Genomic DNA, 55,380 nt, shown 5'->3' on the forward strand with positions numbered 1-55,380 from the left:
CGTACGTGATGCGGTCGCCGTGGACGGCGACGTGTTCGACGGTCAGCGCGAAGAGCGCGGGGCCGCCGACGCGCAGGCGGATGCGGGCGGTGGCGGTGCGGCCGTCGGCGTCCTTCGCCACGAGCGTGCCGGAACGGTCGCCGGGGGCCGCGCCCGCCGGGACGGTCATGGTGAAGGGGACGTCGGCGCGGGTCCGGGCGGGGACCCGGACGGTCGGCTCGGCGAAGGTGACGGGGACACCGCTGCCGGTCAGCCGGACCGTGACCGGGTGCCCGCCGGAGTTGGTCACCGACACGGTGTCCTGCAGGACCGTCCCGGGGGCGCCCTCGGCGTAGAAGGAGGGGCGGCCGCCGCCCGCGGGCGCGAGGGACCAGCCCTCGGCCGCCGACGCGCGCGGGGCGGTGGCGAGCAGGATCAGCGCGGCGAGGCCGAGGGCACGGACGGCGGACCGGGCGGCGGACTGGGCGGACGGCATGGGCGGCTCCAGCGGTCGGACCCGGAGGTCAGCGGCGTACGGTCTGGTTCCGCCGGGTCAGCCAGAGGGTGCCGGCCGCGCCCGCGAGCAGCACGGTGCCGCCCAGGGTGCCGAGGGCGACGAACGAGTCCTCGGGACCGGTCTTCGGCAGGGTGCCTCCGGAGTCGGTGCCGGTGCCGCCGGACGACGAGCCGGAACTGCCGGAACTGCTCGAACCGCCGCCCGCCGCGGTCACGTCCAACGTCAGGGACGGGCCGGGGTTGTTGGTGGGGTTGCAGGTGGTCGTCGTACCGAGCGCCTTGATGGTGAGCGTGCCCGCCGTGAACGTCACCTTGCCGGACTTCTCCGGGGTGTAGGTACCGCTCAGGTCGTTGATCTTGATGGGGGTGTTGGCGGGGATCGCGGCCTGGTTGGCGGCGCCGGTGACGTTCAGGGTGCCGCTGTCGGCGCCGCCGAGCTTGATGGTGGCGCTCGGATTCATCGCGCCCTTGCCGAGTTCGACGGGGCTGGAGGAGACGCCCTTCTGCCAGGACATCGTGATCTTGTATCCGCTGCCGCTCTTGACGCCCTTGATGTCGATCGGGGAGACGGCGCTCTTGTCGCCGATCGGCGTCTTGCACTGGTAGTTGACGTTGACGACGGTGGCGTGCGCCGCGGGGGCGGCGAGCAGTACCGCCGATCCGGCCAGGGCGGCGGCGGACGCGAGCACGGCGGTACGTTTCGGGTACGACGACACGGTCGGTCCACCCCATTCGCTACTGACGAGGTATCAGATTCGGCCGTCAAGGTACGCCGGGGCTCATGAGGAGGGAAGAGAAAGGGCGTGGCGGAAGTGTGGCGATGCCGAAGCGCCTACGGCGCCCCGTAGGGGCGCGAGGAACTGCGCGATCAGCCCCCACCGGCCGTCGGCCGAAAAACAACGCGGCGCCTTCTTACGCCGGTGCCCCCAACTCCGCCCACACGGTCTTCCCGGCCGCCCCCGGCGCCCGCACAACTCCCCAGTCCAGACAGAGTCGTTGGACGATGAACATGCCATGCCCCCCCGGCCGCCCCGCCCGGTGCGGCGTCCGCGGCGCCGGCTGCCCGGCCCCCCGGTCGGACACCTCGACCCGGATCACCTTCCTGTCGCAGGCCAGGAACAGCTCGTCCGGCCCCTCGGCATGCAGGCACGCGTTCGTGACCAGTTCGGAGACGACGAGCAGCACATCCTCCGCGGCGGCCCTGCGGTCGGCCGTCGCGGCCGGCAGCCACCCCCACGCGTGCAGCGCCTGGCGGGTGAAATCGCGGGCGAGCGGGACGACCCCGCTCTCGCCGTGGAGGCGCAGTCTGCGGACCTGACGACCCCCCGTCGAGGCCGGCAGCTCGTCGGACACCGCCTCCTCGGACATCCCCGAAGCGCCGTCGGACTCCGGGCCGCGGTCGCCCGGCGGGTAAGGCCGGGTGGTGCTCATCAGCGCTTCACCTCACCGATTCACCGGTTCACATGGAAAATTTCGCGTTGCTGCAGTTCGTACGGGCCTGGCGGCGCATTCGACTCGAAAACAGGGCCGGGCGGCGACAGATCCAGAATGTCTCCTGCCCGAGCGATCCACGGGAACACCCCCCGGTTCCGGACGCCGGGCCCGGCCGGGTCTCAGCCCTCGCCGCCGGTCGCGCCGGTCCCGCCGCCCTCGTCGGCCAGTGCCGCCTCGACGGAGTCGTGGACGGTGAAGACCGCCTCGGCGCCCGTGATCTCGAAGACCCGGGCGACGACGGGCAGCATCCCGGCGAGGTGCACCCCGCCTCCGGCGGCCTCGGCCCGCAGCCGCGCACCGAGCAGCACGTTCAGCCCGGTGGAGTCGCAGAACTCAAGGCGTGAGCAGTCGACGACAAGGCGTGAGAAACCCTTGTCGAGGAGATCGTCGAGCGGCTCGCGCAACAGGTCGGCGGTGTGGTGATCGAGCTCACCCGCCGGAATCACGACGGCGCTGGAGCCCTCTTCCCGCACCTCCACCAGCAGCCGGCCCGACTGTGCGCTGCCGACCGTCCCGTGGTCCATTGCCGTCTCTCTCCCGAGGTCGTGACCGCTTTTGCCACCGTCTGACCGTTGTCTGACGATGCCCACCGATGTCTGCCGAACGCCATGCCGACGCCCTCGAACATTACGCCTTCTGCACGCAACCCGACACCCGAACAACCTCTCAGAACAGGACAAACACTAATAGAACGGACTTGCGAGCGGCTCGACGGAGCGGGTAGGGCTAGTAGGGACACGTAACCGACACGGCCGGCTTTGGAGGCGCCGCACACCGCAGTGCACGCACGGCTCCGGCAGCCTCATTGCCGAGAACGATGGAGGACACCATGTCACCCCGGCTCGACGCCTCGCACACCCTGACGACGACGTCGACACCCCCACCGGAACCACTGGATGCCATCGAGGGATTCTTCGCCGGACTCGGACTCCCGGAGATCCCCCCGTACGACGAGGTCGACGCGGTCGACGCGCGAGCCCTGTCCAAGACCCTCTTCGAGCGGCTGGAGTCGCTGGAGGAAGGCACGCACGAATATTCGTACGTCCGCAACACCCTCGTGGAACTGAACCTCGCGCTGGTCAAGTTCGCCGCCTCCCGCTTCCGCTCCCGCAGCGAACCGATGGAGGACATCATCCAGGTCGGCACCATCGGCCTGATCAAGGCGATCGACCGCTTCGAGCTCTCCCGCGGCGTCGAGTTCCCCACCTTCGCGATGCCGACGATCATCGGCGAGATCAAGCGCTTCTTCCGCGACACGTCGTGGTCGGTACGCGTCCCGCGCCGCCTCCAGGAACTCCGTCTCGACCTCGCCAAGGCGGGCGACGAACTGGCCCAGAAGCTGGACCGCGCCCCCACGGTCGCGGAACTCGCGGAACGCCTCGGCCTCTCCAACGACGAGGTCGTCGAGGGCATGGCGGCGTCCAACGCCTACACGGCCTCCTCCCTGGACGCACAACCCGAGGAGGACGAGTCCGAGGGCGCCCTGGCGGACCGCATCGGCTACGAGGACCACGGCCTGGAGGGCATCGAGTACATCGAGTCCCTGAAGCCCCTCATCGCCGAACTCCCGGCCAGGGACCGCACCATCCTCTCCCTCCGCTTCGTCGCGGGCATGACCCAGTCGGAGATCGGCGACGAACTCGGGATCTCCCAGATGCACGTCTCCCGGCTGCTGTCCCGCACGCTCGTGCAGCTGCGCAGGGCACTGACCCTGGACGAATAGCCCCGGCCGGACCGCCCCGCCGCCGGGGCGACGGCGGTCCTGCCGCCCGGCCCCCGCCCCGGCCCGCTGCGTCTTTGGCCAAAGCTCCCCCGCTACCGCGAGTCACACCCCAAACTGGCCGGTACGTCAGGAAGGACGGCCCGCGAGAAGGGGTGCACGATGGTCCAGGATCTCCAGGGCGACCCACCCTCGGACACCCGCCTGACCGATCTCCTGCGCACCCCCACCCCCACCGCCTACCCCGCCCTCCAGGAACTCCGCGCCCGCCACCACCCCGCGGTCCTCGCCTACGCCCGCCTCTGCACGGCCGGCGACGCGGCGGCCCGCCGGCTCTCCGCGCAGACCTTCACCAGCGCCGCCCGCGACATCGCGCGCGGCGCCGAGCCGGTCGTCCCCCTGCGCCACCACCTGCTCCTGCTCACCGCCCGGCTGGCGGCGGGCTGGTCCGGCGACGAACACTCCGCCGCCCTGGACCCCACCCTCCTGCTGGTCCTGAACTCCTCCGGTACCCCCGGCGGCCCGACCCCGCCCCTGCTCCCGGCGTTCCAGTCCCTGCCGTCCCGCACCCAGGGCCTGATCTGGTACGGCGTGCTGGACCGGGAGCCCGCCGAGCGGACCGCAACATACCTCGGCCTGACCCCCGAGGACGTCCGGTACGGCATCCCGCCCGCCCTCCAGTCCCTGGCCCAGGCCTGTCTGCGCGCCCGCCTGGCCGCCTCCGACGACCCGCGCTGCGCGGACTTCCGCCGCCTGATCGAGGAGTCGGTCCGCCCGGAGAACCCCCGCCACAGCCCCGACCTGCACGCGCACATGGCGCACTGCCCGCACTGCACGGCCGCGTTCGAGGACCTCACCGCGCTCCGGGACACCCCGCGCGAGACCCTCGCGGAGGGCCTGCTGCCGTGGGCCGGCACGGCGTACGTACGCCACGAAACGCCGTCGGCACCCCCCGTCGACCCCGGCCCCGGCCCGCTCCGGCGGCGCCGGATCCCGTCCCGGCGCCTTCTCCTGACCTCCACGGCGCTGGGGGTGGCCCTCGTGCCGCTGCTGGTCCTCCTGGCCCACCGGGACACACAGGCCCCCGGCCCGGCCGCGGCCACGCCGGCTCCGCCGAGTCCGCAGGTGACCGTGACGGCGACGACGACGGTCTCCCCGGCGCCGTCCGGTGTTTCCCCGACGCCCGGTGCCAGTGCCGTGTCACATACCCCGTCCCGGCGCCCCTCCCCGACCCCGACCCCGTCCCCCAGCCCCACCCCCGAGCCACCGGGAACGGCCTACGCCCAGGTCGTGAACCTCGCCACCGCCCGCTGCCTGGACGTCCGCGACGGCGACCTCGACGACGGCACGGACGTGATCACGGCCCCCTGCTCCGGCTCCGCCACCCAGCGCTGGCGGGTCGACCCGGACCGGGGCGTCCTGCAGTCCGCCGCGGACCCCGACTTCTGCCTGGACAGCCGGGGTTCGGTCGACAAGGGCGTCGGCATCTGGAGCTGCGCCTCGGTGGACGGCGACCACGGCGTCAACCTCCGCTTCACCGTCACCCCCGACGGCGAGATCCGCCCGGAAATCGCCATCGAAACGGCCCTCACCCCGAACGGCGGCGACGAACTCTCCCTGGACCGGGTGAACGACGAGACGTCCCAGCGCTGGCGGGCGGGGGCGGGCTGACTCAGCCGACGACCCGTACGCCCTTCCGCCACACCCCGCTGACCAGCGGCACCCCCGGCCGGTACGCCAGATGGACGTGGCTCGGGGCGTCCAGCAGGAGCAGGTCGGCCCGGGCGCCCGGGGCGAGGCGGCCGATGTCGGTTCTGCGCAGGGCCGCCGCGCCGCCCGCCGTGGCCGACCAGACGGCCTCGTCGGGGGTCATGCGCATGTCCCGGACGGCCAGGGCGATGCAGAAGGGGACGGAGGAGGTGAAGGACGAGCCGGGATTGCAGTCGGTGGAGAGGGCGACCGTCACGCCGGCGTCGAGGAGGCGGCGGGCGTCGGGCCATTCGGCGCGGGTGGAGAACTCGGCGCCGGGCAGGAGGGTGGCGACGGTCCGGCTGTTGGCGAGGGCGTCGACGTCCTCTGCCGTGAGGTGGGTGCAGTGGTCGGCGCTGGCCGCGTCGAGTTCCACGGCGAGCTGGACGCCTGGGCCGTAGGAGAGCTGGTTGGCGTGGATGCGCGGGGTCAGGCCCCTGGCCTTGCCCGCGGTGAGGATCGTCCGGGCCTGGTCGCCGTCGAAGGCGCCCTTCTCGCAGAAGACGTCGATCCAGCGGGCGTACGGCGCGCAGGCGTCGAGCATCTCTCCGGTGACGAGGGCGACGTAGGCGGCCGGGTCGTCGGCGTGGTCGGGCGAGACGATGTGGGCGCCCAGGTACGTCACTTCGTCGGTGTGCCGCGCCGCGATGCGCAGGGCCCGCGCCTCGTCGGCGACCGTCAGGCCGTAGCCGGACTTCGTCTCGAAGGTGGTGGTGCCCTGGCGGAGGGCCTCGGCGAGGAAGTGCGTGAGGTTCCGCTCCAGCTCCTCGTCCGTGGCGGCACGGGTGGCGGCGACGGTCGTCCGGATGCCGCCCGCGGTGTACGAGCGGCCGGACATGCGGGCGTTGAACTCCTGGGTGCGGTCCCCCGCGAAGACCAGGTGGGAGTGGGAGTCCACGAAGCCCGGCAGCACCGCCCGGCCGCCCGCGTCGACCCGGTTGTCAGTGGCGGGTGCTTTGCTGGATTCACCGGTCCACACGACACGGTCGCCGTCGATGACGACGGCCGCGTCCTGGATCAGGCCGAGAGGGGAGTTGTCGCCGAGGGAGGGGTCGTTGGTGACCAGCGTGGCGATGTTGGTGATGGCGGTGCTGCTGCTCATGATGGCCTCGTCGGAGTCCTTGTGGGGGCTGGTCGTCAGGTGCGAAGGGCTTCGACGGCCCGCGCGAGGGCCTGGGGCACATCGGGTACGAGGGTGTGCGCGCCGTCCCGTACGACGTGCCGGCCCCCGACGACCGTGTGCCGCACGTCCGCCGCGGTCGCCGCGAATACGGCCGTCTCGGCGCCCAGGCGCGGTACCGGCCCCGCTGTTCTGACGGAGTCGAGCGCGATCGTCGTCAGGTCGGCGAGCATGCCGGTCTCGATGGCGCCCGCGTCGTCCCAGCCGAGGGCGGCGTGCCCGTCGGCGGAGGCGGCGCGCAGCAGGGCGGCGGCCGTCCAGTGGCCCCGGGTGCGGGTGCGCAGCCGCTCGTTCAGCTCCATCGCGCGGGCCTCTTCGAGCAGGTCGATGACGGCGTGGCTGTCGGAGCCGAGGGAGAGCGGCGAGCCCGCGCGCTGCAGGGCGACGGCCGGCCCGATGCCGTCGGCCAGATCGCGCTCGGTGGTCGGGCACATGCAGGTGCCGGTGCCGGAGCCGCCGAGCAGCGCGATGTCCTCGTCGGTGAGGTGGGTGTTGTGGACGCCGGTGGTGCGCGGCCCGAGGACGCCGTGGTCGGCGAGCAGCCGGGTGGGGGTGCGGCCGTGGGCGGCCAGGCAGGCCTCGTTCTCCGCCGTCTGCTCGGACAGGTGCACATGGAGCGGTGCCCGCCGCTCCTCGGCCCAGCCGGCCACGGTCGCCAACTGCCCGGCGGGCACGGCCCGCACCGAGTGGATCGCAGCCCCGATCCGTGCGTGATCCCGTTCCTTGAGAACTGAACAGCGTTCGGCCCAGGCCTCCGCGCTGCCGTCGGAGAAGCGCAGCTGGTGGGCGTTGGGCGGCTCCCCGAAGCCCGAGGAGAGGTAGGCGGTGTCGAGGAGGGTGATCCTGATCCCGGCGTCGGCGGCGGCCGCGATCAGTGCCTCGCCCATGGCGTTGGGCTCGGCGTACCGGGTGCCGCCGGGGGCGTGGTGGACGTAGTGGAACTCCCCGACGCAGGAGACGCCCGCCAGCGCCATCTCCGCGTACACCGCGCGGGCGAGCGCGTGGTACGTCTCCGGGGTCAGCCGGTCGGCGAAGGAGTACATCAGCTCGCGCCAGGTCCAGAAGGTCCCGGAGCCGACCTGGACGGTGGAGCGCAGGGCGCGGTGGAAGGCGTGCGAGTGGGCGTTCGCCAGACCGGGGAGGGTGAGACCGCGCAGCACCGCGGCGCCCGGCGGCGGCGCGGGCACCTCGGTCCGCACCGCCGTGATCCGGCCGTCGGCCACCTCCACGGCGACGTCCGGCTCGACGTGCGTGTCCAGCCAGGCGTGCTCCAACCAGTACGTCGTCCGTGTCGTCACCCGCAGGCCAGCCCTTCCAGTACGTCGGCGAGCGCGCTCACCCCGGCCACGCAGTCGTCCTCGGCCGCGAACTCGGCCGGGGAGTGCGAGACGCCGGTGGGGTTGCGCACGAACAGCATGGCGGTCGGGATGCTCCCGGAGAGGATCCCGGCGTCGTGTCCGGCACCGGTACCCAGGACGGGCACGGTGAGACCGGTGTCCCGGCCGAGAATGCGTCCCAGCTCGTCCCGCAGGGCGTGGTCGAACTCCACGACCGGCGTGAACGACTCACGGACCACGTCCAGGTCGATGCCGTGCGCCTCCGCGTACTCCCGGGCCGCCTTCTCGATGCCGCCGACGACGGTGTCGAGGGTGGCCTGGTCGGCGGCGCGGGAGTCGAGCCAGCCGCGCACCAGGGAGGGGATGGCGTTGACGCCGTTCGGCTCGACGGCGATCTTGCCGAAGGTGGCGACGGCACCGGCGAGTTCGGCCTCGCGGCGGGCGGCGAGCACGGTCTCGGCGTACGACAGCATGGGGTCGCGCCGGTCCACCAGCCGCGTCGTGCCGGCGTGGTTGGCCTCGCCGCGGAAGTCGAACCGCCAGCGTCCGTGCGGCCAGATGGCACTGGCGATGCCGACCCGGTCGCCGGACAGGTCCAGCGCCCGGCCCTGTTCGACGTGCAGCTCGACGAAGGCCCCGATCCGCGCGAGCCGCCCGGGGTCGGGCCCGATGGCGTCAGGGTCGTAGCCGGCGGCCTCCATGGCCTGCGGCAGCGTGACGCCGTCCCCGTCGGTGAGCCGGTGGGCCTGCTCGACGGCCAGGTGCCCCGCGGTCAGCCGGGACCCGACACAGGCGAGCCCGAACCGGGCCCCCTCCTCGTCACCGAAGTTGACGATGGCGAGGGGTCGGGTGAACTCCGCTCCCCTCCCCCGGAGTTCGTCGAGCGCGGCGAAGGAGGACACGACACCGAGCGGGCCGTCGAAGGCGCCGCCGTCCGGAACCGAGTCCAGGTGCGACCCGGTGACGACGGCGTCCCCGGCCGCCGGATCCCCGAGCCAGGCCCACTGGTTCCCGTTCCGGTCGACCTCGTACGTCAGCCCACGTCCTTCGGCCTGCTCCCGGAACCAGGCCCGGCACTCGCCGTCGGCCCCGGTCCAGGCGTAGCGCCGGTAGCCGCGGGAGTCGGGGTGCCGGCCGACGGGGAGCAGCTCCCGCCACATGGCGTGGAAGGAGGCCGCACCGCCGGCCGGCGTGGCACCGGGCTGCGCACCCTCGCCCCGCACAGTCTGCTCAGGCTGCGCGCCCTCGCCCCGCACAGGCCGTACAGGCTGTGGGCAGTCGTTCCGCATGGCGATGGGGGTCCCCCCGCTCGAACGAAGTTGAGAGTGGGGGAGGGTGGGCACAGCCGCACCCGCAGCCGGCGACGAGACCTCAGCCCCCATCGAAGAGTCCCCGCCCTTCGTCACGCGTCGTCACCCTCGCGCATCGGCACCCGAACCCCGCGCTCCTCGGCCACCGACTCCGCGATGTCGTACCCCGCGTCCACGTGCCGGATGACACCCATACCGGGGTCGTTGGTCAGCACCCGGCGGATCTTCTCCCCGCCCAGCTTCGTACCGTCGGCGACCGTCACCTGGCCCGCGTGGATGGACCGCCCCATGCCGACCCCGCCGCCGTGGTGGATGGAGACCCAGGACGCGCCGGAAGCCACGTTGACCATCGCGTTCAGCAGCGGCCAGTCGGCGATCGCGTCGGAGCCGTCCAGCATGGCCTCCGTCTCGCGGTACGGGGAGGCCACGGAGCCGCAGTCGAGGTGGTCGCGGCCGATCGCCAGCGGCGCGGCCAGCTCGCCGCTCGCCACCATGTCGTTGAACCGCTCGCCGGCCTTGTCCCGCTCGCCGTAGCCGAGCCAGCAGATGCGCGCGGGCAGGCCCTGGAAGTGGACCCGCTCGCCGGCCAGCTTGATCCAGCGGTGCAGGGACTCGTTCTCCGGGAAGAGGTCGAGGATCGCCTTGTCGGTCTTGGCGATGTCGGAGGCCTCACCGGACAGGGCCGCCCACCGGAAGGGGCCCTTGCCCTCGGAGAACAGCGGGCGGATGTAGGCGGGGACGAAGCCGGGGAAGGCGAACGCCCGCTCGTATCCGGCCAGTTGCGCCTCGCCGCGGATGGAGTTGCCGTAGTCGAAGACCTCGGCCCCGGCGTCCATGAAGCCGACCATGGCCTCGACGTGGCGGGCCATGGACTCGCGGGCCCGGGTGGTGAAGCCGGCCGGGTCCTTGGCGGCGGCGTCGGCCATGTCCTCGAAGGCGACGCCGACCGGCAGGTACGACAGCGGGTCGTGCGCGGAGGTCTGGTCGGTGACGATGTCGATCGGGGCGCCCTCGGCGAGCATCCGCGGCAGCAGCTCGGCCGCGTTGCCCAGCAGGCCGATGGAGAGCGGGCGGCGGGCGTCGCGGGCCTCGGTGGCCAGCTGGAGGGCGTGCTCCAGGCTGTCGGCCTTCACGTCGAGGTAGCGGTGCTCGATGCGGCGCTCGATGGCGCGCGGGTCGCAGTCGATGCAGATCGCGACGCCGTCGTTCATGGTGACCGCGAGGGGCTGGGCGCCGCCCATGCCGCCGAGGCCGGCGGTGAGGGTGATGGTCCCGGCGAGGGTGCCGTTGAACTTCTTCGCGGCGACGGCGGCGAAGGTCTCGTAGGTGCCCTGGAGGATGCCCTGGGTGCCGATGTAGATCCAGGAGCCGGCGGTCATCTGGCCGTACATGGTCAGGCCGAGGGCCTCCAGGCGGCGGAACTCCTCCCAGTTGGCCCAGTCGCCGACGAGGTTGGAGTTGGCGATGAGGACGCGCGGCGCCCACTCGTGGGTCTGCATCACGCCGACCGGGCGGCCGGACTGGACCAGCATGGTCTCGTCCTGCTTGAGGGTGCGCAGGGTGCGGACCATGGCGTCGAAGGAGCGCCAGTCGCGGGCGGCCTTGCCGGTGCCGCCGTAGACGACGAGCTTGTCGGGGTGCTCGGCGACCTCGGGGTCCAGGTTGTTCTGCAGCATCCGCAGGGCGGCTTCCTGCTGCCATCCCAGGGCGCTCAGTTCCGTACCGCGCGGTGCTCGTACGGGGCGGGGTCCTGACATGGTCTGCCTCCTAGCTGATCAGGGATCAACGGCCAGCGAAGTGTTCCTGCGGTTATTCACATCCTGGCTCGCTGAATAGAACTAGTCAATACATTGGTCCGGCAGCGCTGCCGGATTCCGGATGTTTCGCTGGACTTATGGGCCTTGAGGATGTGGACGACGACATGTCGGGGGACACGGTGGACGGACACGAGGACGACGGTGAGCGGGTCGGGCGGCGGGACGACGCCGTGCGGGCGGCGGTGGAGCAGGGACTGCTGGGGCCGGACGCGCCGATCGTAGGCCTGCTGGACGTGCGGGGCATCCGCGCGTCGGCCGCGGCACTGCGCCGGGCGTTCGAGGCGGTCGCGGCGCCCGGCACCGCGATCCTGCACGCCTTCGCGGTGAAGGCGAACCCGCTGGTCCCGGTGGTGCGGCTGCTGGCCGAGGCCGGCCTGGGCGCCGAGGTGGCCAGCGCGGGCGAGCTGGCGCTGGCGCGGGCGGCCGGGGTGCCCGCGGAGCGGATCGTGTTCGACGCGCCCGCCAAGACGGAGGCGGAGCTGCGCGAGGCGCTGGCGCTGGGCGTCGCCGTGAACGCGGACAACCCGCAGGAGCTCACCAGGATCGACGCGCTCCGGCACGCCGGCCCCACCCGTTCGCCGCTCGGGATCCGGGTGAACCCGCAGATCGGGGCCGGGACGATCGGGGCCACCTCCACCGCGACGGCGACCTCGAAGTTCGGGGTGGGGCTGCGGGACGCGGGGGCCCGGGAGTGGGTCGTCCAGGCGTTCGCGGAGCGGCCGTGGCTGACACGGCTGCACGCGCACACCGGGTCGCAGGGGATCCCGCTGCCGCTGCTGGCACGGGGCGTGGCGGAGGCGTACGCACTCGCCGAGGAGATCAACGCGCGGGTGGGGCGGCACCAGGTCGACACCCTCGACATCGGGGGCGGGCTCTCGGTCAACTTCGCCTCCGAGGCGACGGAGCCGACGCACGCGCAGTACGCGCGACTGCTGGCGGAGGCGGTGCCGGGGCTGTTCGACGGGCGGTACGGGCTGGTCACGGAGTTCGGGCGGTCGCTGCTGGCCCGGCACGGCACGGTGGTGGCCCGGGTGGAGTACGCGAAGAGCTCCGGCGGGCGGCGGATCGCGGTGACGCACGCGGGGGTGCAGGTGGCGCCGCGGACGGTGTACGTGCCGGGGGCGTGGCCGCTCAGGATCGCCGCGTACGACGCGAAGGGGCGGCCCAAGGAGGGCGCCCCGGTGGAACAGGACGTGGCGGGGCCCGCCTGCTTCTCGGGCGACCTGCTCGCCGAGGCGCGCATGCTGCCACCCCTGGAACAGGGGGACCTCGCGGCGGCGCTGGACACCGGGGCGTACTACTTCGGCAGCCACTACTCCTACAACTCCCTTGCCCGGCCAGGGGTTTACGGCTTCGCGCCGGACGGCGACGGCGGCGTGGCGTTCGCCGTCGTACGGGAGCCGCAGACGGTCGCCGAGGTCGTGGCCGAATCCGGAGGGGCGCACGCCGACGCACTCACCACCCTGCGCGCAACCGGGAGCCGTTGAGACACCTCGGACAGCGGCGATCAACTGGTGTGAAAAGCAGCCCAGTTGACCAACACTAGCCTGCCGGACGCATGTTCCACTGGAAAATGCCAAACGACTCACCCCTCCCGCACACGTTGCGTAGTGTCTGCGTCACTCAACCGGAGAGCCACGCGGCGGGAGGGGAGCCACGGTGCCCGGAATCGACGAGTGCTTACTGGAAGCCATGCGACTGCCCGGTGCCCGGGGCGCCGCTCTGGTCGACTGGACCAGCGGGCTGGCCCTGGGCACGGTCGGGGAGGCGCCCGGCGGTGACCACGAGACCACCGCCGCGGAGGCCGCCGAGCTGGCCCGGCTGGCCGCCGAGCACGGGGCGTTCAGCACGGAGGACGACACCGAGGTGAGCCCTCCGGTGGAGGACCTGATCGTCAGCAACCGGGACAGCTACCACCTGCTGCGCTTCGTGGTCACGTCCTTCGACGCCACCGTGTTCCTGCATCTGTGGCTGACCCGCGAGGACGGCAATCTCGCCCTCGCCCGGATCCGGCTCGGCGAGATGGCCGAGCGGCTGGTGCTGGGATGACCGTGGTCGAAACGCCCCCGCCGCTGCCGGTCCGGGACCGGACGGCCCAGCACGTGAGAGCACCGGGCGCGCTCTCACCGATGCTGATACGCCTCGCCGAGGAGCGGGCCACCGGTGTCCTGGTCCGCGAGCACGGCACCCTGCACCTGGCCGAGGGCCGCGTGGTGCACGCCGAGAGCCTCCTCGCCCCCGGCCTCGACGTGCTCCTCACGGCCCGCGGCACGCTCGACCCGGCGGTCTGGCCCTGGACCGACGACATACCCGCCGCCGCCCACCGGCTGCTCGCCGCCGGCCTGCTCCCGAGAGGCGCCCTGGAGCTGTGCCGCCTCGGCGCCCTGTACGACGCCGGGTACTTCGCGCTGGCGCCCAGCAGCACCCCGGGCCGGTTCCGCTACGGCACCACGGCCGCCGGCCCGCTGCCCACGGTCCCCGTCGCCGCCCTGGAGCGCGAGACCCTGCGCCGCCGCGAGCTGCTGCACCGCATCTGGCCCGACCCGTCGGCGGACGGCACCCCGCTGATCCGCGCCGACCCCGTCGCACCGCCACCGGTCACCCCCCGGCAGCGGGCGGTCCTGGACCGGGTGGACGGTGTCCGCACCGCCCCGCAGATCGCCAGGGAGCTGGGCAGACCGGCCTTCCACACGCTGGTGGACGTACGGCGGCTGGCGGCGGCCGGACTCCTCGCCCCGAGGAACACCGCGCCCGTCCCGCCCCCGCTTCCCCCGGTCACCGACCCCGACATCGCGCTGCTGAAGAGGCTCAGGGATGCGCTGGAGGCCCTTTGAACGGCACCGCCCCGCCGAGAGGAGACAGCTGATGGCGGCAGAACCCGGCAGCTCCGACAGAGAAGCCGTCCTCGACGAACTGCGCCGGTTACGCACCCGGATGCCCCAGCTCACCGGCGCCCTCGCGGCCGGTGTCGACGGCCTGGTCGTCGCCCACGACTGCCCGGGCGTCGATCCGGAGGGCCTCGCCGCGCTCACCGCGGCCGAGCTCGGCGTCGCCGTGCGGGTCTCCGACGCCACCGGCAAGGGTGAGCTCAAGGAGCTGCTGGTGCGCGGCGAGGACGGCTATGTCGCCACCTACGCCGCCGGCCGCAGCGCCGTGCTCACCCTGCTCGCCGAGGACCGGGTGAACGTCGGCCGGCTCCACCTGGAGGGCCGCCGGGCCGCCGCCCGGATCGGCGAGGTGGTCGACGCCGCCGAGGCCGCCGCCAAGGCCCTGCGCCCGGCCCGCGCCACAACCACACGGACCAGAACCACGCGCACGCCACGGACCAGCACCACCACCGACGCGCGCACCGCAACCGACAGTTGAAAGGAACCAGAAAGTCATGGCCAACACCGAAACCGCGCTGAAAGAGTGCCTCACCTCCATCGAAGGCGCCACCGGCGTGGCGCTCGTCGACTACACCAGCGGGATGGCGCTGGGCACGATGGGCGGCAGCAAGTCCTTCGACCTGAACGTGGCCGCGGCCGGCAACACCGACGTGATCCGCGCCAAGATGCGCACGATGGAGCACCTCGGTCTCAAGGGCGAGATCGAGGACATCCTGATCACGCTCTCCAACCAGTACCACCTGATCCGGCTGCTCAAGGGCCGGGGCGGCAACGGCCTCTTCCTCTACCTGGTGCTCGACCAGTCCCGCGCCAACCTGGCGATGGCCCGGCACCAGCTGAAGCGGATCGAAGAGGACCTGGAGGTCTGACCGGACCTCACACCAGCGCCGCGGTGCGGCGGCGCGCCCCGCCCGGGGCCGCGTCGCCCGCCGCGACGCCGGTACCGCGGTACGCCTTGACGGCCTTGCCCGCCGGGCGGCCGCCGCGCTTGTCGAGCCAGTCGACGCGCAGCCACACCAGCTGTTCGCCGGCCTTCTCCCGGCGGCCCAGCCAGGCCGCCTTCAGGCGCAGCCCGGTGCCGGTCCCGGCGAGCAGCATGCCGCCCGCCGCGGGCACCACGAAGGCCGAGCCGAGGGCGACGGCGAAGGCCAGCAGCAGCCACCAGCGGTGCCCCCGGCGCCAGTTCCGCACGGTCACCGCCCGGTCCTGGAGCACGTCGTGCTTGCCGGCCCGGGCGGCCCCGTGGACCAGGGCGGTGTACCGCTTGCGGCGGGTGAGCGCCACGACGACGGCGCCGACGACGAAGAGCGCGGCCCCGGCCATGACGCCGATGCGGCGTCCGGTGAACCCCGGCGGCAGCACCCCGACGCCCGCGGCGAACACCCCGGACCACCACAGCGGCGCGGCCCCGGCCCGTACGACCACGGCCACCCGGGCCAGGCCCTGTCCGCCTCGTACCCCTCGTCCCGCACGCGCCATGTCCGCAGCCTCCTCGCCGGTGTCGGTCCAGTCCGTATGGCGGACGCTAACCAGCGAACGTGAGACGAGTCTTAAAGAGCCCTTCGGTGAGGGTTCACTCCACGAACAGCCCGCGCGCCGCCGCCCGCGTGTCGAACTCCTCCAGGCGGGCCTGCGCGTCCGGCAGGTCGTCGCACATCGCCTCCAGGAGCACCCGGCCGAGCAGCATCGGCGCACACGCGGTGTCGAAGGCGAGGCCGGTGCCGACGGCGGCCGGCAGCAGCAGGTCGGAGACCTTGGCGACGGGCGCGAAGGCGGAGTCGGCGACGGTCACGACGGTCAGCCCGGCCTCCTTCGCGTACCCGAGGGTGTCGACGACCTCGCGCGGATGCCGGGGCAGCGCGAAGCACAGCAGCGCCGAGGCACCGGCGAGGACGGCCGCGTCGATGCGGTCGTGGATCATCGTGCCGCCCTCGTTGAGCAGGCGTACGTCCGGGTGCACCTTGGCGGCGAAGTAGGCGAAGCCGTACGCCTGCGAGGCGGCGGCGCGCAGTCCGAGCACCGGCAGCGGCCGGGAGGCGGCGAGCAGCCGGCCGGCCTGCTGCACCGGGCGCGGGTCGGCGAGCACCTCGGCGAGGTGCCTCAGGTTCTCGATCTCGGCCTCGACGGCCTGCTGGTACTCGTTGTACGACCCGTTCCCGGCCGCCTGTTCCGCGGGGACCACCTCGCGCAGGTGCTTGCGCAGGGCCGGGTAGCCGTCGAAGCCGAGGGCGACCGCGAAGCGGGTGACGGAGGGCTGGCTGACCCCGGCAAGTTCGGCCAGCTCCACGCTGGACAGGAAGGGCACGTCGGCGGCGCGCCGCACCATGCTGTGCGCGATGCGCCGCTGGGTCGGCGTGAGCCGGTGCCCTTCGAAGAGCGCCTGCAAGCGAGTCGCAGGGCTGTCGGTCACGTTCATGACGTGCTCCCCCTCCAGATGTCCGTGAACCGGTCGAGCAGCCCGGCCGCCGCCGTGACGTCGTCCGTGAGCGGCCGGTCGGCCGGGTCCGCCTCGAGCGCCGCCTCGGCGAGCTCCAGCGCCCGCCCCGCCCCGAGCCCGGGGTCGGGACGCAGCTCGCGCTGGCGCAGCGCCCGTACGGCGGCGACGAGTTCGCAGCCGACCACCAGACGGTACGCACGGCAGGCGCGCAGCGTTTGACGGGCGGCGAGCGAGGCGAAACTGGCCTGCTCCTCGACGCCTCGGGAGAGTACAGCGTGCCCGAGGGAGGCGGGTGCGGAGAAGGCGCGAAGGTCGCCGAGGGCGGCGCCGGCGGCGTACTCCAGGATCATCACGCCGGAGGAGGCGGGCTCGTGGTCGGCGAGGAAGGGGCGCAGGCGGGTGAAGGCGGGCTCGTTGAGGGAGGAGAGCCGGGACGTGGACAGGCGCGCGACCTGGGTGACGGCTAGCCGGAAGTGGTCCAGGGCGAGGGCGAGTTGGGCCTGGTAGAAGCCGCCGTGGTGGTAGGCGGCCAGGTCCTCGGGTGAGATGAGGGGGTTCTCGGCGGCCGCGTTGATCTCGATCGCCAGCACCCCCTCCAGGGCGTCGGCGGCGTCGTGGGCCGGGCCGTGGATCTGGGGCAGGCAGCGGAAGCCGTACGGGTCCTGGATACGGCCGAGCGGCGGGGTCGGCCGGTCGGCGGCGCCGATCAGCTCCCGCATCCGGCGGGCGACTTCGACGCTCCCCCGGTGCGGGCGGGCCGCGTGCACGGGCGCCGCGAACGCCTCGTGCGAGCCGTCGACGGCCAGCAGCGACAGGGCCGCCACCACCTGGGTGGCCTCGATCAGCCCGCGCAGCTCGTGCAGGGCGAGCGCCGACTGGCCGAGGGTGAGGGCGTTGCTGCTGATCAGAGCCAGGGCGTCGTTGTTGTCCAGCGGCTGGGCCGCCGGTGCCCCGGAGCCCCGCCAGGGGTGCTCCCCCGCCAGCGCGAGGCCCATCTGGGCCAGCGCCGCGATGTCCCCGGTGCCCACCGAGCCGAACTCGTTGACGACCGGATGGGCGCCGGACTCCAGCGCCTCGCACAGGGCGGTGACCACGCTCGGCCGCAGTCCGGCTCCGCCGGCCAGCAACTGGTTGGCGCGCACCGCGAGCATCGCGCGGACCTGGCGGGCGGGCAGTTCGTCGCCGATCGCCCCGGCGTGGCTGCGCAGCAGCCGCAGTCCGTGTCCGGCGGCGGCCTCGGTGGGCACGTCCTCGTTCCGGTTGGCGCCGACGCCGGTGGAACGGCCGTAGACGCGGCCGGTCGCGGCGATCTGCCGGGCCGCGTTCCAGGACTCCTCCGCACGGCGCATCGCGTCGGTGCCCGGAACCGGGCGGGCGGTGCCGTCGGCGAGGTGTACGACGTCCTCGACGCCCATGCCGACGCCGTCGAGGACCACCAGGCCGGAATGCGCTATTCCGGGAGTGTCCAAGATACGAGACGACATAACGCCCAAACCTCCCTCAATCCGGACACTCGATCTTGCCTGCCGGTCATCCGTTACCTCGGATTAACGCGAGACCGTTGACAACCTATTCACCTACCGAGAACTCTGCATGACGTTATACAGCCGGGCAAGGGACATCTCATGATCCAGTTCGATGCGGTCCACAAGCGCTTCCCCAACGGCACGACAGCAGTCCACGATCTCTCCCTGGAGATGCCGGAGGGCGGGGTCACCGTCCTGGTCGGCTCCTCCGGTTGCGGCAAGACCACCACCCTGCGGATGATCAACCGGATGGTCGAGCCGACCTCCGGCACGATCAAGGTGAACGGCAAGGACGTCACCGAGCAGGACGCCGCCGAGCTGCGCCGGTCCATCGGGTACGTCATCCAGCAGGCCGGCCTCTTCCCGCACCGCACGGTGCTGGACAACGTCGCCACCGTCCCGCTGCTGCTCGGCTGGAACCGGAAGAAGGCCCGCGCCCGCGCCGCCGAACTCCTGGAGACCGTCGGTCTCGCCGCCGACGCCGGCAAGCGCTACCCGCACCAGCTCTCCGGCGGCCAGCAGCAGCGCGTCGGCGTGGCCCGCGCTCTCGCCGCCGACCCGCCGGTGCTGCTGATGGACGAGCCGTTCGGCGCGGTCGACCCGGTGGTCCGCACCCAGCTCCAGGACGAACTGCTCCGGCTCCAGAAGGAGTTGAGCAAGACCATCGTGTTCGTCACCCACGACATCGACGAGGCGGTCCGGCTCGGCGACCGGATCGCGATCTTCCGCACCGGCGGCCACCTGGTCCAGTGCGCTCCGCCCGAGGAACTCCTGGCCCGTCCGGCCGACGACTTCGTGGCCGACTTCCTCGGCGCCGAGCGCGGCCTGAAGCTGCTCTCCCTGAAGACCCTCGCCGAGGTCCCGCAGGGCCCGGCGCCCCAAGGCACTGCCTGGACCCTCGCCCTGGACCCGGCGGGCAAGCCCCTGCACTGGGCCTCCAAGGACGCCGAACTTCCCGTACGGCCGCTGACGGACGACGACTCCCTGCTCTCGGCACTCAACGAGTCGATCGCCTCCCCGACCGGGCTCGTCGCCCGCGTCGACGCGGACGGCAGGCTCACCGGCGTCTCGTCCCGCGACGACATCCACGTGCACGCCGGCCAGGCGCACAGCGCGGCCCGGGTGGTGGCGGCATGACCGTCGACTGGTCGTGGATCGGCGACCACACCGACGACCTCACCAGCCTCACCCTCTCGCATCTCCAGGCCGCGATGACCGCCGTCTTCTTCGGCCTGGTGATCTCGCTGCCGCTCGCGGTGGTCGCCCACCGGGTCCGCCCGCTGCGCGGCTTCCTGCTCGGCCTGTCCAACGTGCTCTTCACGATCCCCTCGATCGCGATCTTCGTGCTGCTGCTCCCGGTCAGCGGCCTGACCCGGACCACGACCGTCATCGGCCTGACCGTCTACACGCTGGTCGTGCTGCTCAGGAACACGGTCGAGGGCCTGGACTCGGTCCCCGCGAAGACCAAGGAGGCGGCGAAGGCGATGGGCGCCCGCCCGCTGCGCACCCTCCTCACCGTCGAACTCCCGCTGGCCCTCCCCGTGATCATGGCGGGCGTCCGCATCGCCACGGTCATGTCCATCTCGCTGGTGAGCGTCGCCACCTACATCGGCGACGGCGGCCTCGGCCAGCTCTTCACCGACGGCTTCCAGCGCGACTTCCCGACCCCGGTGATCGTGGGCGTGGTCCTCACGATCCTGCTCGCGGTGGTCGCGGACGCGCTGCTGGTGGCGCTCCAGTACGTACTGACCCCGTGGCGGCGGAGGCGAGCCTGACATGTTCGAACTCTTCAAGAACCTCGGCACCTGGCTGACCAGCGGCTCCCAGTGGGCCGGGCAGGACGGCATCGCCCACCGCCTCGCCGAGCACCTCCAGTACTCGCTCCTCGCGACCCTCATCGCCGCCGCGATCGGCCTCCCGCTGGGCCTGCTGATCGGCCACACCGGCAAGGGCGCCTTCCTCGCCATCAACCTGGCGTCCTTCGGCCGTGCCCTGCCGACCGTCGGCCTGGTCGTACTGGTCTTCCTCGCGGGCGGCCTGTCGATGCTGCCGGTGTACGTCGCGCTGGTCGCCCTCGCGGTCCCCGCGATCGTCACCAACACCTACGCCGGCATGACCGCCGTCGACCCGGACGTGAAGGACGCGGCCCGCGGCCAGGGCATGCGCGGCCACCAGGTGCTCTTCCAGGTCGAACTGCCGCTCGCCCTCCCCCTGATCATGACGGGCCTGCGCCTCGCGCTCATCCAGGTGGTCGCCACCGCGACCATCGCCGCGTACGTCTCGTTCGGCGGCCTCGGCCGCTACGTCTTCGACGGACTCGCCCAGCGCGACCTCGTCCAGGTGCTCGGCGGCGCGGTCCTTGTCGCGCTCGTCGCCGTCGTCCTGGACCTGCTCCTGAGCACCCTCCAGCGCTTCCTCTTCCGCCACCGCACCGCCTAGGGAACCCGCCCATGAACCGTCGTACCCTCCTCGGTGGCCTGCTCGCCGCCGGCTCCGTCCCCGCCCTCGCCGCCTGCTCCAGCGGCATCACCTCCCTGAACGAGAGCAGCGGCTCGACCGCCGGCGGCGGCTCCAGCAAGGGCGGCATCACCATCGGCACCGCCAACTTCACCGAGAACCAGGTGCTCGGCTACCTCTACGCGGCCGTGCTGCAGAAGGCCGGCGTCAAGGTGAAGGTGCGCCCGAACCTCGGCACCCGGGAGATCGTGATCCCCGCGCTCAAGGCGGGCGACATCGACCTGCTGCCCGAGTACCAGGGCGCCCTCCTCAACTACCTCGCCCCCAAGGACGCCTCCGCCGAGCCGGGCACCATGCAGAACGCCCTCACCCTGGCGCTGCCCGCCGGCCTCCAGGTGCTGCCGTACGGACAGGCCGCCGACTCCGACTGCTTCGTCGTCACCCGGGCCACCGCCCAGAAGTACGGCCTGACCTCCCTCGCCGACCTCGCCAAGCAGAACGGCAAGCTGGTCATCGGGGCCGCGCCCGAGGTGAAGAAGCGCCGGGTGGGCGCCGTCGGACTGCAGGAGGTGTACGGCGTCGAGTTCAAGGAGTTCAAGTCGCTCGACTCGGACGGGCCGCTGGTCAAGGGCGCGCTGAAGAAGGGCGACGTGGACGTGGCGAACCTGTTCACCACCGACACCGACATCGCCGCCAACGGCTGGGTGGTGCTGGCCGACCCGAAGAACCTGATCCCCAGCCAGCACATCGTCCCGCTGATCGCCGACCGCAAGGCCGACGACACCGTCCGCAAGGCCCTCGCCCGGCTCGGCAACGTCCTCACCACCGAGCAGCTCACCCAGCTCAACAGCCAGGTCGACAACGACAAGAAGGACCCGGAGGACGTGGCGGCCGCGTACGCGAAGCAGCACGGGCTGGCCTGACCGCCGTAAACCGCCCACCGGCTCGGTATCGCGCGGGCGATGATCCGGCCAAGAGCCGTTAAATCAATACTGAACGTAACGTTTCCGCCGCGTACAGTGATGAGAACCATCAGCGCCAGCACCTGAGGAAGCGTCATGGCCCCGAACCCCACGGCCCTTCCGACGGCCACCGCCGTCGGCGCGCCGGCCGTCGCCCTCTCGCCGGCGGCCGTCGTCCCCGACTCGGCGAGCGCGGCCCTCGACGAACTGCTCCAGGGCAACCGGCGGTACGCCACCGGCCGCGCCCGCCGGAGCCGGACCGCCGCGCCGCACCCGTTCGCGGTGGTGCTCGGCTGCGTCGACTCCGACGCCGCGCCGGAACTGGTCTTCGACCAGGGCCCCGGCGACCTGCTGAGCATGAGGACGGCCGGGCAGGTGCTGGACGAGGCGGTGCTCGGCTCCCTCCAGTACGGCGTGCAGGAACTGCGCGTCCCGCTGGTCGTGGTCCTCGGTCACGAGGGCTGCGGGGCCGTCGCCGCCACCCTCGCCCGGCTGCGCACGGGCGCGCCCGTCCCCGCTCACCTGGAACTCCTCGTCGAGGAGATCGCACCGGCCGCCCGCCGCACCAGGACGCTGCCCGGCGACTGGGCCGAGCACACCATGCGGGCCCAGACGGTGTGGGCGCGGGACGCGATCCGGGCGGACTCCGGGTTCGCGGGGGCGTCGGTGGTCGCGGCCCGGTTCGACGCCGGCAGCGGGCTGGTGTCGCTGCTGCCCTGAGGGCGGACCCCCCGCCGGATGCGGGGGATTTCCCCAGTGCGACGGGCTGCCGCGGCCCCTACGGTGGACGCCATGACGGACGTTCACGACACCGATCTGAAGAAGGACCTCGCCGCCACCCTGCACGCCCGCAGGGACCTGGGGCCGGAGTACGAGTCGGAACTGGTCGACTCCTTCCTGGAGAAGATCGACCAGCGGATCGACACCGCGGTGGAACGCCGGCTGCGCCGGGGCCTGGCCGAGCAGCAGATGCAGGCGGCCCGGGGGGCCCGCAGGCCGAGGGGCACCGACTCCTGGGGCGAGCGCTTCGGCTTCGGGATCGTGTCGCTGGTGCTGGCGATCCCGCTCTCGGCGATCAGCGGCGCGTTCGGCGGCATGACGGGCGTGTTCGTCACCTGGATCGGCATCGTCGGCGTCAACGCGACCCAGGCCGTCCGCCTCAACCCCGGCCTGTTCCACCGGGCCGGCCGCGACCACGAGGACTGACCCGGGGCCGGAGCCGAGGCCGGGCCGGGTCACACCTGCCGGGTCGGCTGGACGACGACCTGACGCAGGTTGACGTTCCGGGGGCGGCTCACCACGTAGCCGACCAGGTCGGCGAGGTCCTCGGCGGCCAGCGCGCCCATCCCGTCGAACATGCCCGCCACCTGCTCGCGCAGCTCCTCGCCGTCGATGTGCGTGCCGAGTTCGGTGTCCGTCAGACCCGGCTCGACGTTGGTGACCCGCACGTCACGCGGCCCGAACTCGGCGCGCAGGGACTGCGACAGGAAGGTGACGGCGGCCTTGGTGGCGCCGTACACCGCGAACGTCGGGAAGACGAGGTGCGCGCCGATGGACGACACGTTGACGAGATCGGCGGTACGGCCCTCGGCCGCGGCCGCCACCAGGTCCCCGGTGAAGGCCCGCAGCACCCGCAGCACACCGGTGACGTTGGTGTCGAGCATGCGCTGCCACTCGTCGATCCGGCCGTCGTCGACGGGGTTGGGCAGCATGACGCCGGCGTTGTTGACGACGAGGTCGACGCGCCCGTAGGCCGCGTGCACGGCGTCGGCCGCGGCCTGCACGGAGGCGTCGTCGGTGACGTCGGCGACTACGGCGAGGGCCTCCCCGCCGTTCGCCCGGATCTTCGCCACGAGCGTCTCCAGCCGGTCCGCGCGCCGGGCGAGCAGCGCCACCCGGGCCCCCGACCCGGCGAGCCGGAGGGCGACGGCCGCCCCGATCCCGCTGGCGGCGCCGGTGACGACGGCGGTACGGCCGGACAGGTTGTCGTACGACATGAGCTACTCCCTGGTGAAGTGCCGCCGGGACCGCCCCGGTGGCGTGTCTCCACACTCGCCGGAGCCGGGCGGCCTACCCAGGGCTGAGCTTTTCCTGGGTCTGGCAGAACCAGGTTGGAAGGACGCGACTCCCCTACGATCGAACCCATGGACGGGGAACTCGGAGACTTCCTGCGCTCGCGCCGCGCCCGCATCCAGCCCGAGGAGGTGGGGCTGCCCTCGCACGGGCGGCGCCGCGTACCGGGCCTGCGCCGCGAGGAGGTGGCGCAGCTGGCGGGGGTCAGCGTCGACTACTACATCCGCCTGGAGCAGGGCAGAGGCCCGAGCGTTTCGGACGCGGTCCTCGACGCCATCGCCCGGGTACTGCGCCTGGACGAGACCGAGCACGCCCATCTGCTGACGGTGGCCCGCCCGCACAAGAAGGCCGGCACCGCGCGCCCGGCCCGCCCCCGCGTCCGCCCCGGCGTGCAACTGCTGCTGGACGGCATGGAGCGGACGCCCGCGTTCGTGCTGGGCCGCCGGATGGACGTGCTGGCCTGGAACGCGCTCGGCGACGCGGTGAACGGCTTCAGCGCCCTTGCCCCGGGCGAGCGGAACATCCCGCGCCAGGTCTTCCTCGACCCGGCGGCCGCGGGCTTCTACCCCGACTGGGCCGCCGTCGCCGCCCAGACCGTCGCCAACCTGCGCATCGACGCGGGCCGCCACCCCGACGACCCCCGGATGGCCGCGCTGGTCGGCGAACTCTCCCTGAAGAGCGCGGACTTCCGCCGGCTGTGGGCGGACCACGAGGTCAAGGAGTGCGCGTACGGCACGAAGCGCATCCAGCACCCGGTCGCGGGTTTGCTCACCCTCCCCTACGAGACCCTCACGGTCCCGACGGACCCGGACCAGACGATCGTGGCGTACACCCCGGAACCGGGCTCGGAGACGGCGGAACGGCTCACATTGCTGGGGAGTTGGAAAGCGACCACAACCGCAACCACTAATTGAGTAACCACGACGGCGAGCAACCAGGTCCGCGGGAGCGGCGCCGGTTCAGGCGCAAAAAGGGGCGCGGGGACCGCCGCACCCCCGTGAACGGGGGGCGGGACGACGGCGGTCCCCGCGAGGGACATGGACCGGGTCAGGGCCGGGTCTCACGTCCGGGCGTCCATGGAGGTCCGGGAGCCGCTCCGGAGGTCCTTGGACGTTCGGTGTCGGCCGAGGCGGGGAGCCGCTCCCGCCCTGCCGACACCCACTAATCTGCCGGACCCGTGTTAAGCGGGTGCTGCGCGCACGTGACACGCTCGTACCACTTCCGCGAAGTCCACCGCTTGGACAGGAAACAGCAAGTTCCGCGGGGTCACGGGCCGTTCACCGGACGTTCGCTACTGCTTGCCGCCCTTGGCGAGAAAGGCCAGCAGGTCCTGTCGGCTGATCACGCCGGTGGGCTTGCCCTCGACGAGGACGATCGCGGCGTCGGCCGCGCCCAGCACCGTCATCAGGTCCCCGACCGGCTCACCGGAGCCGACCTGGGGCAGCGGGGCGCACATGTGCTTCTCCAGCGGGTCCTCCAGGGAGGCGCGCTTGCTGAACAGCGCGTCGAGCAGCTCGCGTTCGACGACCGAGCCGACGACCTCGGCGGCCATCACGTCCGGGTGGCCGGCGCCCGGCTTGACGACGGGCATCTGCGAGACGCCGTACTCGCGCAGCACCTCGATGGCCTGCCCGACGGTTTCGTCCGGGTGCATGTGGACGAGGGACGGGATGGTGGCACCGGCCTTGTCGCTGAGCACGTCGCCGACGCGGGCGCTCGGGCCCTCGTCCTCCAGGAAGCCGTAGTCGGCCATCCACTCGTCGTTGAAGATCTTGCTGAGGTAGCCACGGCCGCTGTCCGGGAGAAGGACCACGACCACGTCGTCCGGGCCGAGCCGCTCGGCCACCCGCAGCGCGGCCACGACGGCCATGCCGCAGGAGCCGCCGACGAGCAGGCCCTCCTCCTTGGCCAGTCGCCGTGTCATCTGGAAGGAGTCCTTGTCCGACACGGCGACGATCTCGTCGGCGACGGTCCGGTCATATGCGGTGGGCCAGAAGTCCTCGCCGACGCCCTCGACGAGGTAGGGCCGCCCGGACCCGCCGGAGTACACGGAGCCCTCCGGGTCGGCGCCGACGACCTGGACCCGGCCGTCACTGGCGTCCTTCAGGTAGCGCCCGGTGCCGGAGATGGTGCCGCCGGTCCCCACGCCCGCCACGAAATGGGTGATCTTCCCCTCCGTCTGCTCCCACAGCTCGGGGCCGGTCGAGTGATAGTGCGAAAGAGGGTTGTTGGGGTTGGAGTACTGGTCCGGCTTCCACGCGCCGGGCGTCTCGCGGACCAGCCGGTCGGAGACGTTGTAGTACGAGTCCGGGTGCTCCGGGTCGACGGCGGTGGGGCAGACGACGACCTCGGCGCCGTACGCCCGCAGCACGTTGATCTTGTCGGTGCTCACCTTGTCGGGGCACACGAAGATGCACTTGTACCCCTTCTGCTGGGCCACGATCGCCAGCCCGACACCGGTGTTCCCGCTGGTCGGCTCGACGATGGTGCCGCCGGGCTGCAGCTCCCCGCTCTTCTCCGCGGCCTCGATCATCCGCAGCGCGATGCGGTCCTTCACGGAACCGCCCGGGTTGAAGTACTCGACCTTGGCGAGCACGGTGGCCTGGATGCCCTGGGTGACGCTGTTGAGTCTCACCAGCGGGGTGTTGCCGACGAGGCTGATCATCGAGTCGTGGAATCGCACCGTTGTCTCCGGTTGCTTGCAAAAGGTGTGGTCCTAATTGTGCCGCCAGCCTAAGGCCCCGCTCCTGAGGTTCACTCCCCGTTGAGATTGACGCACGGGCTGTACGGGGCAAGGAGTGGATGAGCGGCAACGAGGAGGTGGCGGCGACGCATGACGAACATGTCGAGGGCGCGGGTGGCCCGGCGGATCGCGGCCGGGGCGGCGTACGGCGGCGGCGGGGTCGGGCTGGTCGGCGCGGCCGCGGTGGGCCTGGTGCTGGCCGAGGTGCGGATGGCCAGGACCGCGGTGCACAACGGCAACAGCGGCGGCCGGGTGCCGACGGCGGACGGCCGTTACGGCGTCGGATACGAGACCTCCGGTGAGCCGCCCATCCGCCTGACCATGCTCGGCGACTCCACGGCCGCCGGGCAGGGCGTGCACCGCGCCGCCCAGACGCCGGGCGCGCTGCTGGCGTCCGGCCTCGCCGCGGTCGCGGAACGCCCGGTGCTGCTCAGCAACGTGGCGCTCCCCGGTGCCCAGTCCGACGACCTGGACCGCCAGGTCGCCCTGGTGCTGGGCACGGCCTCGCCCGTCCCCGACGTGTGCGTGATCATGATCGGCGCCAACGACGTCACCCGCCGGATGCCGCCGACCCGCTCGGTCCGCCACCTCTCGGCGGCCGTCCGCCGCCTGCGCACGGCGGGGGCCGAGGTCGTGGTCGGGACCTGCCCCGACCTGGGCACGATCGAGCCGGTACGACAGCCGCTGCGCTGGCTGGCCCGGCGGGCGTCCCGGCAGCTGGCGGCGGCCCAGACGATCGGAACGGTGGAACAGGGCGGCCGCACGGTGTCGCTGGGCGACCTGCTCGGCCCCGAGTTCGCGGCCAACCCCCGCGAGCTGTTCGGCCCCGACAACTTCCACCCCTCCGCGGAGGGCTACGCGACGGCGGCGATGGCGGTGCTGCCGACGGTCTGCGCGGCCCTCGGGCTGTGGCCGGCGGAAGAGGAACGCCCCGACGTCAGCCGCCGCGAGGGCTTCCTGCCGGTCGCCCGGGCCGCGGCGGAGGCGGCGGCCGAGGCCGGCACGGAGGTCACGGCGGCGATGCCGACGGGGCCGCGCGGACCGTGGGCCCTGCTGAAACGCCGCCGGCGCCAGCACGTGGAGCCGCCCGCCGTCCCACCCGACTCGGCTTCCGAGGAGGCGAGGTCGAGGGCGGGTACGACCGAGTAGGGCTCCGGTGGGGCGGGCGCGGCTGGGGCGGGGTGCCGCTCACCGGCGCTGGCCGGGTGCCTCCCCCACGCTCGGCTTCGCTCGCGCGGGGGGACCCCCATCGCCCACCCGTGCCGCCCCAGCGGCACGACTGCCCGCAGCCATGTAGCCCCGTGAGGGGCGCTGGGGGTACCCCCAGCCGAAGGCTGGGGGAGGAACTGCGCGACCAGCCCCCACCCACCCGCACCCGAAACTCGGCACCCTCCCAGGAGGGCCAAGCAAGCGCTTAGAAAGTGCGGCCAGTGTCACACCCCGACACCGGTGACCGATGACATACGTACGGGTAACTTCCCAAGCACCCCTGTCAACCCCCGTACGCCAATGGAGCCGTGAGATGCCCGAAGCCGTCATCGTCTCGACCGCCCGTTCCCCGATCGGCCGCGCCGTCAAGGGCTCCCTGAAGGACCTGCGCCCCGACGACCTCACCGCGACGATCATCCAGGCCGCCCTCGCCAAGGTCCCCGAGCTGGACCCCCGGGACATCGACGACCTGATGCTCGGCTGCGGTCTCCCCGGCGGCGAGCAGGGCTACAACCTCGGCCGGATCGTCGCCGTGCAGATGGGCATGGACTACCTGCCCGGCACCACGATCACCCGGTACTGTTCCTCGTCCCTCCAGACCAGCCGCATGGCCCTGCACGCCATCAAGGCCGGTGAGGGCGACGTCTTCATCTCGGCCGGTGTCGAGATGGTCTCCCGCTACGCCAAGGGCAGCTCCGACGGCCTCCCGGGCACCACGAACCCGATCTTCGACGAGGCCCAGGCCCGTACCGCCGCCACCGCCGCGTCGACCGGCTCCACCTGGCACGACCCGCGCGAGGACGGCCTGCTCCCCGACCCGTACATCGCGATGGGCCAGACCGCCGAGAACCTGGCCCGCGTCAAGGGCGTCACCCGCCAGGACATGGACGAGTTCGGCGTCCGCTCCCAGAACCTCGCCGAGGAAGCCATCAAGAACGGCTTCTGGGAGCGCGAGATCACCCCGGTCACCCTCCCCGACGGCACGGTCGTCAGCAAGGACGACGGCCCGCGCGCCGGCGTCACCCTGGAGGGCGTCGCCGGCCTGAAGCCGGTCTTCCGCCCCGACGGCATGGTCACCGCCGGCAACTGCTGCCCGCTGAACGACGGCGCCGCCGCGGTCGTCATCATGAGCGACACCAAGGCCCGCGAGCTCGGCCTCACCCCGCTCGCCCGGATCGTGTCGACCGGTGTCACCGGCCTCTCCCCCGAGATCATGGGCCTCGGCCCGGTCGAGGCCTCGCAGCAGGCCCTGCGCCGCGCCGGTCTCACCATCGACGACATCGACCTGGTCGAGATCAACGAGGCGTTCGCCGCCCAGGTGATCCCCTCCTACCGCGACCTGAACATCCCGCTGGAGAAGCTGAACGTGAACGGCGGCGCCATCGCCGTCGGCCACCCCTTCGGCATGACCGGCGCCCGCATCACCGGCACGCTCATCAACTCGCTCCAGTTCCACGACAAGCAGTTCGGCCTGGAGACGATGTGCGTCGGCGGCGGCCAGGGCATGGCGATGGTCATCGAGCGCCTCAGCTGAGCCCCACCGCACGACCCCCGCTCACCCCTGAGTGACCGTCACGGGACCCACCGTGACACCGCGGCCCGGTGTTCGAGAAAACCCCGAACACCGGGCCGATTTGTGATCCAATCTCCCCCAGGATGTGACGTATCTCCCTCCGAGGGGGTATCACCGCAGGTCAGCGTAGTTGTCCAGGTAAACCTCAGGGCCAATGTCCTGTCCGTTTCGTGACGTTACGCACTGACAGCTTGATAGTCCACCCTTCAAGCTGATGTAGGAAGTCGGGGGTCGACTTTGAACCGGGAGTACGTCAGTGAGCGCCATGCCGATCGCCTTGCTGCTCACCACGGCCGCCACGGGCGCCGTGGGCGTCGCTGTCCTGCGCACCGTACTGAAGCTGCGCCGTCAGGTCGCCGAGCTGCACACCCAGCTTGCCCAGAACCAGGCCGCGACCCTGCGCGCCCTCATGCCGGCGGCTCGCAGCCATGCCGACGCCGAGGAGATACGCGCCGCGGTGGCGGAGGCGCTGGCCGAGGAGCGGGAGCGGGAGCTGGCCGAGGCACGTGCCTTCTGGGCCGCGCAGGAGGCGCGTGACGCCTCCGACGCGCCGTCGCTGCTGGGTCTGGCGGACGGTGAGCCGTTCCTGCCGCGGCAGACGGACTTCGTGGGTCTTGAGCCGGTCGCCGAGCCGGCGGCGGAGACCGACGAGTTCACCGGGGAGTCCCCGGAACTGGCGGCGGCCCGCCGCCGTCACCCGTCCCACCCGGACTTCGTGCCGGTGCAGTCGCCGGTGGTGAACGACCATGAGCGTACGGTCGCGACGCTGGAGCAGCTGGCCGAGTCCCAGGTCGAACTCTCCGACGTCCGCCCGGGCCCGCTGGGCACGCTGGACGTCTACGTCTTTGCCGACGGCACGACGCTGTGCATGACGCCGGGGCACCGGGAGACGGCGGAGCGGCTGGCTGCGGCGCTGGGCGCGGGCGAGACGCCGTACCTGCTGGGCGGTTCGGGGATCTCCGGCGCGTACACACTGACGTTCGCGTGCGGCGAGGAGAACGTGTACATCTTGGCGGACCGGGTCATAGCTTCGCTCTGAGGCGCGTGGTCGGGTGCGGGTGCGTGGGGGTCGCTCGCGCAGTTCCCCGCGCCCCTAAAAGCAAAAGAGGGGGCGCGGCGGTGCGCCCCTTCAGGCGCGCCGGGATCTGCGCGACCAGCCGCGACGGTGCCGCACCCGACAACGCGCGGCCTCAGACCCCCGCCCTCTTCTGCGCCTCCTCCACGAGCCGCACCGCATCCCCCACCTCGGCCTCGTTCTTCAGCACCACCGCCAAGTCGTTTCCGGCCACCGTGATTTGGTCGGCCACCGCGAACATCCCCGCGTCCGGCATCTCACGGCTCTCGGCGCCCGGCTCCTCGACGGCCTGCGCCCAGCGGGCCAACTCCCTCGCCAGTCCCAGCGCCTCCGCGGCGGCGCCCCGCTGCAGCCGGCTCTGCGGTGCCGCCCTCAGCTTGTCGGCGAAGTGTTCCACGGCACGGGTCAGAGGCGTCGTATCAACCACGCCGTGAGCGTAACGCCTGCCACCGGCTGTCTTGTCACGACTGTTGCCAACACGCCAACACTCAGGCACGGTGACGTGAAGGACCGGCTACAACCCCCTTTGCGCACCGGAGGCGCCGATGTCCCAAGTCTTCTCCGAGGAGACCCATCGCAACATGCTCGCCCGCATCCCCCACTGCACCGGTCGTGAAGTGTCCGACTGGTTGCGCACCGTCGACGAAGGCCCGGCCCTCTTCCGATTCGAGGAAAAGGTCAGCTGGCTCCGCCACGAGCACAACCTCGCGTACGGCCACGCGAAGGCGTTGATCCATGAGTACGACCTGAGGAGGGCCGCGCGCAAACTTCTCTAGGCGCGCACGCACACAGACGGCGAAGGGCCCCGGGGTGACGACCCCGGGGCCCTTCTCGGTCCGCTGGTGACAGCTTGCCGTCGAGCTAGTCGTTACTGCTGAAGATCGCCACCAGGCGCAGCATCTCGACGTAGATCCACACCAGCGTCATGGTGAGGCCGAACGCGGCCAGCCAGGCCTCGTTCTTCGGGGCACCGTAGGCGATGCCGTCCTCGATCTGCTTGAAGTCGAGGGTGAGGAAGAACGCGCCGAGCAGGATCGCGATGATGCCGACGATCACGCCGAGCGGACCGAAGCTGCGCAGTCCGCCGTTGTCCGCGACGCCGAACGCGACCAGCAGCAGGTTGACCGCCATGACCAGCACGAAGGCGATGGCGATGGCCATGCCGATGCGGGCGTAGCGGGCGGTGACGCGGATCCAGCCGGCCTTGTAGACCAGCAGGGTCGCGGCCGAGACCGCCAGGGTGCCGAGCACCGCCTGGAACGGGGCGCCGCTCCACTGGCTGTTGTACATCTCGCTGATGACGCCGAGGAAGACACCCTCGAACGCGGCGTATCCCAGGATCAGCGCCGGCACCGGGGTGCGCTTGAAGCTCTGGATCATGGCCAGGACGAAGGCGATGATCGCGGAGCCGACGGCCAGGCCGTAGCTGGTGGTCGAGATCGGCAGCAGCGCCCAGGCGAGGACGGCGCCGACGGCGACCGTGCCGAGCGTCATGCCCGAGCGCATGACGACGTCGTCCATCGTCATCCGGCCGGTGGTGGCCGGGGCCTGCGGCGGGGCGCCCTGCTGGAGGTCCTGCTGGGCGTACGGGTTGTTCGCGTACGGGTTCTGCGCGTACGGGTTGCCGCCCTGGGCGTACGGGTTGCCCTGTGCGTACCCGGCCTGCGGCGCGGTGTTGAAGCCCGCGTAGCCGCTGTCGCGGCTGAACCCCCGTCGCGAGAAGACCGGGTTGCTGCTCCTCATTTCACTCCTCCATGGCCACCCTGCGTGGCCTTGGCGTCAAGAGTAATGGATTGGCAAAAGACTGACCCTACTACCTGCGGAGGATCTTTCCCTCACCGTGCTGCGCAACACGCTACGCGGAGCCCTGATTCCCGGCCACGGAGGGCTTCATTCCATGACGAAGCCGGGACATGACCGGAACCGGCCGGAGATCCCTCAGGCGTCCAGGGGGAAGCCGGTGTAGGCCTCCGCCAGGTCGGTCTCGGCCGCCCGGGAGGAGGCGATCCGGCCGAGCCGGGCCAGCTGGAGCCGGGCGTCGAAGGGGGTGTCGCCGGGGCCGGGGTGGAGCATGCTCGTCATGTCGTACGAGAACCGCTCGGCCTGCCAGACCCGGCGCAGGCAGGTCGCCGAGTAGGCGTCGAGCAGCTCCGGGGAGCCCGTCTCCTTCTCGTGAACCAGGGCGCGGGCGAGGGTCACGACGTCGCCCACCGCCAGGTTCAGCCCCTTGGCGCCGGTCGGCGGCACGATGTGGGCGGCGTCCCCGGCGAGGAGGACCCGGCCGTGCCGCATCGGCTCATGGACGTACGACCGCATGGGTGTGACCGACTTCTGGGTGATCGGGCCGCGCTCCAGGCGCCAGTCGTCGTCGGTCTCGAAGCGCCGCTCCAGCTCGTCCCAGATCGCCTCGTCGGTCCACTCCTCTGCGTCCGTGCCGGCCGGGACCTGGAGGTAGAGCCGGGAGACGGACGGCGAGCGCATGGAGAGGAGGGCGAAGCCCCGGTCGTGGCGGGCGTAGACCAGTTCGTCGTGGGAGGGGGCGACATCGGCGAGGATGCCCAGCCAGGCGTAGGGGTACGTCCGCTCGAAGACCCGGGAGAGGGACTCGGGGAACGCGGTGCGGGCGACGCCCCAGAAGCCGTCGCAGCCGACGACGTAGTCGCACTCCAGGACGTCCTCGCGGCCCTCGTGCCGGAACCGCACCCGCGGCCGCTCGCTCTCGGCGCCCTCCACCGCCAGCGCCTCCGCCTCGAAGAGCAGCGGGCCGCCCTCCTTGAGCTGGAGGGCGATGAGGTCCTTGCAGACCTCGGTCTGGGCGTAGACCATCACGGACCGGCCGCCGGTGAGTCCGGGGAAGTCGACGCGGTGGCGCTGCTTCGCGAACCGCAGCTCGATGCCGTCGTGGCGCAGGCCCTCGCGGTCCATGCGCTCCCCGGCGCCGGCCGCGCGCAGCACGTCCACCGTGCCCTGCTCCAGGATGCCGGCGCGCTGGCGGTGCTCGACGTAGGAGCGGTCGCGGCTCTCCAGGACGACCGAGTCGATGCCGGCGTTGTGCAGCAGCCGCGCGAGGAGGAGCCCGGCGGGTCCGGCTCCGATGATGCCGACGGTGGTGCGCATCGGTCGTTCCCTTCGATGGTCGTCGATGTTCGCCTGGTGAAATTTACTTCACCGTTCTCCTCCGAGTCTCCGTCCGGTCATACCCCGTGTCAATGGAGACACCCGGTGTCGGCACGGCACACGCGGCCGGGGGCCGGGGGCCCGGCCGGGGGGGGGGGGGGCGGCGGGGCGGGGGGGGGGGGGGGGGGGGGGGGGGGGGCGGGCCCCGCGCCCCCCGCCGCCCCCCCCCCCCCCCCCCCCCCCGCCCCCCCCCCCCCCGCGCCCCCCCCCCCCCCCCCCCCGCCCCGCCCCGCCCGCCCGCCCCGGCCCCCCCCCCCCCCCCGCGGCCGGTGTGCGGGGGCAGGACGGATCAGTGGCCCGGCCAGCCGTCCAGGTGGCGGTGGAGGGTGACGTCCTTCTGCGGGTCGCCCTTCGGGGCGTTCGCGACCGCGTCGTGCAGGACGGCGGTGACCTCGCCGGCGAGCCCGTCGGCCTTGGAGCGCAGTTCGTCGGCGGGCAGGGTGGAGCGGGTCAGCGCGTCGAGCCGGCGGTGGATGTCGGCGAGCTTGTCCTGGGTGGCCCTGTCGAAGCTCAGCGCGGTCGGCGTGGAGACCACGAACTGGTAGGCCCCGGCGAGGGTCTGACAGCCCGTGCACTCCTTGTTGGCGGCGTCGCTGCGGTTCACGGCGTTCAGGTGGGTGTGCTCCCCGGCGATCGTGACGATCTGGAAGGAGAGGGCCACCGAGCGGCAGTGGTCGTCCGCCGAGCAGCCGGCCGAGACGGCGTTGGCCTGGTTGCGGACGCCGGCGGCGTTCACCGTGCCGAACTGGCGGACCGTGAAGGAGTCCCTGGCCTGGGTGTGGTGCCCGCGGTCGGCGTGGCTGAAGACGTGGTCGGAGACGACCGCGGCGTGCGGGGCCGCGGTGGCCGCCTGCGCGGGTACGGCGGTGGCCGCCCCGGCGACCCCGGCGGCGAACAGGCCGATCCGGACGGCCCGCCGGGTGAGCGGACCTGGGGTGGTACGGGTTTTTCGGTGACTGCTCATGGAGTGCTCCTGTGCTCCTGTGCTGCTGCGGAAGGTGGTTCGGGCCGCTCGCCGGGACGTGCGGATCGGTGCCGCTCGCCGGGACGTGCGGATCGGTGCCGCTCGCCGGGACGTGGCCCGGCGGCCGGGTGTCAGGACGTGGCCGGGGCCGGGCTCGGCGAGTCGCTGGCCGGCGGCGGGGACGGGCTGGGGGTCGGGGACACCGGGACGCTCTCCGACGGAGTGGGCGTCGGGGTCGCCGGGACGCTCTCCGGCGGCGAGGACACCGGTTCGGTGGCCGGTCCCCCGCTGGCCGGCGCCTGCGACTTGGTCGGACCGCCCTGCCCGGCGCCGCCCGGCGCCGAGGCGGAGGGCGACGCCGAGGCGGACGCGCCGCGCGACGTCTGCTCGGCCGAGGGCCCGGCGCTCGCTCCGGCCGAGCCGGCCGGCCCGCCGGACACCGTGTCCGACGGGGCACCGGAGTCCTCCGGCCGGTCGGGGGTCGAGGCCTGCCGCGCCGGCGGCGGTTCCGTGGTCGGCACCCCCGGCTGGAGGATCGGGGCGATCGGCGGCTGCTTGGGCAGCGGCTTCGGGGTCACCCCGGACATCCATGCGTAGCTGAGCCCGGTGAGCCCGGCCAGGGCGAGGGCGCAGATCGCCAGCCGGAGCTTCGGCCGGCCCGCCGTGGAGCGCTGCGCGGCCCGGAAGATCCGGCCGCCGATCTTCACGGACAGGTAGACGACACCGGCCATCGGGCACAGCAGCATCACGCAGCCGATCGTCCCGACCAGCCCCTCGACCACCTGGCCGTGCACGAACGCGCCGCCGGTGCCGAGGAGTTGCTCGGTCAGCGAGCGGGTCATCGTGGTGAGGATGCGCGGCAGGTTCCACAGCGCGTACCCGAGTTCGCCGATGATCAGCGGGACCATCGTCAGCACCCAGGTGGCGACGATGGCCCGCGCCGACTTCTTCAGCCCGGCGACCTCCTGGCGGGCCTTGTCCCCCTTCGGCCCCGGCACCAGGCCCAGCAGGATCGGCTTGATCTTGCCGTACAGGTCCGGGACCCCGGCCAGGTCGCCGAGGATGTAGTAGCCGTCCAGCCGTACGGCCGGCATCAGCTGTTCCATGATCTCGAAGTGCCCGAGATACACCGTGGCCAGGAAGAACTGGGCCCCGGTGGCGAAGTAGGCGCCGGCCATGGCCAGCATGAAGACGACGTTGAAGTAGACGCCGCCCAGGTCGGTGCGGAGCCGGCCGGCCCGCCCGATCCGGTAGACGTCGGTGACGTCGGTGTACATCGAGGGCCAGATGAGGAAGAGCCCGCACCCGATGCAGCCGGGGCGGGCTCCTCCGTATCTGCACGCGGAGGCGTGTCCGAACTCGTGGAAGACGAGGGAGGCCACGGTGAGCACGAAGACGACGAGGATCAGGACCGGCTGGTCGAGCACCTCCAGGACGGGCTCGATCGCCCCGAAGAACCCGAACAGCCAGACGTCCATGGCTATGGCCGAGCCGAGCACCAGCGCGACCACGGCCGGCCGGTGCAGCCACGCCAGCGAGCGCGCGATTCTCGCCGTCCGCTTCTCGTTGAAGATGACCCGGTGACCCTTGAGGGCGAGCAGCAGGTCGGAGCGCGGGGCGTCGACCTCGTCGTCCTCCTGGCCCTCCGGGACCGTCACACCCAGCGGTTCCAGCTTCTTCTCGACGAGGTAGCGGATGTTCTCCCCGCTGACCTCGCGTCCGAAGCGGGCGCTGACCCGGTGGGCGATGGCCTCGGCATCGCGGACGCCGTCGACCGACGACGCCACCAGGTACAGCAGCCTGGACAGCTGCACGACCTGCCCGTCCCCCCGACGGGCGATGTACTTGGGCTCGGTGAACCCCGACCCCTGGTACTCACCGTGCAGCCGCAGCCCCGCGCTGAGCCTCGGTACCGGCGACGGCGGGTCGACCACCGGCAGGTTGCCCGTCGCCACCTGCTCGTAGGTCACCGGCCAGCCGCCGGGTCCGGGCACCGGGCCCGTGTCGTAGAGTGCGGCGGCTCCGTCCCCGAGCACCGTCATGTGTGGTCTCCCCCCGGATCCCCGATGTGTTCCCCCCGAACTGCCGGGAGCGCCACCGCCGGGGCGACGGCGGCGGCGCTCCTGGGAACTACTGGGTGACGCTGATCGTCTGCGCGGCCGACGACTCGGCGGCCGACCAGGCGCTGTGGTCGTTGATCGCGGCGGACTGGTTGGACGCGTCGATGTTGGCGATGTGCTTGGTGACGTTGACCGTCCTGCCGAAGCTGAACTTCAGGCGGCCGAGGGCCTCACGGCCCGGGAGCAGCTCGGCGGACTCGTTCTCCAGCTCGTTCATGTCCATGCTCATGACGGATGTCCCTTCGTTTCGTGTGCGGTGAGGTTGAGGTCGTTCTCGGTGCCGGCGCCGTGCGCCAGGGCGGTGTTACTGGGTGACGCTGATGGTCTGACCGGCGCCGGAGTCGGCCACCGACCACGCCGAGTGGTCGTTCAGCGCGGCGGACTCGTTGTGGGCGCTGATGTTCGCGACGTGCTTGGTGACGTTGACCGTCTTGCCGAAGCCGAACTTCAGCCGGCCCAGGGCCTCACGGCCCGGCAGCAGCTCCGCGGACTCGGCCTCGAGCTCATGGGCATCCATCATGATCTTTTCCCCCTCAGGGATAGACATTTCCGATCGGATCGAGTCAGGTTCCCCCCGGACTCTGTCCAATCTGGTCGGACGTGCTGTCCAACGAGATTGGACACTACGGGCTCGGGAACCCGCTGCGCAACCCCTTCGGAAAATCACCCTCTCGGCCGATCGGCTACCCGACCGTAGAATCGGCCGCGACAAGGCAGGACTCCGCAGGCGGCGAGCAGGAAGTGACTCAGTGGCCAACGCACTGCAGCAGTTGATCCGTGAGCACCTCGACCGCAAGGGCTGGTCCTACGGCGACGTGGCGCGGCGCGGCGGCATCCCGCGCTCCACCGTGCACCACCTGGCCACCACCGACCGCGTGGTCCGCATGCCGCAGGCGACCACCCTGGAAGGCCTGGCCAAGGGGCTGGAACTCCCGCTGGAGGCGGTGCGCCGCGCCGCCGCCGAGGCCTGCGGGATCCACGTGTACGACACCTCGCCGGCCGCGGACCCGACCGGCGGCACCGCCGGCGCCGCCGATCCCGAGGTCGCGCTGCTCATCGCGAGTGTCCAGAAACTGTCGGCCGACGACCGCCGGCACGTCACCGCGCTCGTGGAGTCCCTGCTCGACCGCGCACCCCGGGAGAAGTGAGCGCCACCGGACCACTCCCGGACGTTCTTCCGTCAAGTCGGAAAAAGAATCCAACTCCGCACGAAAGCGTCAAGATCCGCCGCTAGTCTCTGCCTCACTGCCCGGGAACGCGAGAGCCGCACGACCACGGGCTCTCAGGGGGACATGTGTTGTTCGTGCACGGCGGACCGGCGACGGCCGTGGTCCGGAAACCCGACGGCGAGTCCGTCGTCCTGCTGTCCGGGGAACTGCCCGAGGTGCTGACCGACGCCTCGGTCACCGAACTCCTGGACCTGGCCGCCGCCATCCTGGACCCGGGCGAACTCGCCCTTTTCGAGGAGTGTCTGCGCACCCTGCGCCGCAACGGCATGCGCGCGGGCCGCCGCGTCGCGGTCGACGGCGCCGTGCTGACCGTCTACGAGGGGTGACCCGACACCGTGCCGACCGTCCACGAGGGGTGAGCCGGCACCGAGGACGAGCCGGCACCGAGGGTGGACCGACGCCACCCACGAGAGGTGCGGGAAGTGCCCGGAACCGGACTTGAACCGGTACGCCCGCGAGGGGCAGCGAGGTTTAAGCTCGCCGTGTCTGCATTCCACCATCCGGGCAGGCCATGGGCTCCGCTACGAGATTCCGACCCTATCGGGAGGCGTCCCCCGAACAGCGGACGGACGACCCGATGTTGTCTTATTTTATTGACGTCTGAGGGAGCATCAGCACGCGGAACGAGCCATCCGCACTTGCCAATAGCGTTACGCGCGGTGGGTGCACACGTACACGGAATGACGGAATTTCACCGTCCGAACAAGGGGGCTCCACCTGTTCTCGACGACTGGGAACGCCCGGTTCCGGATCCGAGGTCTCGGGGTTCGGTGTCATCCCCAGGTATGACTCGGCGCCCCGCCGGTCCCCCCTCGGTCGCCCCCCGGAACCGGAACTGCGGCTGACTACACGGACCGGTTCGGCCGAGACGATGGTGCGGTCCCCATGAAACGCCGTCGTCCCGACAGGAGCACCCTTCCGTGTCCACCACACCAATCGCCGACCGGCGGACCACCTCCGTGGCCGCACGTGCCACGGACCTCTCGAAGATCTACGGCCAGGGCGAGACCCAGGTGGTCGCCCTGGACCGGGTCACCGTCGAGTTCCGGCAGGCCGAGTTCACCGCGATCATGGGGCCGTCCGGCTCCGGCAAGTCCACACTGATGCACTGCGTGGCCGGCCTCGACACCTTCTCCTCGGGTTCCGTGCGGATCGGCGACACCGAGCTGGGATCCCTGAAGGACAAGCAGCTGACCAAGCTGCGCCGGGACAAGATCGGGTTCATCTTCCAGGCGTTCAACCTGCTGCCGACGCTGACCGCGCTGGAGAACATCACCCTCCCGATGGACATCGCGGGCCGGAAACCGGACAAGCAGTGGCTGGACAACGTGATCCAGATGGTCGGCCTCCGGGACCGGCTCGGCCACCGTCCCTCGCAGCTCTCCGGCGGCCAGCAGCAGCGCGTCGCCGTGGCCCGTGCGCTCGCCTCCCGCCCGGAGATCATCTTCGGTGACGAGCCGACCGGCAACCTCGACTCCCGCTCCGGCGCCGAGGTCCTGGGCTTCCTGCGCAACTCGGTGCGGGAGCTGGGCCAGACCGTCGTCATGGTCACCCACGACCCGGTGGCGGCCGCGTACGCCGACCGCGTGGTCTTCCTGGCCGACGGCCGGATCGTCGACGAGATGTACCGCCCGACGGCCGAGACGGTCCTCGACTTCATGAAGCAGTTCGACGCGAAGGGCCGTACCAGCTGATGTTCCGCACCGCGCTGCGCAACGTCCTCGCGCACAAGGCCCGGCTGCTGATGACCGTGCTCGCCGTCATGCTCGGCGTCGCGTTCGTCTCCGGCACCCTGGTCTTCACCAACACCATCTCGGACGCCTACCAGAACAGCTCGGCCAAGGGCTTCGAGGGCGTCGACGTGGCCGTCCAGGCCAGGCACCAGGACTCCAAGGGCGACCAGGTCGGCAAGACGCCCGACCTCACCCAGGTCCTGCTCGACAAGGCGGCGAAGGTCCCCGGGGCCGCCTCCGCCACCGGGGTCGTCTCCGGCTTCACCGCGATCGCCGACAAGCACGGCAAGCTGATCGGCGGCGGCTGGCAGTCCGAGGGCGGCAACTACTGGGGCACCAAGGACGCCCGTTACCCGCTGGTCAGCGGCCACGCGCCGAGGGGCGAGGGCGAGGTCCTGATCGACTCCAGGACCGCCGAGCGGGCCGGCTACCAGGTCGGCGACACCGTGCGCATCTCGGTGAACGGCCCGGTCCTCGAGCCCACCGTCGCCGGCGTCTTCACCACCGACGACGGCAACGTCGCGGCCGGCGGCAGCCTCGCCCTGTTCGACACGCCGACCGCGCAGCAGCTGTTCGGCAAGAAGGGCGCGTACGACGAGATCGACGTGACCGCGAAGTCCGGCACCGGGCAGGCCGCCCTCAAGTCCCAGCTGGACCGGGCCCTGCCGAAGAAGCTGGTGGAGACCACCACCGGCCAGAAGCTCGCCGACGACCAGGCGGAGCAGATCTCCAGCAGCATGAGCGGCCTGCGTTCGGGCCTGCTGGTCTTCGCCGGCATCGCCCTGTTCGTCGGCACGTTCATCATCGCCAACACCTTCACCATGCTGGTCGCCCAGCGCACCAAGGAGCTGGCGCTGCTGCGCGCCGTGGGCGCCTCCCGCCGCCAGGTCACCCGGTCGGTGCTGATCGAGGCGTTCGTGGTCGGCGCGGTGGCCGGCGTGACCGGTCTGGTCGCCGGTATCGGCATCGGCGCCGGACTGCGCTCGCTGCTGGGCTCGTTCGGCGCGACCGTCCCGGACGGCCCGCTGGTCGTCAGCCCCGGCACGGTGGCCGCCGCCCTCGCGGTCGGCATCGTCATCACCATGCTGGCCGCCTGGCTGCCCGGCCGCCGCGCCGCGAAGATCCCGCCGGTCGCCGCGATGAGCGCCCTGCACGCCGCCCCGACCACCAAGTCGCTGGTGCTGCGCAACACGATCGGCGCCCTGTTCTCGGCGGCGGGCGTGGTGGTGATCCTGGCGGCGACGACGATGAGCGGCAGTGACGGCCAGGCCCCGATGGGCTTCGGCGCGGTCCTGCTCATCATCGGCGTCTTCGTCCTGACCCCGCTGCTGTCCCGTCCGCTGATCGCGGCCGCGGCCCCGCTGCTGCGCGGGTTCGGCGTCTCCGGCAAGCTCGCGCGCCAGAACTCGGTGCGCAACCCGCGCCGTACCGCCGCCACCGCCTCCGCGCTGATGATCGGCCTGACCCTGATCACCGGCATGACGGTGATGGCGGGCAGCCTGCAGAAGTCCATCGACAAGATGGCGAGCTCGGCGATCCGGGCGGACTACATCGTCTCGATGGCCAATGGCAACGCGCTCTCCCCCGACGTGGCGAAGAAGGTCGCGGCGACCGACGGCGTGACCGCCTCCAGCCCGCTCAGCAACGCGGCCTCCCGCATCGACGGCGAGACCGAGTTCCTGACCGGCGTCGACGGCTCGGCGATCGGGAAGCTCACCGACCTCACGGTGGACAGCGGCTCCTTCAAGGTCGGCGGATCGGACGTCGCCGTGGACGACGACACCGCCAAGTCGCACGGCTGGAAGGCCGGTTCCGTCTTCACCGTCCACTACGAGGACGGGAAGGCGCAGCGGCTGACGGTCGCCGGGATCTACGAGGGCAACCAGGTGATCCGCGGGATCATGCTCGACAGCACCACCCTCACCCCGCACGAGACCGACCCCGCCGACATGCAGGTCATGGTCAAGACGGCGGACGGCGCGTCGAGCGCGACCAAGGACAAGCTGGAGAAGGCCCTCGGCTCCAACCCGGCGATCAAGGTCCAGGACAAGCAGGACCTGTCCGACTCCATCGCACAGGCGTTCACGCTGATCCTGAACATGGTCTACGGCCTGCTCGCGATGGCGGTGATCGTCGCTGTCCTCGGGGTCATCAACACCCTGGCCATGTCGGTGTTCGAACGCTCCCAGGAGATCGGCATGCTCCGCGCGATCGGCCTGGACCGCAAGGCGGTCAGGCGGATGGTCCGCCTGGAGTCCCTGGTCATCTCGCTCTTCGGCGGGGTGCTGGGCCTCGGCCTGGGCGTGTTCTTCGGCTGGGCGGCCGGTCAGCTGGTCGGCTCGCGGATGCCGACGTACGAACTGGTGCTGCCCTGGGCCAGGATGGCGGTCTTCCTGCTCCTGGCCGGCACGGTCGGCGTCCTGGCGGCCCTGTGGCCGGCCCGCCGCGCGGCGAGGCTGAACGTGCTGGCGGCGATCAAGGCCGAGTAGTGAGCGCCGAGTAGTGAGCGGTGCGCAGCAGGCAGCAGTAGGTACGGCGAAGGGGCCCACGCGGGTGACGCGGGGCCCCTTTCGCCGGTGCGTGGGCCCGTCCGGACGTGGGCTCAGTTCTGCCAGACGCGGCTGCGCAGGGGCAGCCCGGAGGCGCCGGACTCCGGGGTCCGGACGGCCAGCACCTGGTTGACGCCGATGCGGTTGTGTTCGAAGGCGAGGGCGGAGGCGGCCATGTAGAGCCGCCAGACGCGGGCCCGGCCGGGGCTGGTCAGCCGCATGGCCCGCGGCCACTCGGCCTCCAGGTTGACCACCCACCGGCGCAGGGTGCGGGCGTAGTGCTCGCGGATCGACTCCACGTCCCGCACCTCGAACCCGGCCCGTTCCAGCTGGGTGACGGTGGTGCCGATCGGGGCGAGCTCGCCGTCCGGGAAGACGTAGGCGTCGATGAACTCGTCGACGTTGTACGCCGACTCATCGCGCTGCGGCCGCCGCGCGATCTGGTGGTTGAGCAGCCGCCCGCCGGGCTTGAGGAGCCCGTACAGTTCCTCCGCGTACTCCAGGTACCGTTCGGCCCCGACGTGCTCGGCCATCCCGATCGACGAGATCGCGTCGTACGGCCCGTCCCTGACGTCCCGGTAGTCCTGGACCCTGATCTCCACCCGGTCCGTCAGACCCTCGTCAGCGACCCGTTTACGGGCGAACGCGGCCTGCTCCTGGGAGAGGGTGACCCCGACGACGCTGACGCCGTGCTCGCGGGCCGCGTGGATCGCCATGGAGCCCCAGCCGCAGCCGACGTCGAGCAGCCGCTGACCGGGTCTCAGGTCGAGCTTGGCGCAGACGAGTTCGAGCTTGTCGCGCTGGGCGGTCTCCAGCGTGCCGGCGTCCTCCCAGTATGCGCACGAGTACACCATCGACGGCCCGAGGACGATCCCGTAGAAGTCGTTCCCCACGTCGTAGTGGTGGCTGATGGCCTGCCGGTCGCTGCGGCGGGTGTGCAGATGGCCCCGTCTGCGCACCTCCTCGCGGGGCGGGGCGGGCGGGACGGGCGGCCCGGCGAGCTTCACCAGCTCCCGGACGGCGGCCCGCACGCGGGGGTCACGCAGGGCCTGCGCGAGGGTACGGCCGTCCTCCCCGCGCTCCCAGATCAGTCCGGACATCACCGCCAGGGCGCCGTACAGGTCGCCCTCGATGTCCAGGTCTCCGGCGACCCAGGCGCGGGCCAGGCCCAGTTCGCCCGGCTTGAACAACATGCGGCGCAGGGCGCGGCGGTTGCGCACGACGAGCGTCGGCGCGCCCGGCGGCCCGGCCTCCGATCCGTCCCAGGCCCGCAGCCGTACCGGGAGCGGGACTCCCAGCACCTGCTCGGCAACACTCCTCAGCCGCGACGCGGCGTCGGCCATGGCGCACACCTCCAAGACGTCGATCCCGGATGCCGGTTACCACGTAAACACCGTGAGGGCAGCAGCACAGTCCCGCAAAGGAGTTACGACTGGGCAAAACAGATGTAGCCAGCATGTAATCGCGCGGGCGCCCGGGAACGCCGAAGGGCCTCCCGCACCACGGATGGCGGGAGGCCCTTCGGATGGTTCAGCGACCGGCGACCGGGGTCAGGAGGCCTTGGCCTTCTCCTCGGCCTTCGGGGCGGCGACCGGAGCGGGCTTGGCGGCCTCGTAGAACTCCTCGCGGGGGTTCTCCATGGCACCCAGGGACACGACCTCGCGCTTGAGGAACATGCCGAGCGTCCAGTCGGCGAAGATGCGGATCTTGCGGTTCCAGGTCGGCATGGCCAGACCGTGGTAGCCACGGTGCATGTACCAGGCGAGACGGCCCTTGACCTTGATCTTGGTCTTGCCCAGGACGATCATCGCGACGCCCTTGTGCAGACCCAGACCGGCGACCGCGCCCTTGTTGGCGTGGCTGTACTCCTTCTGCGGGAAGCCCCGCATGCCGGAGACCACGTTGTCGCCGAGGACCTTGGCCTGACGCAGCGCGTGCTGCGCGTTCGGCGGGCACCAGGCGTTCTCGACGCCGGCCTTGCGGGCGGCGACGTCCGGCACCTGGGCGTTGTCGCCCGCGGCCCAGATGTAGTCGGTGCCCTGCACCTGGAGGGTCGGCGCGGTGTCGACGTGACCGCGGGGACCGAGCGGCAGGCCGAAGCGGGCCAGCGCCGGGTTCGGCTTCACGCCGGCCGTCCACACGATCGTGTTGGAGTCGACCTCGAGGCCGTTCTTCAGCACCACGTGACCGTCGACGCAGGAGTCCATCGAGGTGGAGAGGTAGATCTCCACGCCGCGGCTCTCCAGGTGCTCCTTGCCGTACAGGCCGAGCTTGGGGCCGACCTCGGGAAGGATCTTGTCGGCGGCGTCGACGAGGACGAAGCGCATGTCCTCACGGGACACGTTCTTGTAGTACTTGGCGGCGTCGCGGGCCATGTCCTCGACCTCGCCGATGGTCTCCGCGCCCGCGAAGCCACCGCCGATGAAGACGAAGGTGAGCGCCTTGCGGCGGATCTCCTCGTCGTTCGTGGAGTCGGCCTTGTCCAGCTGCTCGAGGACGTGGTTGCGCAGGCCGATGGACTCCTCGATGCCCTTCATGCCGATGCCCTGCTCGGCGAGGCCGGGGATCGGGAAGGTGCGGGAGACCGCGCCGAGCGCGATGACGAGGTAGTCGAAAGGCAGCTCGTACGCCTCGCCGACGAGCGGCGCGATCGTGGCGACCTTGCGGTCCTGGTCGATGGTGGTGACCCGGCCGGTGAGGACCTCCGCCTTCGGCAGCACGCGTCGCAGCGGGACGACGACGTGCCGAGGGGAGATGCTGCCGGCGGCGGCTTCGGGGAGGAAGGGCTGGTAGGTCATGTACGACCGGGGGTCGACGACCGTGACGGTCGCCTCGCCGTAGCGCATCTTCTTGAGGATGCGCCGAGCTGCGTACAGGCCTACGTACCCACCGCCTACTACGAGGATCCTGGGACGCTCCGTGGTGCTCATGGCATCGAGTATCCACCCGCCTCAGGGGGGCCGCTCGTGCGCCCCTTCACAAGCTTCCACAAGGGTCGTGCTACACTCCGCCGCCCACGTGACACAGGTCATGGTCATCGGCGGGAACCCACTTCCGATACGACCCGTTGTCAATGCCGCGTGAGCTGCCTCTCCAGGCTTCCGGGGGCACCGCGAGGGCACCCGATGCCACCCTCACGAGTACCTCCCGGAACACCCCCGAAACGCTCTCCTGAGCACGCGCTCGGGGCCGTTGAGCCCCCGAACGGTCCAAGAGCCCCCACCGAACCCCTCACCTGCACCGAATTCCTTGTGAAGAACTTCACGAAGTTTTCCGGCGGGGTGTCGTGGCACGGCGTGTCGCAGGCCGTTCGGGGCGCTCACCCGTCGATTCGCATGCTCATCCGAGGATGGATCACGCCGACCTGTGGGTCAGGCGACGGACCAGGCGATGCCGTCCAGAATGTCGTGCTCACTCACCACGACCTCCGTCGCGCCCACCCGTTCCATGATCGACAGGAGGACGAGGGCGCCGGCGCCGATGACGTCGACCCGCCCGGGATGCATGGAGGGGATCGCCGCCCGCTCGGCGTGCGTCGACCGCAGCAGCCACTCGGTGATCTCCCGGACCCGGGCGTAGGGGATGCGGGAGTGGTGGATGGCCGCGGAGTCGTACTCCGGCAGCTCCTGGTGGATGGCGGAGAGGGTGGTGACCGAGCCGGCGAGACCGACCAGGGTGCGCGCCTCGCGCAGCGGCACGGTCTGCTCGGCGAGGTCGAGGGCCCGCTCGATGTCGGCCCGCATGGCAGCGGTCTCCGCCTCGGTGGGCGGGTCGCTGACATGTCCCTCGTGCACGAGATGCCGCTCGGTCATCCGCACGCACCCGACGTCCACGGACCGCGCGGCCCGCACGTGCGCGTCGCCCACGACGAACTCCGTCGACCCGCCGCCGATGTCCACCACGAGGAACGGCTTGGCGAGGTCGCCCACCCGTCGCCCACCACCACCCTCGATCGAAGGGCGCTCCGCGTCCCCTTGGTCTTGCCCCGTCAGCTCCTTCGTCGCGCCCGTGAAGGAGAACTCGGCCTCCTGGTCGCCGCTGATGACCTCCGGCTCGACGCCGAGGATGTCCAGCACGCCGCGCACGAACTCGTCCCGGTTCTCGGCGTCACGGGACGCGGAGGTGGCCACGAACCGCAGCCGCTCCGCCCCGTACTCCTTGATGACCGCGGCGTACTCACGGCAGGCCGCGAACGTCCGCTGCAGCGCCTCCGGCGCGAGCCGCCCGGTCCGGTCCACCCCCTGCCCGAGCCGCACGATCACCATCCGCCGGTCCAGATCGACGAGCTCCCCCGTCTCCGGGTTCGCGTCGGCGACGAGCAGCCGGATGGAGTTGGTACCGCAATCGATGGCGGCGACGCGGGTCATGGCGGTGGTTCCTTACTCATTCAACCGAGCGAGTCGGGTGCTGGGTGGGCGAAGGTCTCGGGGGTCCAGGGGGCGGAGCCCCCTGGGGGGTCGTCACTCGCCGGGGACTACGCAGGCGCCCTTGGCCCACCACTCCGGGAGCATGGCGATCGCCTCGTCGCCGAGCGGGTTCACGCCGGGGCCGGCGGCCAGTGAATGGGCCACCAGGACGTGCAGGCACTTCACCCGGTCCGGCATCCCCCCGGCGCTGGGGAAGCCCGTCAGCTCCTCGATCTCGTCCCGGCGCCGGATGTAGTCCTCGTGCGCGGCCCGGTACGCCGCCGCCAGCTCGGGATCGCTCTCCAGCCGCGCCGTCATCTCCTTCATCACGCCGTTGGCCTCGAGGGTCCCGATGGCGGACGCGGCCTTCGGGCACGTCAGGTAGTACAGCGTCGGGAACGGCGTCCCGTCCGGCAGCCGCGGCGCGGTCTCCACGACGTCCGGCTGCCCGCACGGGCACCGGTGCGCGATCGCCCGCAACCCGCGCGGCGGCCGCCCGAGCTGCTGCTTGAAGGCCTCGACGTCCGCGTCGGTCGGCTCGGTGCGCGGAGTGGAGGGAGGAGCCGTTTCCATGCCTGTCTTTCTGCTCTGCCGCGCTGCTGCGCGCTACTGCTCTGCTGTTCTGCTGCTCACTGGTCGGACGCGTCGGACTTGTCGACGCCGTCCCAGACGTTCGCGTACCAGGGCCGGTCGGCCGCCCCGAGGTAGGCGTGCGCCTGCTTGGCGGCACCGGGGTCGATCACGGTGTACCCGGTCTCCCCCGGCATCACGTAGTGCAGCCGCTGCCGGATCTGCTGCTCGGCGTACGCGTCGTCCTGCCACCGCGCCTTGAGGTCCCGCAGCTGCTCGACCCGCTGCCGGGCCTGTTCCTGCCGGCGTTCGAGGTCGGAGATCTCGGCGCGCTGGGAGACGTACTGGCGCATCGGATAGGCGAGCGCGACGACCATCGTGCACAGCACGATCGCGAGCAGCGCGGCGCGGCCGGTGAGCCGGGAGCGGCGGGCCTGGCGCCTGGTCTGGGAACGGTAGACCCGGGCCGCCGTCTGCTCGCCGAGCAGCTTGAGCCTGGTCGCGGTGGAGAACCGGTCCCGGTCCTTCACGGCCATGTCCCCGCCTCCCTGATACGTGCGTACGTCCCCGCACACGGTACGGGACCGGGTACGGGGACGTACGTACGACTGGCGAAGCCTTACCCTCTACGGGCCGTACGGGGACGTACGGGCTCAGCCCTTGAAGCGCGGGAAGGCGCTGCGGCCCGCGTACACCGCCGCGTCGTCGAGGATCTCCTCGATGCGCAGCAGCTGGTTGTACTTGGCGACGCGCTCGGAGCGGGCCGGGGCGCCGGTCTTGATCTGGCCGCAGTTGGTGGCGACGGCGAGGTCGGCGATGGTGACGTCCTCGGTCTCGCCGGAGCGGTGCGACATCATGCACTTGAAGCCGTTGCGCTGGGCGAGCTCGACGGCGTCCAGGGTCTCGGTCAGGGAGCCGATCTGGTTCACCTTCACCAGCAGGGCGTTGGCGGTGCCCTCCTCGATGCCGCGGGCCAGGCGCTCCGGGTTGGTGACGAACAGGTCGTCGCCGACCAGCTGGACCTTGTCGCCGAGCTTGTCGGTGATGACCTTCCAGCCGGCCCAGTCGTCCTCGAACAGCGGGTCCTCGATCGAGACCAGCGGGTACGCGGCGACGAGCTCCTCGTAGTACTCGGTCATCTCGGCGGCCGAGCGGGACTTGCCCTCGAACTCGTACTTGCCGTCCTTGTAGAACTCGGACGCGGCGACGTCGAGCGCGAGCGCGATCTGCTCACCCGGGACGTAGCCGGCCTGCTTGATCGCCTCAAGGATGAGGTCGAGCGCGGCGCGGTTGGAGTCCAGGTTCGGGGCGAAGCCGCCCTCGTCGCCGAGGCCGGTGGACAGGCCCTTCGACTTCAGGACCTTCTTGAGGGTGTGGTAGACCTCGGCACCCCAGCGCAGCGCCTCGGAGAAGGACTCCGCGCCGATCGGGGCGATCATGAACTCCTGGATGTCGACGTTGGAGTCCGCGTGCGAGCCGCCGTTGAGGATGTTCATCATCGGGACGGGGAGCAGGTGCGCGTTCGGGCCACCGAGGTAGCGGAACAGCGGCAGGTCGGACGCCTCGGAGGCGGCGTGCGCGACGGCGAGGGAGACGCCGAGGATGGCGTTGGCGCCGAGCGAGCCCTTGTTGTCCGTGGCGTCCAGGTCGAACATGGCCTGGTCGATCAGGCGCTGCTCGGTGGCGTCGTAGCCGACGAGCTCGGGGCCGATCTGCTCGATGACGGCGAGGACGGCCTTCTCGACGCCCTTGCCCAGGTAGCGGTTGGGGTCGCCGTCACGGAGCTCGATGGCCTCGAAGGCACCGGTGGAGGCGCCGGACGGGACGGCGGCACGACCCGTGCTGCCGTCGTCGAGGCCGACCTCGACCTCGACCGTGGGGTTGCCTCGGGAGTCCAGGATTTCCCGGGCTACGACGACGTCGATGGACGGCACGAGCATCTCCTTCTTGGGATGTGACGCTGGTTGTGCGGGGCGCACGTGGGCCTCGTCGGCCCTTGCTCAGCCTTGCGACTAGAGCCTAACCGTCCCAGGGCCGTCGGCCGGCACGACCGACCGGCCCGTGGACACACAGACGGTACCCATTGTTCACGCGCGGAACAAAGGGGTCCCGATGAAGAACGGAAGAAGAGCGGGCCAAGAGGGGGCCGAGAGGGGGACGGCAAAGAGAAACCCGCCCCGGTGCGTTCGGGGGAAAACGCACCGGAGCGGGGGCCCGTGGGGGACGGGGGTGGCCCTCACGTGGCCTCCACTATGGGGACCACGGTTGTGTGGGAGCTGTGGTTCAGCTGGGCGCCGCCTCATACTCACGGCGGCCGCACCGCGCCTTACTTCAGGTGCAGCTGCTGGCCCGGGTAGATGAAGTCGGCGTCGTCGACGATGTCCTTGTTCAGCTTGAACAGCGCCTGCCAGCCACCCTTGACCTTGTGCTTCTCGGCGATCGAGCTGAGGGTGTCGCCCTTGACGACCTTGTACTCGCCGTCGCCCTTCTTGACCTTCTTGCCGGTCGGGGTGGTGACGGTCTTCTTGGCGGCCGGGCGCTCGGCGGAGCGGGAGGCGGCCTGGGTGTCGGTCGAGCGGGTGGCGGTGCTGCTGCTCGACGAGCTGGAGCTGCTGCCGGTGTAGGTGGCACCGGACAGGCCCGTGCCGCAGACCGGCCAGGCGCCCTTGCCCTGGGCGGCGAGGACCTTCTCGGCGATCTGGATCTGCTGCGCCTTGGTGGCCTGGTTGGCCTGCGCGGCGTACTGCGTGCCGCCGTACGCGGCCCAGGTGGAGGCGGAGAACTGCAGACCGCCGTAGTAGCCGTTGCCGGTGTTGATGGCCCAGTTGCCACCGGACTCGCACTGGGCGACGGCGTCCCACTCGGAGGCGGTGGCGGCGGAGGCGCTGCCGGCCGCCATCAGCGGGGCGGCGACGGCGACGCCGGTGACACCGGCGACAGCGATGGCGCGGACGGCCTTGGACGGACGACGGTGCTTGCCCTTGCCGGAGAACAGCATGGATCGATCCCCTCACCGACGCCTGCGAGGTGAGCTGTCGGGTTCGGGCCGGTTGAGTTGCCCGGCCGCACACCCGTGTGTCGGTGCGCGGCTTCACCCCGAGCCGGATCGGCGGCCTCAACCACCGGTCCCGGCACTTACCTTGGGTCCCCCGCTCCTGCCTACGGCGCATGACGCGACGACTGTTCCCGGACAGCCGCTGGCAGGACTCGGCGTTGCGACGGCCGGGGCTCGTGGTGACGAGCGGCCTTGACCGTAAACAGGCCATCAGGTGAATTTCAAAGATGATCAGGGCTTCTGAGACTCATCCCACACTTTCACCAAAACGGACATTCAACTCGAAACGGGGCGTCAACTCCCGTTACTTTTCGCCCGATTCGCTGCCGAGTTTCAGGGTCTGACCGGGGGTGATGGCGTTCGGGTCGGTGCCGATGTCGGCCTTGTTCACGGCGTAGAGCGCGCGCCATCCGCCGTCGAGGTCAAGGGAGTCGGCGATGGAGGCGAGGGTGTCGCCGTCACGGACGGTGTAGGTGCCGCCGCCACTGGAGGCGTGCCGGCCGGAGGAGGTGGCACTCTGACCGTTTGTCACGCTTTCGTCCGCCGAGCCGCCACGGTGCTTGCCGCCACCACTGACGGCACCCGTGTCGACCAGACTCCAAGAACCCCCGGTCTGCGACGAATTGTCCGAGTCGTCGGTCCCCGAAGTGGCGGGACTCTCACTCGCCCTCGAGGTACCGGAGCCAGAGGATTCCGACTTGTCCGTCTTGGTGGATTTGCTGGAGGTGTCCGTCTTCGAGTCGCTGCCGGCACTCGCGTCCGGAGAGGGGGTGGCGGAGTCGTTCGCGGAGTCCGTGGCGCCCGAAGAGGAGTCGGAACCGGAGGAGGACGAGTCGGACAGCCCAGAGGACGAATCCGATGAGCCGGAGGAACCAGACGAACCACCCGAGTCGCCGAGTCCCGTGTCGACGTTCACCGAGGCGTCGTCGGACGAGAGCCCGGCGAGCAGGGCGCAGGTCCGCCAGGGCTTGGTGCCCTGGTCGGCGAGTATCTTCTCGGCGACCGCGATCTGCTGCGAACGGCTCGCCTGGTCGGGCGTGGTGGCGTACTCCTGGCCCCCGTACTTGTTCCAGTCGTCCAGGGAGATCTGGAGGCCGCCGTAGTAGCCGGTGCCGTTGTCGGCGCTCCAGGAGCCGCCGCTCTCGCACTCGGCCACCTGGTCCCAGGTGGAGCCGTCGGCCGCGCTGGCGCTCACCGCGCCGAGGAGCGGGATGGCGATGGCGGAGCCGGTCACCCCGGCCGCGACGAGGAGTGCCGGAGCCTGGCGGGGGCGACGGTGACGACCGTTCCCGGAGAGCATGCGGAAACCTTTCGAGCGACAGCGGTGACCGGCGCGGCGGGTCCCGCAGGGGCGCCGCGCTGATGGGTGAACGTATCCGCAGACGATCACTTGTCACAAGTTAATGCCGCGTAGATCACGTGAAGATCACAGACTTGAACGCCGGTCACCTTTTGCCCGTACGGACCGGTACGGGCCTGGGCACTTGGCTTCCGTGATGCCCACGGTGGCCTCGAAGGGTGGGACGAGCGGTTGACGCTGGAGAGGCCTCGCCCTCGGCGATGACAGGCCTCGAACCGCGCCTGCCGGTCCTCTCGATGGCGTACCCCCACGGCGGCGGGCCCCCCACCCACCCCCCTTCAAGAGCCGCAGGAACAGTACGAATCGGCTCCGGTCCACGGTTGACCGCGGGCACGGACACAGCTGTAGCGTTGATCACGTCAGCCCCTTCACGGCTGGCAAGGTCCCGGAGCCCTGGCCGGCTCTGGGACCTCTTGCTTTGCCGGGAATCTAACGCGCGACAGGACATAGTGCCGAGAAACAGTCGGAATTCCCTCGTGGGTGCCCGTTTCTCCCTATATCAGGGCCAGAACCGGCGTTTCCGTGGCAGGGCGACCATCGGTCAGCTCCCGCTACGGTTTTCCTTGTGAACGTCCCGAACACCGCCCCCGAACCCTTCACCTGGGAGTTCGCCTCCGATCCATACCCGGCCTACGCCTGGCTGCGCGAGCACTCGCCGGTCCATTGGACGAAGCTGCCCAGCGGAGTGGAGGCCTGGTTGGTGACCCGCTACGCCGACGCGCGCCAGGCTCTCGCCGACGGGCGGCTTTCGAAGAACCCCGACCATCACGCCGAGGAAGCGCACGGCAAGAGCAGGACCGGCATCCCCGGTGAGCGCAGCGCCAATCTCATGACGCATCTACTCAATATCGACCCACCGGACCACACCCGGCTGCGCCGCCTCGTCTCCCAGGCGTTCACTCCCCGCCGCGTGGCGCAATTCGCGCCGCGCGTACAGGAGTTGACCGACGACCTCATCGACCGGTTCGCACCACAGGGCGAGGCCGACCTCATCCACGACTTCGCCTTCCCCCTTCCCATCTATGCGATCTGCGACCTGCTCGGAGTCCCGCGCGAGGACCAGGAAAAGTTCCGCGAGTGGGCGGGGATGATGATCCGGCATGGAGGAGGTCCACGCGGCGGCGTCGCCCGTTCCGTCAAGAAGATCCGCGCCTACCTCGCCGAACTCATCCACCGCAAACGCAGCGACCTCGGCGAGGACCTGATCTCAGGACTCATCCGCGCCTCCGACCAGGGCGAACACCTCACCGAGAACGAAGCCGCCGCCATGTGTTTCGTACTTCTGTTCGCGGGCTTCGAGACCACCATCAATCTCATCGGCAACGGCCTGTATGCACTGCTGCGCAATCCCACGCAACGGGACCGGCTCCAGAAGTCGATCGAGCGCGGTGACAACGGACTGCTCGACACCGGAGTGGAAGAGCTGCTCCGCTATGACGGACCGGTGGAGCTGGCCACCTGGCGCTTCGCCACCGAAGCCCTCACCATCGGCGGACAGCGTATTGCCACCGGCGATCCGGTGCTCGTCGTCCTGGCCGCCGCAAACCGCGACCCTGCACGATTCTCGGCACCCGACACAATCGACCTCGCCCGCGGCGACAACCAGCACCTCGGATACGGCCACGGCATCCACTACTGCCTGGGCGCACCCTTGGCCCGCCTCGAAGGCCGTACGGCCCTCAAGACGCTGCTGCACCGCCTCCCCGACCTCCGGCTCGCAGCAGACCCCGCCGACCTGCGCTGGCGAGGTGGGCTCATCATGCGCGGGTTGCGGGAACTGCCCGTGCAGTTCACCGCCCTCTGACCGAAGTCACCTCTCCACTCCCTCCGTGGCCCGCACCGCGTCCCGGTAGGCCCGGGCCGCCGCTCGCAGGGCCGCCTCCGGGTCGACGCCCTCCGCCTCCGCGCGGGCCGCCAGCGCGAGCAGTTCGTAGCCGATGCCCGGGGCCTGCGGCAGCGGCACCTCAAGGCCCGCCGTCCGCACCCGGGAGGCCAGCTTCGCCGCCAGTGCGAGACCCGGCTGGGCGAGGGGTATGCCGTCCGTGACGGACGCGCGCCGCTTCTCCACCGCCTTCGTCCGCAGCCAGTGCTCCTTGACCTCCTCCGGCGTCGACGCCGTCTCGTCCCCGAAGACGTGCGGGTGGCGGTGGATGAGCTTCGCGACGATGCCGCCGGCCACGTCGTCGATCGAGAAGGGGGCCTCCGGGTCCTCCTCCGCGATCCGCGCGTGGAAGACGACCTGGAGGAGCACGTCGCCCAGCTCCTCCCGCAGCTCGTCGCGGTCGCCTTCCTCGATCGCCTCGACGAGTTCGTACGCCTCCTCGATGCCGTACTTCGCAAGGCCCTGGTGGGTCTGCCGGGACGACCAGGGGCACTCCGCGCGGATCCGGTCCATGACCTGGACGAGGTCGAGGAGGCGGGCGCCGGGCAGGTCGTAGGAGGCGGGGAGCAGCTCCAGCTCGGGCATCCGGACGCGGCCGGAGCCGGCGAGGCGGGCCAGGCCGTCCGTGAGCGCCGGTTCGCCCTCGCCCGTCGCCACGACCACCACCGTCCGGCCGCCGGCACAGGCGTCGACCAGCTCCTCGGCGGTGGGCGCGGCCTCGTCCACGGCCGTCCCGGCCTCCCGCAGATACGGCAGCTGCGGATGTGCGCCGTCCGCGCACAGCACGCGGTCCGCCGTGCGCAGCGCCTGCCAGGCGGGCCAGGACAGCAGGCCGGGGGCGACGCGGTGGCTGGTGGTGAGCAGGACGACCCGGCCGGCGTCGGCGGCCGCAGGCGCAGGAGAGGGTTCCGGGGTGGTGGGTTCGGGCCTGGTGGTGTTCACGCTCCGAACGTAACGCACCGCCGCCGCCCACCTCGCGGTCTGTCCACAGGGTAGGGGTGATCAAGTGATCGTATGACCGCCGCGGAGGTGATCACCCCGGTGGCCTGCCCTACGCCGACACCTGCGTCCCGGCCGAGGTGACCTCCCGCACCCACGGCGTCTTGGCGTCCACCCGGCTGCTCTTCTGGACGTCCCAGGCGCCGTAGCGCGGGTTGAGGTCGACGTGGAGTTCCTTGGAGGCGCCGGCCAGGGCCTTCCAGAAGGCGGGCTGCGAGGTCTCGGTGCCGAGCACCGCGGCGAGCTTGTTGGCCTCCACCTGGAAGCGGAGGTTGTCGTCCAGCCGCTTGGGGGCGATGCCGTACTTCTGCAGCCAGGCCGTCTGCAGGGCCGCGGCGCCGCCGGCCTGCTGTTCGAGGCCGGAGCGCATCTGCTCGACCTCCGCGCGGGTGACGCTGACGCCCGCGTTCTGGGCGGCCCGGTGCAGCACCTTGTCGAGGACCATGTTGTACAGGGTGTCCCGGGTGAGGCTGCTGGTGGAGGCGAGCACCTGCTGGTACTGCGTCTCGTCCGGCACCGCGGCGCGCTGCGCCCGGCGCACCTCGTCCACGCGGTTCTCCAGCTGCGAGACGGTGATCCGCCGGCCGCCCACGACGGCCGCCGCGCCCGGGTGCGCGTCGCTTCCGCAGGCGGTCAGGAAGGGAGCCGCGGCGGCGATCGCGGCGGAGAGGAGGAGCGCGGTGCGACGGCGGCGGTGCAAGGGTGCCTCCCGAGGAGATTGTGCGACGGTGCACAAAGTCTTGCGGTGATCGATGGTAGGCAGTGGGCAGGCTCTGGCCAACCCATTCGACCAACGATTCACACGCGTATCCGGCACCGCCGCACCACCCTCCGCAAGGGTTTGCGGCACGGATCCCGTGCGGATCCGGCTCAGCCCGTGATCGCCACCGGGGCGTCCCACGCGTCGCGGTCCACGGTGATCGGGTAACCGCCGCGCGTCTCCTTGCTGTTCACCATGTACTGGTGGGCCCGGCTGTGCCCGGTGTACTGGGTCGAACCGAACGGCCAGTCCGCGGTCGTGGTGTTCTGCTTGTCCCACAGCGCGTACCAGAGGTTGCCCGGCAGGTCCGTCTTGTCCGTGGCGTTCGCGATCGCCTTGGCGCTGGAGCTGGTGAAGCCGTAGTACCCGGCGCGGTACGTCTTCGCGTGCAGTTCCTTGTCGAAGGCGCGCACGTAGGTCAGCACGGCGTTGTTGCACGACGTGTTCGTCGTGTCGTACGCCTCCATGTCGAGGTAGACCGGGCTGCCCGCCTTCATCCCGAGCGCGGCGGCCTTGGCCACGGCGTCGTCC

54 protein-coding genes, 1 tRNA gene and 1 riboswitch (2 of these 56 only partly in view) are annotated in these 55,380 nt (G+C 71.4%); of the genes, 23 read left to right on the forward strand and 32 right to left on the reverse strand.

Annotated elements, in window-relative coordinates; all coding sequences use genetic code 11:
• The 4 genes from ACFY0P_RS35255 to ACFY0P_RS35270 form a co-directional block, all read right to left on the reverse strand.
• Positions 1–475, reverse strand: the 5' portion of a protein-coding gene (locus ACFY0P_RS35255) for a hypothetical protein (protein ID WP_388922587.1). Its footprint begins 386 nt before the window's first position; 475 of the gene's 861 nt are visible here — the first part of the coding sequence; the start codon lies at positions 473–475; its stop codon lies off the left edge, out of view.
• Positions 476–503: 28 nt separating this feature from the next.
• Positions 504–1,211, reverse strand: coding sequence for an LPXTG cell wall anchor domain-containing protein (locus tag ACFY0P_RS35260; protein WP_388922590.1), 708 nt, complete (start codon positions 1,209–1,211; stop codon positions 504–506).
• Between the two features lie 196 nt (positions 1,212–1,407).
• Positions 1,408–1,926, reverse strand: a complete 519-nt coding sequence (locus ACFY0P_RS35265) for an ATP-binding protein (RefSeq protein WP_388922593.1) — start codon at positions 1,924–1,926, stop codon at positions 1,408–1,410.
• A 182-nt stretch (positions 1,927–2,108) separates the two neighbouring features.
• Positions 2,109–2,513, reverse strand: coding sequence for an STAS domain-containing protein (locus tag ACFY0P_RS35270; RefSeq protein WP_388922596.1), 405 nt, complete (start codon positions 2,511–2,513; stop codon positions 2,109–2,111).
• Positions 2,514–2,818: 305 nt separating this feature from the next.
• Between ACFY0P_RS35270 and ACFY0P_RS35275 the strand changes: the two genes are divergently transcribed.
• Together ACFY0P_RS35275 and ACFY0P_RS35280 are read left to right on the forward strand one after the other, a co-directional pair.
• Positions 2,819–3,712: an RNA polymerase sigma factor SigF gene (locus ACFY0P_RS35275; RefSeq protein WP_388922599.1), complete on the forward strand. Its 894-nt coding sequence runs from the start codon at positions 2,819–2,821 to the stop codon at positions 3,710–3,712.
• Positions 3,713–3,871: 159 nt separating this feature from the next.
• Entirely contained in the window at positions 3,872–5,380 is a 1,509-nt protein-coding gene (locus ACFY0P_RS35280) for an RICIN domain-containing protein (RefSeq protein ID WP_388922602.1), read from the forward strand.
• A 1-nt stretch (position 5,381) separates the two neighbouring features.
• Here the strand turns inward: ACFY0P_RS35280 and hutI are convergent, their stop codons facing one another.
• The 4 genes from hutI to hutU form a co-directional block, all read right to left on the reverse strand.
• The gene (gene hutI, locus ACFY0P_RS35285; RefSeq protein ID WP_388922605.1) at positions 5,382–6,560 is read right to left on the reverse strand and encodes an imidazolonepropionase; all 1,179 of its coding nucleotides are present in this window, start codon (positions 6,558–6,560) and stop codon (positions 5,382–5,384) included.
• 35 nt (positions 6,561–6,595) lie between these two features.
• Positions 6,596–7,942 (reverse strand): formimidoylglutamate deiminase, encoded by a 1,347-nt coding sequence (locus ACFY0P_RS35290; protein ID WP_388923189.1) that lies wholly within the window; start codon positions 7,940–7,942, stop codon positions 6,596–6,598.
• Positions 7,933–9,264, reverse strand: a complete 1,332-nt coding sequence (locus ACFY0P_RS35295) for an allantoate amidohydrolase (RefSeq protein ID WP_388922608.1) — start codon at positions 9,262–9,264, stop codon at positions 7,933–7,935. Before ACFY0P_RS35295 ends, ACFY0P_RS35290 begins: the two co-directional genes overlap by 10 nt.
• Before the next feature lie 113 nt (positions 9,265–9,377).
• The gene (gene hutU / locus ACFY0P_RS35300) at positions 9,378–11,042 is read right to left on the reverse strand and encodes a urocanate hydratase (protein ID WP_388922611.1); all 1,665 of its coding nucleotides are present in this window, start codon (positions 11,040–11,042) and stop codon (positions 9,378–9,380) included.
• A 164-nt stretch (positions 11,043–11,206) separates the two neighbouring features.
• Between hutU and ACFY0P_RS35305 the strand changes: the two genes are divergently transcribed.
• The 5 genes from ACFY0P_RS35305 to ACFY0P_RS35325 all read left to right on the forward strand — a co-directional run bounded on the left by ACFY0P_RS35305 (position 11,207) and on the right by ACFY0P_RS35325 (position 14,859).
• Positions 11,207–12,589, forward strand: a complete 1,383-nt coding sequence (locus ACFY0P_RS35305; protein ID WP_388923191.1) for a diaminopimelate decarboxylase — start codon at positions 11,207–11,209, stop codon at positions 12,587–12,589.
• Between the two features lie 172 nt (positions 12,590–12,761).
• Positions 12,762–13,151, forward strand: coding sequence for a hypothetical protein (locus ACFY0P_RS35310; RefSeq protein WP_046731666.1), 390 nt, complete (start codon positions 12,762–12,764; stop codon positions 13,149–13,151).
• On the forward strand, positions 13,148–13,936 hold the full coding sequence (locus ACFY0P_RS35315) for a transcriptional regulator (protein ID WP_388922614.1): 789 nt from the start codon (positions 13,148–13,150) through the stop codon (positions 13,934–13,936). Before ACFY0P_RS35310 ends, ACFY0P_RS35315 begins: the two co-directional genes overlap by 4 nt.
• 31 nt (positions 13,937–13,967) lie before the next feature.
• Positions 13,968–14,468: a roadblock/LC7 domain-containing protein gene (locus ACFY0P_RS35320; protein WP_388922617.1), complete on the forward strand. Its 501-nt coding sequence runs from the start codon at positions 13,968–13,970 to the stop codon at positions 14,466–14,468.
• 16 nt (positions 14,469–14,484) lie between these two features.
• Positions 14,485–14,859, forward strand: a complete 375-nt coding sequence (locus ACFY0P_RS35325) for a hypothetical protein (RefSeq protein WP_181802458.1) — start codon at positions 14,485–14,487, stop codon at positions 14,857–14,859.
• A gap of 7 nt (positions 14,860–14,866) precedes the next feature.
• Here ACFY0P_RS35325 and ACFY0P_RS35330 read toward each other — a convergent pair whose 3' ends face one another.
• The 3 genes from ACFY0P_RS35330 to ACFY0P_RS35340 all read right to left on the reverse strand — a co-directional run bounded on the left by ACFY0P_RS35330 (position 14,867) and on the right by ACFY0P_RS35340 (position 17,911).
• Positions 14,867–15,469 (reverse strand): hypothetical protein, encoded by a 603-nt coding sequence (locus ACFY0P_RS35330; protein ID WP_388922620.1) that lies wholly within the window; start codon positions 15,467–15,469, stop codon positions 14,867–14,869.
• 94 nt (positions 15,470–15,563) lie between these two features.
• A complete protein-coding gene (locus ACFY0P_RS35335; RefSeq protein WP_388922623.1) occupies positions 15,564–16,406 on the reverse strand; it encodes a MurR/RpiR family transcriptional regulator in 843 nt (280 codons plus the stop codon).
• A complete protein-coding gene (locus ACFY0P_RS35340; RefSeq protein WP_388922627.1) occupies positions 16,403–17,911 on the reverse strand; it encodes an aromatic amino acid ammonia-lyase in 1,509 nt (502 codons plus the stop codon). The genes ACFY0P_RS35335 and ACFY0P_RS35340 overlap by 4 nt, the downstream gene beginning before the upstream one ends.
• 141 nt (positions 17,912–18,052) lie before the next feature.
• Between ACFY0P_RS35340 and ACFY0P_RS35345 the strand changes: the two genes are divergently transcribed.
• The 6 genes from ACFY0P_RS35345 (at position 18,053) to ACFY0P_RS35370 (ending at position 22,578) form a co-directional block, all read left to right on the forward strand.
• On the forward strand, positions 18,053–19,090 hold the full coding sequence (locus ACFY0P_RS35345; protein WP_388922630.1) for an ABC transporter ATP-binding protein: 1,038 nt from the start codon (positions 18,053–18,055) through the stop codon (positions 19,088–19,090).
• A complete protein-coding gene (locus ACFY0P_RS35350) occupies positions 19,087–19,728 on the forward strand; it encodes an ABC transporter permease (RefSeq protein WP_388922633.1) in 642 nt (213 codons plus the stop codon). The genes ACFY0P_RS35345 and ACFY0P_RS35350 overlap by 4 nt, the downstream gene beginning before the upstream one ends.
• 1 nt (position 19,729) lies before the next feature.
• Entirely contained in the window at positions 19,730–20,392 is a 663-nt protein-coding gene (locus ACFY0P_RS35355) for an ABC transporter permease (protein ID WP_351716873.1), read from the forward strand.
• 11 nt (positions 20,393–20,403) lie between these two features.
• A complete protein-coding gene (locus ACFY0P_RS35360) occupies positions 20,404–21,333 on the forward strand; it encodes an ABC transporter substrate-binding protein (protein ID WP_388922637.1) in 930 nt (309 codons plus the stop codon).
• Between the two features lie 135 nt (positions 21,334–21,468).
• Positions 21,469–22,092, forward strand: a complete 624-nt coding sequence (locus ACFY0P_RS35365; RefSeq protein WP_388922640.1) for a carbonic anhydrase — start codon at positions 21,469–21,471, stop codon at positions 22,090–22,092.
• Between the two features lie 72 nt (positions 22,093–22,164).
• Entirely contained in the window at positions 22,165–22,578 is a 414-nt protein-coding gene (locus tag ACFY0P_RS35370; protein ID WP_388922643.1) for a hypothetical protein, read from the forward strand.
• A gap of 29 nt (positions 22,579–22,607) precedes the next feature.
• Here ACFY0P_RS35370 and ACFY0P_RS35375 read toward each other — a convergent pair whose 3' ends face one another.
• Complete coding sequence (locus tag ACFY0P_RS35375; protein WP_388922646.1) at positions 22,608–23,369, reverse strand: SDR family oxidoreductase; 762 nt, start codon at positions 23,367–23,369, stop codon at positions 22,608–22,610.
• 147 nt (positions 23,370–23,516) lie between these two features.
• Here ACFY0P_RS35375 and ACFY0P_RS35380 point away from each other — a divergent pair, with 147 nt between their 5' ends.
• A complete protein-coding gene (locus tag ACFY0P_RS35380; RefSeq protein ID WP_388922649.1) occupies positions 23,517–24,359 on the forward strand; it encodes a helix-turn-helix transcriptional regulator in 843 nt (280 codons plus the stop codon).
• Between the two features lie 377 nt (positions 24,360–24,736).
• Here the strand turns inward: ACFY0P_RS35380 and ACFY0P_RS35385 are convergent, their stop codons facing one another.
• Entirely contained in the window at positions 24,737–26,128 is a 1,392-nt protein-coding gene (locus ACFY0P_RS35385; protein ID WP_366364310.1) for a cystathionine beta-synthase, read from the reverse strand.
• A gap of 150 nt (positions 26,129–26,278) precedes the next feature.
• Here ACFY0P_RS35385 and ACFY0P_RS35390 point away from each other — a divergent pair, with 150 nt between their 5' ends.
• From ACFY0P_RS35390 to ACFY0P_RS35400, 3 genes are all read left to right on the forward strand, one after another.
• Positions 26,279–27,337 (forward strand): SGNH/GDSL hydrolase family protein, encoded by a 1,059-nt coding sequence (locus tag ACFY0P_RS35390; protein WP_388922653.1) that lies wholly within the window; start codon positions 26,279–26,281, stop codon positions 27,335–27,337.
• 373 nt (positions 27,338–27,710) lie between these two features.
• The gene (locus ACFY0P_RS35395; RefSeq protein WP_388922656.1) at positions 27,711–28,931 is read left to right on the forward strand and encodes an acetyl-CoA C-acetyltransferase; all 1,221 of its coding nucleotides are present in this window, start codon (positions 27,711–27,713) and stop codon (positions 28,929–28,931) included.
• Positions 28,932–29,226: 295 nt separating this feature from the next.
• Entirely contained in the window at positions 29,227–30,009 is a 783-nt protein-coding gene (locus tag ACFY0P_RS35400) for a hypothetical protein (RefSeq protein WP_388922659.1), read from the forward strand.
• Between the two features lie 151 nt (positions 30,010–30,160).
• On the opposite strand, the gene ACFY0P_RS35405 is transcribed toward ACFY0P_RS35400, so the two are convergent.
• Positions 30,161–30,472 (reverse strand): hypothetical protein, encoded by a 312-nt coding sequence (locus tag ACFY0P_RS35405; protein ID WP_293994137.1) that lies wholly within the window; start codon positions 30,470–30,472, stop codon positions 30,161–30,163.
• Between the two features lie 118 nt (positions 30,473–30,590).
• On the opposite strand from ACFY0P_RS35405, the gene ACFY0P_RS35410 reads away from it, so the two are divergent.
• Positions 30,591–30,821, forward strand: a complete 231-nt coding sequence (locus ACFY0P_RS35410; protein ID WP_093502087.1) for a DUF4287 domain-containing protein — start codon at positions 30,591–30,593, stop codon at positions 30,819–30,821.
• 85 nt (positions 30,822–30,906) lie between these two features.
• Here ACFY0P_RS35410 and ACFY0P_RS35415 read toward each other — a convergent pair whose 3' ends face one another.
• The 6 genes from ACFY0P_RS35415 to ACFY0P_RS35440 form a co-directional block, all read right to left on the reverse strand.
• Positions 30,907–31,788, reverse strand: coding sequence for a Bax inhibitor-1/YccA family protein (locus ACFY0P_RS35415; protein WP_388922662.1), 882 nt, complete (start codon positions 31,786–31,788; stop codon positions 30,907–30,909).
• A 195-nt stretch (positions 31,789–31,983) separates the two neighbouring features.
• Positions 31,984–33,162, reverse strand: coding sequence for a 4-hydroxybenzoate 3-monooxygenase (locus tag ACFY0P_RS35420; RefSeq protein ID WP_388922665.1), 1,179 nt, complete (start codon positions 33,160–33,162; stop codon positions 31,984–31,986).
• A 349-nt stretch (positions 33,163–33,511) separates the two neighbouring features.
• Positions 33,512–34,186: a hypothetical protein gene (locus ACFY0P_RS35425; RefSeq protein WP_388922667.1), complete on the reverse strand. Its 675-nt coding sequence runs from the start codon at positions 34,184–34,186 to the stop codon at positions 33,512–33,514.
• A gap of 131 nt (positions 34,187–34,317) precedes the next feature.
• Complete coding sequence (locus ACFY0P_RS35430) at positions 34,318–36,228, reverse strand: hypothetical protein (RefSeq protein ID WP_388922670.1); 1,911 nt, start codon at positions 36,226–36,228, stop codon at positions 34,318–34,320.
• Between the two features lie 88 nt (positions 36,229–36,316).
• Positions 36,317–36,535, reverse strand: coding sequence for a hypothetical protein (locus ACFY0P_RS35435; protein ID WP_388922673.1), 219 nt, complete (start codon positions 36,533–36,535; stop codon positions 36,317–36,319).
• Positions 36,536–36,610: 75 nt separating this feature from the next.
• Positions 36,611–36,826 carry a hypothetical protein gene (locus ACFY0P_RS35440; protein ID WP_388922676.1) on the reverse strand — a complete coding sequence of 72 codons (216 nt, stop codon included), beginning with the start codon at positions 36,824–36,826 and terminating at the stop codon, positions 36,611–36,613.
• A gap of 229 nt (positions 36,827–37,055) precedes the next feature.
• Here ACFY0P_RS35440 and ACFY0P_RS35445 point away from each other — a divergent pair, with 229 nt between their 5' ends.
• Together ACFY0P_RS35445 and ACFY0P_RS35450 are read left to right on the forward strand one after the other, a co-directional pair.
• Positions 37,056–37,454 (forward strand): helix-turn-helix domain-containing protein, encoded by a 399-nt coding sequence (locus ACFY0P_RS35445; RefSeq protein WP_388922679.1) that lies wholly within the window; start codon positions 37,056–37,058, stop codon positions 37,452–37,454.
• 146 nt (positions 37,455–37,600) lie between these two features.
• Positions 37,601–37,861, forward strand: a complete 261-nt coding sequence (locus ACFY0P_RS35450) for a hypothetical protein (RefSeq protein WP_388922682.1) — start codon at positions 37,601–37,603, stop codon at positions 37,859–37,861.
• Positions 37,862–37,958: 97 nt separating this feature from the next.
• On the opposite strand, the gene ACFY0P_RS35455 is transcribed toward ACFY0P_RS35450, so the two are convergent.
• Positions 37,959–38,041 (reverse strand) — tRNA-Leu (locus ACFY0P_RS35455).
• Between the two features lie 414 nt (positions 38,042–38,455).
• Here ACFY0P_RS35455 and ACFY0P_RS35460 point away from each other — a divergent pair.
• Positions 38,456–39,229 (forward strand): ABC transporter ATP-binding protein, encoded by a 774-nt coding sequence (locus ACFY0P_RS35460; protein WP_388922685.1) that lies wholly within the window; start codon positions 38,456–38,458, stop codon positions 39,227–39,229.
• On the forward strand, positions 39,229–41,757 hold the full coding sequence (locus tag ACFY0P_RS35465) for an ABC transporter permease (RefSeq protein ID WP_388922688.1): 2,529 nt from the start codon (positions 39,229–39,231) through the stop codon (positions 41,755–41,757). The genes ACFY0P_RS35460 and ACFY0P_RS35465 overlap by 1 nt, the downstream gene beginning before the upstream one ends.
• Positions 41,758–41,870: 113 nt before the next feature.
• Here the strand turns inward: ACFY0P_RS35465 and ACFY0P_RS35470 are convergent, their stop codons facing one another.
• The 8 genes from ACFY0P_RS35470 to ACFY0P_RS35505 form a co-directional block, all read right to left on the reverse strand.
• Positions 41,871–43,160: a class I SAM-dependent methyltransferase gene (locus ACFY0P_RS35470; protein ID WP_388922691.1), complete on the reverse strand. Its 1,290-nt coding sequence runs from the start codon at positions 43,158–43,160 to the stop codon at positions 41,871–41,873.
• A gap of 207 nt (positions 43,161–43,367) precedes the next feature.
• Positions 43,368–44,747: an NAD(P)/FAD-dependent oxidoreductase gene (locus ACFY0P_RS35475; RefSeq protein WP_352364458.1), complete on the reverse strand. Its 1,380-nt coding sequence runs from the start codon at positions 44,745–44,747 to the stop codon at positions 43,368–43,370.
• A gap of 441 nt (positions 44,748–45,188) precedes the next feature.
• Positions 45,189–46,184 (reverse strand): exopolyphosphatase, encoded by a 996-nt coding sequence (locus ACFY0P_RS35480; RefSeq protein WP_388922694.1) that lies wholly within the window; start codon positions 46,182–46,184, stop codon positions 45,189–45,191.
• Positions 46,185–46,277: 93 nt separating this feature from the next.
• Positions 46,278–46,796 (reverse strand): DUF501 domain-containing protein, encoded by a 519-nt coding sequence (locus ACFY0P_RS35485; RefSeq protein WP_388922697.1) that lies wholly within the window; start codon positions 46,794–46,796, stop codon positions 46,278–46,280.
• A gap of 56 nt (positions 46,797–46,852) precedes the next feature.
• Entirely contained in the window at positions 46,853–47,329 is a 477-nt protein-coding gene (locus ACFY0P_RS35490; protein ID WP_388922700.1) for a septum formation initiator family protein, read from the reverse strand.
• Between the two features lie 117 nt (positions 47,330–47,446).
• On the reverse strand, positions 47,447–48,733 hold the full coding sequence (gene eno / locus ACFY0P_RS35495) for a phosphopyruvate hydratase (protein WP_388922703.1): 1,287 nt from the start codon (positions 48,731–48,733) through the stop codon (positions 47,447–47,449).
• Positions 48,734–49,119: 386 nt separating this feature from the next.
• A complete protein-coding gene (locus ACFY0P_RS35500) occupies positions 49,120–49,791 on the reverse strand; it encodes a transglycosylase family protein (RefSeq protein ID WP_388922706.1) in 672 nt (223 codons plus the stop codon).
• A 4-nt stretch (positions 49,792–49,795) separates the two neighbouring features.
• A riboswitch (cyclic di-AMP (ydaO/yuaA leader) is annotated at positions 49,796–49,970 on the reverse strand.
• A 182-nt stretch (positions 49,971–50,152) separates the two neighbouring features.
• The gene (locus ACFY0P_RS35505) at positions 50,153–51,148 is read right to left on the reverse strand and encodes a transglycosylase family protein (protein WP_388922709.1); all 996 of its coding nucleotides are present in this window, start codon (positions 51,146–51,148) and stop codon (positions 50,153–50,155) included.
• Positions 51,149–51,773: 625 nt separating this feature from the next.
• Here ACFY0P_RS35505 and ACFY0P_RS35510 point away from each other — a divergent pair.
• Complete coding sequence (locus ACFY0P_RS35510) at positions 51,774–53,012, forward strand: cytochrome P450 (protein WP_388922712.1); 1,239 nt, start codon at positions 51,774–51,776, stop codon at positions 53,010–53,012.
• Positions 53,013–53,018: 6 nt separating this feature from the next.
• Here the strand turns inward: ACFY0P_RS35510 and ACFY0P_RS35515 are convergent, their stop codons facing one another.
• The 3 genes from ACFY0P_RS35515 to ACFY0P_RS35525 form a co-directional block, all read right to left on the reverse strand.
• The gene (locus ACFY0P_RS35515; protein WP_388922715.1) at positions 53,019–54,032 is read right to left on the reverse strand and encodes a nucleoside triphosphate pyrophosphohydrolase; all 1,014 of its coding nucleotides are present in this window, start codon (positions 54,030–54,032) and stop codon (positions 53,019–53,021) included.
• A 109-nt stretch (positions 54,033–54,141) separates the two neighbouring features.
• Complete coding sequence (locus ACFY0P_RS35520; RefSeq protein WP_388922718.1) at positions 54,142–54,789, reverse strand: SurA N-terminal domain-containing protein; 648 nt, start codon at positions 54,787–54,789, stop codon at positions 54,142–54,144.
• A gap of 170 nt (positions 54,790–54,959) precedes the next feature.
• Positions 54,960–55,380, reverse strand: partial view of a glycoside hydrolase domain-containing protein gene (locus ACFY0P_RS35525; RefSeq protein ID WP_388922721.1) — the 3' portion only. It continues 404 nt past the right edge of the window; the window shows 421 of its 825 coding nt (coding positions 405–825); the start codon falls outside the window, past its right edge — the gene reads right to left on this strand; its stop codon occupies positions 54,960–54,962.

It is taken from the genome of Streptomyces sp. NPDC001714, assembly GCF_042892755.1.
Lineage (GTDB): Bacteria > Actinomycetota > Actinomycetes > Streptomycetales > Streptomycetaceae > Streptomyces.

Coding starts and splice junctions, on each gene's coding strand:
- ACFY0P_RS35265 (WP_388922593.1), bottom strand. CDS start 1,926: ATGAGCACCACCCGGCCTTACCCGCCGGGCGACCGCGGCCCGGAGTCC.
- ACFY0P_RS35270 (WP_388922596.1), bottom strand. CDS start 2,513: ATGGACCACGGGACGGTCGGCAGCGCACAGTCGGGCCGGCTGCTGGTG.
- ACFY0P_RS35275 (WP_388922599.1), top strand. CDS start 2,819: ATGTCACCCCGGCTCGACGCCTCGCACACCCTGACGACGACGTCGACA.
- ACFY0P_RS35280 (WP_388922602.1), top strand. CDS start 3,872: ATGGTCCAGGATCTCCAGGGCGACCCACCCTCGGACACCCGCCTGACC.
- hutI (WP_388922605.1), bottom strand. CDS start 6,560: ATGAGCAGCAGCACCGCCATCACCAACATCGCCACGCTGGTCACCAAC.
- ACFY0P_RS35295 (WP_388922608.1), bottom strand. CDS start 9,264: ATGCGGAACGACTGCCCACAGCCTGTACGGCCTGTGCGGGGCGAGGGC.
- hutU (WP_388922611.1), bottom strand. CDS start 11,042: ATGTCAGGACCCCGCCCCGTACGAGCACCGCGCGGTACGGAACTGAGC.
- ACFY0P_RS35305 (WP_388923191.1), top strand. CDS start 11,207: ATGTCGGGGGACACGGTGGACGGACACGAGGACGACGGTGAGCGGGTC.
- ACFY0P_RS35315 (WP_388922614.1), top strand. CDS start 13,148: ATGACCGTGGTCGAAACGCCCCCGCCGCTGCCGGTCCGGGACCGGACG.
- ACFY0P_RS35320 (WP_388922617.1), top strand. CDS start 13,968: ATGGCGGCAGAACCCGGCAGCTCCGACAGAGAAGCCGTCCTCGACGAA.
- ACFY0P_RS35325 (WP_181802458.1), top strand. CDS start 14,485: ATGGCCAACACCGAAACCGCGCTGAAAGAGTGCCTCACCTCCATCGAA.
- ACFY0P_RS35330 (WP_388922620.1), bottom strand. CDS start 15,469: ATGGCGCGTGCGGGACGAGGGGTACGAGGCGGACAGGGCCTGGCCCGG.
- ACFY0P_RS35335 (WP_388922623.1), bottom strand. CDS start 16,406: ATGAACGTGACCGACAGCCCTGCGACTCGCTTGCAGGCGCTCTTCGAA.
- ACFY0P_RS35340 (WP_388922627.1), bottom strand. CDS start 17,911: ATGTCGTCTCGTATCTTGGACACTCCCGGAATAGCGCATTCCGGCCTG.
- ACFY0P_RS35345 (WP_388922630.1), top strand. CDS start 18,053: ATGATCCAGTTCGATGCGGTCCACAAGCGCTTCCCCAACGGCACGACA.
- ACFY0P_RS35350 (WP_388922633.1), top strand. CDS start 19,087: ATGACCGTCGACTGGTCGTGGATCGGCGACCACACCGACGACCTCACC.
- ACFY0P_RS35355 (WP_351716873.1), top strand. CDS start 19,730: ATGTTCGAACTCTTCAAGAACCTCGGCACCTGGCTGACCAGCGGCTCC.
- ACFY0P_RS35360 (WP_388922637.1), top strand. CDS start 20,404: ATGAACCGTCGTACCCTCCTCGGTGGCCTGCTCGCCGCCGGCTCCGTC.
- ACFY0P_RS35365 (WP_388922640.1), top strand. CDS start 21,469: ATGGCCCCGAACCCCACGGCCCTTCCGACGGCCACCGCCGTCGGCGCG.
- ACFY0P_RS35370 (WP_388922643.1), top strand. CDS start 22,165: ATGACGGACGTTCACGACACCGATCTGAAGAAGGACCTCGCCGCCACC.
- ACFY0P_RS35375 (WP_388922646.1), bottom strand. CDS start 23,369: ATGTCGTACGACAACCTGTCCGGCCGTACCGCCGTCGTCACCGGCGCC.
- ACFY0P_RS35380 (WP_388922649.1), top strand. CDS start 23,517: ATGGACGGGGAACTCGGAGACTTCCTGCGCTCGCGCCGCGCCCGCATC.
- ACFY0P_RS35390 (WP_388922653.1), top strand. CDS start 26,279: ATGACGAACATGTCGAGGGCGCGGGTGGCCCGGCGGATCGCGGCCGGG.
- ACFY0P_RS35395 (WP_388922656.1), top strand. CDS start 27,711: ATGCCCGAAGCCGTCATCGTCTCGACCGCCCGTTCCCCGATCGGCCGC.
- ACFY0P_RS35410 (WP_093502087.1), top strand. CDS start 30,591: ATGTCCCAAGTCTTCTCCGAGGAGACCCATCGCAACATGCTCGCCCGC.
- ACFY0P_RS35415 (WP_388922662.1), bottom strand. CDS start 31,788: ATGAGGAGCAGCAACCCGGTCTTCTCGCGACGGGGGTTCAGCCGCGAC.
- ACFY0P_RS35420 (WP_388922665.1), bottom strand. CDS start 33,162: ATGCGCACCACCGTCGGCATCATCGGAGCCGGACCCGCCGGGCTCCTC.
- ACFY0P_RS35425 (WP_388922667.1), bottom strand. CDS start 34,186: ATGAGCAGTCACCGAAAAACCCGTACCACCCCAGGTCCGCTCACCCGG.
- ACFY0P_RS35430 (WP_388922670.1), bottom strand. CDS start 36,228: ATGACGGTGCTCGGGGACGGAGCCGCCGCACTCTACGACACGGGCCCG.
- ACFY0P_RS35435 (WP_388922673.1), bottom strand. CDS start 36,535: ATGAGCATGGACATGAACGAGCTGGAGAACGAGTCCGCCGAGCTGCTC.
- ACFY0P_RS35440 (WP_388922676.1), bottom strand. CDS start 36,826: ATGATGGATGCCCATGAGCTCGAGGCCGAGTCCGCGGAGCTGCTGCCG.
- ACFY0P_RS35465 (WP_388922688.1), top strand. CDS start 39,229: ATGTTCCGCACCGCGCTGCGCAACGTCCTCGCGCACAAGGCCCGGCTG.
- ACFY0P_RS35470 (WP_388922691.1), bottom strand. CDS start 43,160: ATGGCCGACGCCGCGTCGCGGCTGAGGAGTGTTGCCGAGCAGGTGCTG.
- ACFY0P_RS35475 (WP_352364458.1), bottom strand. CDS start 44,747: ATGAGCACCACGGAGCGTCCCAGGATCCTCGTAGTAGGCGGTGGGTAC.
- ACFY0P_RS35480 (WP_388922694.1), bottom strand. CDS start 46,184: ATGACCCGCGTCGCCGCCATCGATTGCGGTACCAACTCCATCCGGCTG.
- ACFY0P_RS35485 (WP_388922697.1), bottom strand. CDS start 46,796: ATGGAAACGGCTCCTCCCTCCACTCCGCGCACCGAGCCGACCGACGCG.
- ACFY0P_RS35490 (WP_388922700.1), bottom strand. CDS start 47,329: ATGGCCGTGAAGGACCGGGACCGGTTCTCCACCGCGACCAGGCTCAAG.
- eno (WP_388922703.1), bottom strand. CDS start 48,733: ATGCTCGTGCCGTCCATCGACGTCGTCGTAGCCCGGGAAATCCTGGAC.
- ACFY0P_RS35500 (WP_388922706.1), bottom strand. CDS start 49,791: ATGCTGTTCTCCGGCAAGGGCAAGCACCGTCGTCCGTCCAAGGCCGTC.
- ACFY0P_RS35505 (WP_388922709.1), bottom strand. CDS start 51,148: ATGCTCTCCGGGAACGGTCGTCACCGTCGCCCCCGCCAGGCTCCGGCA.